Origin of the sequence: Streptomyces sp. NBC_00012 (genome assembly GCF_045040875.1) — a bacterium.
In the GTDB taxonomy this organism is placed as follows: domain Bacteria; phylum Actinomycetota; class Actinomycetes; order Streptomycetales; family Streptomycetaceae; genus Streptomyces.
This window is the reverse complement of the sequence record NZ_CP108309.1, coordinates 8,359,812-8,416,361: the sequence shown is the minus strand read 5'-3', so window position 1 is coordinate 8,416,361 and position 56,550 is coordinate 8,359,812. Positions and strand designations below refer to the sequence as shown.

Annotated in this window: 50 protein-coding genes and 1 pseudogene (2 of these 51 running past the window's edge); 24 read left to right on the top strand and 27 right to left on the bottom strand. The window is 70.2% G+C overall.

Annotation, left to right across the window (positions count from 1 at the left end):
- The 3 genes in view from OHA19_RS37885 to OHA19_RS37875 are tightly spaced (at most 30 nt apart) and all read left to right on the top strand, a layout consistent with a single transcriptional unit that may run on beyond the window.
- Window positions 1-510, top strand: the 3' portion of a protein-coding gene (locus OHA19_RS37885) for an alpha/beta hydrolase (protein ID WP_405708380.1). It extends 444 nt beyond the left edge of the window; only the last 510 of its 954 coding nucleotides appear in the window; its start codon lies off the left edge, out of view; its stop codon occupies window positions 508-510.
- 30 nt (window positions 511-540) lie between these two features.
- Window positions 541-2,166 carry a flavin-containing monooxygenase gene (locus OHA19_RS37880; protein ID WP_405753127.1) on the top strand — a complete coding sequence of 542 codons (1,626 nt, stop codon included), beginning with the start codon at window positions 541-543 and terminating at the stop codon, window positions 2,164-2,166.
- On the top strand, window positions 2,163-3,074 hold the full coding sequence (locus OHA19_RS37875; protein WP_405753124.1) for an SDR family NAD(P)-dependent oxidoreductase: 912 nt from the start codon (window positions 2,163-2,165) through the stop codon (window positions 3,072-3,074). The genes OHA19_RS37880 and OHA19_RS37875 overlap by 4 nt, the downstream gene beginning before the upstream one ends.
- A 214-nt stretch (window positions 3,075-3,288) precedes the next feature.
- Here the strand turns inward: OHA19_RS37875 and OHA19_RS37870 are convergent, their stop codons facing one another.
- Window positions 3,289-4,119, bottom strand: a complete 831-nt coding sequence (locus OHA19_RS37870) for an SDR family oxidoreductase (protein ID WP_405753121.1) — start codon at window positions 4,117-4,119, stop codon at window positions 3,289-3,291.
- Between the two features lie 180 nt (window positions 4,120-4,299).
- Here OHA19_RS37870 and OHA19_RS37865 point away from each other — a divergent pair, with 180 nt between their 5' ends.
- Both OHA19_RS37865 and OHA19_RS37860 read left to right on the top strand, forming a co-directional pair.
- Window positions 4,300-4,923, top strand: a complete 624-nt coding sequence (locus tag OHA19_RS37865) for a TetR family transcriptional regulator (protein WP_405708391.1) — start codon at window positions 4,300-4,302, stop codon at window positions 4,921-4,923.
- A gap of 67 nt (window positions 4,924-4,990) precedes the next feature.
- A complete protein-coding gene (locus OHA19_RS37860) occupies window positions 4,991-6,598 on the top strand; it encodes an MDR family MFS transporter (protein WP_405708393.1) in 1,608 nt (535 codons plus the stop codon).
- A gap of 70 nt (window positions 6,599-6,668) precedes the next feature.
- Here the strand turns inward: OHA19_RS37860 and OHA19_RS37855 are convergent, their stop codons facing one another.
- Window positions 6,669-7,445: a hypothetical protein gene (locus tag OHA19_RS37855; RefSeq protein ID WP_405708396.1), complete on the bottom strand. Its 777-nt coding sequence runs from the start codon at window positions 7,443-7,445 to the stop codon at window positions 6,669-6,671.
- Between the two features lie 426 nt (window positions 7,446-7,871).
- Here OHA19_RS37855 and OHA19_RS37850 point away from each other — a divergent pair, with 426 nt between their 5' ends.
- Window positions 7,872-8,372: a DUF1203 domain-containing protein gene (locus tag OHA19_RS37850; protein ID WP_405708398.1), complete on the top strand. Its 501-nt coding sequence runs from the start codon at window positions 7,872-7,874 to the stop codon at window positions 8,370-8,372.
- Window positions 8,373-9,094: 722 nt separating this feature from the next.
- Here the strand turns inward: OHA19_RS37850 and OHA19_RS37845 are convergent.
- Both OHA19_RS37845 and OHA19_RS37840 read right to left on the bottom strand, forming a co-directional pair.
- A complete protein-coding gene (locus OHA19_RS37845) occupies window positions 9,095-11,377 on the bottom strand; it encodes an ATP-binding protein (RefSeq protein WP_405708401.1) in 2,283 nt (760 codons plus the stop codon).
- A 232-nt stretch (window positions 11,378-11,609) separates the two neighbouring features.
- A complete protein-coding gene (locus OHA19_RS37840) occupies window positions 11,610-12,236 on the bottom strand; it encodes a zinc-binding dehydrogenase (RefSeq protein ID WP_405708404.1) in 627 nt (208 codons plus the stop codon).
- On the opposite strand from OHA19_RS37840, the pseudogene OHA19_RS37835 reads away from it, so the two are divergent.
- A pseudogene (locus OHA19_RS37835) lies at window positions 12,171-12,500 on the top strand (helix-turn-helix domain-containing protein); the annotation flags it as partial. The gene OHA19_RS37840 and the pseudogene OHA19_RS37835 sit on opposite strands and share 66 nt — an antisense overlap.
- Window positions 12,501-12,715: 215 nt before the next feature.
- Here the strand turns inward: OHA19_RS37835 and OHA19_RS37830 are convergent.
- The 4 genes from OHA19_RS37830 to OHA19_RS37815 form a co-directional block, all read right to left on the bottom strand.
- Window positions 12,716-14,374, bottom strand: a complete 1,659-nt coding sequence (locus OHA19_RS37830) for a TlrC/CarA/OleB/SrmB family ABC-F type ribosomal protection protein (RefSeq protein ID WP_405753118.1) — start codon at window positions 14,372-14,374, stop codon at window positions 12,716-12,718.
- 307 nt (window positions 14,375-14,681) lie between these two features.
- On the bottom strand, window positions 14,682-15,431 hold the full coding sequence (locus OHA19_RS37825) for a VOC family protein (protein WP_405753116.1): 750 nt from the start codon (window positions 15,429-15,431) through the stop codon (window positions 14,682-14,684).
- A 360-nt stretch (window positions 15,432-15,791) separates the two neighbouring features.
- The gene (locus tag OHA19_RS37820; RefSeq protein WP_405708412.1) at window positions 15,792-16,601 is read right to left on the bottom strand and encodes an aminoglycoside N(3)-acetyltransferase; all 810 of its coding nucleotides are present in this window, start codon (window positions 16,599-16,601) and stop codon (window positions 15,792-15,794) included.
- A 297-nt stretch (window positions 16,602-16,898) separates the two neighbouring features.
- Window positions 16,899-17,420 (bottom strand): CGNR zinc finger domain-containing protein, encoded by a 522-nt coding sequence (locus OHA19_RS37815; protein WP_405708415.1) that lies wholly within the window; start codon window positions 17,418-17,420, stop codon window positions 16,899-16,901.
- 26 nt (window positions 17,421-17,446) lie between these two features.
- Between OHA19_RS37815 and OHA19_RS37810 the strand changes: the two genes are divergently transcribed.
- Both OHA19_RS37810 and OHA19_RS37805 read left to right on the top strand, forming a co-directional pair.
- A complete protein-coding gene (locus OHA19_RS37810) occupies window positions 17,447-17,950 on the top strand; it encodes a GNAT family N-acetyltransferase (protein WP_405708418.1) in 504 nt (167 codons plus the stop codon).
- A gap of 59 nt (window positions 17,951-18,009) precedes the next feature.
- The gene (locus tag OHA19_RS37805; protein ID WP_405708421.1) at window positions 18,010-18,447 is read left to right on the top strand and encodes a GNAT family N-acetyltransferase; all 438 of its coding nucleotides are present in this window, start codon (window positions 18,010-18,012) and stop codon (window positions 18,445-18,447) included.
- Between the two features lie 184 nt (window positions 18,448-18,631).
- Here OHA19_RS37805 and OHA19_RS37800 read toward each other — a convergent pair whose 3' ends face one another.
- From OHA19_RS37800 to OHA19_RS37780, 5 genes are read right to left on the bottom strand one after another with little or no spacing between them, the layout of a single operon-like run.
- Entirely contained in the window at window positions 18,632-21,448 is a 2,817-nt protein-coding gene (locus tag OHA19_RS37800; protein ID WP_405708424.1) for a hypothetical protein, read from the bottom strand.
- Window positions 21,445-22,557 (bottom strand): AAA family ATPase, encoded by a 1,113-nt coding sequence (locus OHA19_RS37795; protein WP_124721926.1) that lies wholly within the window; start codon window positions 22,555-22,557, stop codon window positions 21,445-21,447. The genes OHA19_RS37800 and OHA19_RS37795 overlap by 4 nt, the downstream gene beginning before the upstream one ends.
- 12 nt (window positions 22,558-22,569) lie before the next feature.
- Complete coding sequence (locus tag OHA19_RS37790; RefSeq protein ID WP_405708428.1) at window positions 22,570-24,096, bottom strand: vWA domain-containing protein; 1,527 nt, start codon at window positions 24,094-24,096, stop codon at window positions 22,570-22,572.
- A complete protein-coding gene (locus OHA19_RS37785; RefSeq protein WP_405708431.1) occupies window positions 24,093-25,511 on the bottom strand; it encodes a hypothetical protein in 1,419 nt (472 codons plus the stop codon). Before OHA19_RS37785 ends, OHA19_RS37790 begins: the two co-directional genes overlap by 4 nt.
- Window positions 25,481-25,984 carry a hypothetical protein gene (locus OHA19_RS37780; protein ID WP_405708433.1) on the bottom strand — a complete coding sequence of 168 codons (504 nt, stop codon included), beginning with the start codon at window positions 25,982-25,984 and terminating at the stop codon, window positions 25,481-25,483. The genes OHA19_RS37785 and OHA19_RS37780 overlap by 31 nt, the downstream gene beginning before the upstream one ends.
- 1,017 nt (window positions 25,985-27,001) lie before the next feature.
- On the opposite strand from OHA19_RS37780, the gene OHA19_RS37775 reads away from it, so the two are divergent.
- Complete coding sequence (locus OHA19_RS37775) at window positions 27,002-27,265, top strand: hypothetical protein (protein ID WP_405708436.1); 264 nt, start codon at window positions 27,002-27,004, stop codon at window positions 27,263-27,265.
- A 92-nt stretch (window positions 27,266-27,357) separates the two neighbouring features.
- Entirely contained in the window at window positions 27,358-28,458 is a 1,101-nt protein-coding gene (locus tag OHA19_RS37770; RefSeq protein WP_405753113.1) for a hypothetical protein, read from the top strand.
- 67 nt (window positions 28,459-28,525) lie between these two features.
- Here OHA19_RS37770 and OHA19_RS37765 read toward each other — a convergent pair whose 3' ends face one another.
- Window positions 28,526-29,290: a GNAT family N-acetyltransferase gene (locus OHA19_RS37765; RefSeq protein WP_405708442.1), complete on the bottom strand. Its 765-nt coding sequence runs from the start codon at window positions 29,288-29,290 to the stop codon at window positions 28,526-28,528.
- A 24-nt stretch (window positions 29,291-29,314) separates the two neighbouring features.
- Window positions 29,315-30,160: a class I SAM-dependent methyltransferase gene (locus tag OHA19_RS37760; protein ID WP_405753111.1), complete on the bottom strand. Its 846-nt coding sequence runs from the start codon at window positions 30,158-30,160 to the stop codon at window positions 29,315-29,317.
- A 217-nt stretch (window positions 30,161-30,377) separates the two neighbouring features.
- Between OHA19_RS37760 and OHA19_RS37755 the strand changes: the two genes are divergently transcribed.
- Window positions 30,378-31,808: a N,N-dimethylformamidase beta subunit family domain-containing protein gene (locus tag OHA19_RS37755; RefSeq protein WP_405753108.1), complete on the top strand. Its 1,431-nt coding sequence runs from the start codon at window positions 30,378-30,380 to the stop codon at window positions 31,806-31,808.
- Here OHA19_RS37755 and OHA19_RS37750 read toward each other — a convergent pair.
- The gene (locus tag OHA19_RS37750) at window positions 31,756-32,526 is read right to left on the bottom strand and encodes an HAD family hydrolase (protein WP_405753105.1); all 771 of its coding nucleotides are present in this window, start codon (window positions 32,524-32,526) and stop codon (window positions 31,756-31,758) included. The two genes, OHA19_RS37755 and OHA19_RS37750, sit on opposite strands and share 53 nt — an antisense overlap.
- Before the next feature lie 2 nt (window positions 32,527-32,528).
- Window positions 32,529-33,692: a serine/threonine protein kinase gene (locus tag OHA19_RS37745; protein ID WP_405708455.1), complete on the bottom strand. Its 1,164-nt coding sequence runs from the start codon at window positions 33,690-33,692 to the stop codon at window positions 32,529-32,531.
- A gap of 309 nt (window positions 33,693-34,001) precedes the next feature.
- On the opposite strand from OHA19_RS37745, the gene OHA19_RS37740 reads away from it, so the two are divergent.
- From OHA19_RS37740 to OHA19_RS37725, 4 genes are all read left to right on the top strand, one after another.
- Window positions 34,002-35,300, top strand: coding sequence for an extracellular solute-binding protein (locus OHA19_RS37740; protein ID WP_405753103.1), 1,299 nt, complete (start codon window positions 34,002-34,004; stop codon window positions 35,298-35,300).
- The gene (locus OHA19_RS37735) at window positions 35,290-36,204 is read left to right on the top strand and encodes a carbohydrate ABC transporter permease (protein ID WP_405753101.1); all 915 of its coding nucleotides are present in this window, start codon (window positions 35,290-35,292) and stop codon (window positions 36,202-36,204) included. The genes OHA19_RS37740 and OHA19_RS37735 overlap by 11 nt, the downstream gene beginning before the upstream one ends.
- The gene (locus OHA19_RS37730) at window positions 36,201-37,064 is read left to right on the top strand and encodes a carbohydrate ABC transporter permease (protein WP_405708463.1); all 864 of its coding nucleotides are present in this window, start codon (window positions 36,201-36,203) and stop codon (window positions 37,062-37,064) included. Before OHA19_RS37735 ends, OHA19_RS37730 begins: the two co-directional genes overlap by 4 nt.
- 64 nt (window positions 37,065-37,128) lie before the next feature.
- Window positions 37,129-38,226, top strand: a complete 1,098-nt coding sequence (locus OHA19_RS37725) for a radical SAM protein (RefSeq protein WP_405708467.1) — start codon at window positions 37,129-37,131, stop codon at window positions 38,224-38,226.
- Here the strand turns inward: OHA19_RS37725 and OHA19_RS37720 are convergent.
- The 3 genes from OHA19_RS37720 to OHA19_RS37710 are packed head-to-tail and all read right to left on the bottom strand — an operon-like array spanning window position 38,223 to window position 40,827.
- Window positions 38,223-39,194 (bottom strand): galactokinase, encoded by a 972-nt coding sequence (locus OHA19_RS37720; protein WP_405708471.1) that lies wholly within the window; start codon window positions 39,192-39,194, stop codon window positions 38,223-38,225. The genes OHA19_RS37725 and OHA19_RS37720 overlap by 4 nt on opposite strands.
- The gene (locus tag OHA19_RS37715; RefSeq protein WP_405708474.1) at window positions 39,191-39,685 is read right to left on the bottom strand and encodes an NUDIX domain-containing protein; all 495 of its coding nucleotides are present in this window, start codon (window positions 39,683-39,685) and stop codon (window positions 39,191-39,193) included. Before OHA19_RS37715 ends, OHA19_RS37720 begins: the two co-directional genes overlap by 4 nt.
- Complete coding sequence (locus OHA19_RS37710) at window positions 39,682-40,827, bottom strand: NAD-dependent epimerase/dehydratase family protein (protein ID WP_405708477.1); 1,146 nt, start codon at window positions 40,825-40,827, stop codon at window positions 39,682-39,684. The genes OHA19_RS37715 and OHA19_RS37710 overlap by 4 nt, the downstream gene beginning before the upstream one ends.
- A 217-nt stretch (window positions 40,828-41,044) precedes the next feature.
- On the opposite strand from OHA19_RS37710, the gene OHA19_RS37705 reads away from it, so the two are divergent.
- Window positions 41,045-42,658, top strand: a complete 1,614-nt coding sequence (locus OHA19_RS37705; RefSeq protein ID WP_405708480.1) for an NAD-dependent epimerase/dehydratase family protein — start codon at window positions 41,045-41,047, stop codon at window positions 42,656-42,658.
- A 124-nt stretch (window positions 42,659-42,782) separates the two neighbouring features.
- Here OHA19_RS37705 and OHA19_RS37700 read toward each other — a convergent pair whose 3' ends face one another.
- Window positions 42,783-45,329, bottom strand: a complete 2,547-nt coding sequence (locus OHA19_RS37700) for an ATP-dependent Clp protease ATP-binding subunit (RefSeq protein ID WP_405708483.1) — start codon at window positions 45,327-45,329, stop codon at window positions 42,783-42,785.
- A gap of 591 nt (window positions 45,330-45,920) precedes the next feature.
- On the opposite strand from OHA19_RS37700, the gene OHA19_RS37695 reads away from it, so the two are divergent.
- The 3 genes from OHA19_RS37695 to OHA19_RS37685 all read left to right on the top strand — a co-directional run bounded on the left by OHA19_RS37695 (window position 45,921) and on the right by OHA19_RS37685 (window position 47,560).
- Window positions 45,921-46,082, top strand: a complete 162-nt coding sequence (locus OHA19_RS37695; RefSeq protein ID WP_405708487.1) for a hypothetical protein — start codon at window positions 45,921-45,923, stop codon at window positions 46,080-46,082.
- Window positions 46,079-46,471: a hypothetical protein gene (locus tag OHA19_RS37690; RefSeq protein ID WP_405708492.1), complete on the top strand. Its 393-nt coding sequence runs from the start codon at window positions 46,079-46,081 to the stop codon at window positions 46,469-46,471. Before OHA19_RS37695 ends, OHA19_RS37690 begins: the two co-directional genes overlap by 4 nt.
- Window positions 46,472-46,840: 369 nt before the next feature.
- Complete coding sequence (locus OHA19_RS37685; protein WP_405708495.1) at window positions 46,841-47,560, top strand: hypothetical protein; 720 nt, start codon at window positions 46,841-46,843, stop codon at window positions 47,558-47,560.
- Between the two features lie 94 nt (window positions 47,561-47,654).
- Here the strand turns inward: OHA19_RS37685 and OHA19_RS37680 are convergent, their stop codons facing one another.
- Window positions 47,655-48,122 carry a hypothetical protein gene (locus OHA19_RS37680; RefSeq protein ID WP_405708497.1) on the bottom strand — a complete coding sequence of 156 codons (468 nt, stop codon included), beginning with the start codon at window positions 48,120-48,122 and terminating at the stop codon, window positions 47,655-47,657.
- A gap of 384 nt (window positions 48,123-48,506) precedes the next feature.
- Window positions 48,507-49,022: a lytic polysaccharide monooxygenase auxiliary activity family 9 protein gene (locus OHA19_RS37675; protein WP_405708500.1), complete on the bottom strand. Its 516-nt coding sequence runs from the start codon at window positions 49,020-49,022 to the stop codon at window positions 48,507-48,509.
- Window positions 49,023-49,308: 286 nt separating this feature from the next.
- Here OHA19_RS37675 and OHA19_RS37670 point away from each other — a divergent pair, with 286 nt between their 5' ends.
- On the top strand, window positions 49,309-49,863 hold the full coding sequence (locus OHA19_RS37670; protein WP_405708503.1) for a cupin domain-containing protein: 555 nt from the start codon (window positions 49,309-49,311) through the stop codon (window positions 49,861-49,863).
- Window positions 49,864-49,939: 76 nt separating this feature from the next.
- Here the strand turns inward: OHA19_RS37670 and OHA19_RS37665 are convergent, their stop codons facing one another.
- Both OHA19_RS37665 and OHA19_RS37660 read right to left on the bottom strand, forming a co-directional pair.
- The gene (locus OHA19_RS37665; protein ID WP_405708506.1) at window positions 49,940-50,455 is read right to left on the bottom strand and encodes a DinB family protein; all 516 of its coding nucleotides are present in this window, start codon (window positions 50,453-50,455) and stop codon (window positions 49,940-49,942) included.
- Window positions 50,456-50,498: 43 nt separating this feature from the next.
- Entirely contained in the window at window positions 50,499-51,275 is a 777-nt protein-coding gene (locus OHA19_RS37660) for a DUF4389 domain-containing protein (protein WP_405708509.1), read from the bottom strand.
- Between the two features lie 198 nt (window positions 51,276-51,473).
- Between OHA19_RS37660 and OHA19_RS37655 the strand changes: the two genes are divergently transcribed.
- Window positions 51,474-52,145, top strand: coding sequence for a YoaK family protein (locus tag OHA19_RS37655; RefSeq protein ID WP_405708512.1), 672 nt, complete (start codon window positions 51,474-51,476; stop codon window positions 52,143-52,145).
- Between the two features lie 192 nt (window positions 52,146-52,337).
- Here the strand turns inward: OHA19_RS37655 and rpmG are convergent, their stop codons facing one another.
- Window positions 52,338-52,502: a 50S ribosomal protein L33 gene (rpmG, locus tag OHA19_RS37650; RefSeq protein ID WP_405708515.1), complete on the bottom strand. Its 165-nt coding sequence runs from the start codon at window positions 52,500-52,502 to the stop codon at window positions 52,338-52,340.
- Between the two features lie 393 nt (window positions 52,503-52,895).
- On the opposite strand from rpmG, the gene OHA19_RS37645 reads away from it, so the two are divergent.
- Window positions 52,896-54,365 (top strand): PP2C family protein-serine/threonine phosphatase, encoded by a 1,470-nt coding sequence (locus OHA19_RS37645; protein ID WP_405753098.1) that lies wholly within the window; start codon window positions 52,896-52,898, stop codon window positions 54,363-54,365.
- A gap of 168 nt (window positions 54,366-54,533) precedes the next feature.
- Here OHA19_RS37645 and OHA19_RS37640 read toward each other — a convergent pair whose 3' ends face one another.
- Complete coding sequence (locus OHA19_RS37640) at window positions 54,534-56,033, bottom strand: hypothetical protein (protein ID WP_405708521.1); 1,500 nt, start codon at window positions 56,031-56,033, stop codon at window positions 54,534-54,536.
- 231 nt (window positions 56,034-56,264) lie between these two features.
- On the opposite strand from OHA19_RS37640, the gene OHA19_RS37635 reads away from it, so the two are divergent.
- Window positions 56,265-56,550: the 5' portion of an aminoglycoside phosphotransferase family protein gene (locus OHA19_RS37635; protein ID WP_405708524.1), read on the top strand. 851 nt of this gene lie beyond the right edge of the window; the window shows 286 of its 1,137 coding nt (coding positions 1-286); it begins with the start codon at window positions 56,265-56,267; its stop codon lies off the right edge, out of view.

The window sequence follows — 56,550 nt, the reverse complement described above, 5'->3', positions numbered from 1 at the left end:
GTGGACCCGGCCCGGATCGCCGTCGCCGGGATCAGTGCCGGGGGCGGCCTCGCCGCCGCGCTCGCCCTGCTGGCAAGGGACCGCGGCGGACCGGCGTTGTGCTTCCAGCTGCTCGACATACCGGAGCTGGACGACCGCCTGGACACCCCCTCGATGCGGGAGTTCACCGACACGCCGGTGTGGAACCGCCCCAACGCCGTACACAGCTGGCGGGCCTACCTCGGGGCGGACCGCGACCCCGCCGCCCCGGTGCCCGCCTATGCCGCGCCCGCCCGCGCCGAAGACCTGTCGGGGCTGCCGCCCGCGTACGTCGCCGTGAGCGACCTCGACCCGCTGCGCGACGAGGGCCTCGAATACGCCCAGCGCCTCGTACGGGCCGGTGTCCCCACCGAACTGCACCTGTTTCCCGGCACCTTCCACGGCGCGGCGGGCTTCGTGCCCGACACGGCCGTGACCCGCCGCATGACCGGGGGCGCGCTGGACGCGCTGCGCCGCGGCCTCGCCGTCTGAAGAAACCCACTCCCCCGCAAGGAGCCGCACATGACCGACTCAGCAACCTCCGTCCCGGAGTACGACGCACTCGTCGTCGGCGCCGGGTTCGGAGGCCTCTACGCCCTGCACCAGCTGCGCGCGCAGGGGTTCAGCTGTCATGCCTTCGAGACGGGCGACGACGTCGGCGGCACGTGGTACTGGAACCGCTATCCCGGAGCCCGCTGCGACGTCGAGAGCCTGGACTACTGCTACTCGTTCTCTTCCGAGCTGCACGCCGAATGGGACTGGTCCGAGCGCTTCGCCACTCAGCCCGAGATCCTGCGCTATGCCGGACACGTCGCGGACCGCTTCGACCTGCGGCCGATGATCTCCTTCGGGACACGGGTGGTCTCGGCCGTCTGGGAGGAGGAGGGCAGGACATGGCTCCTGACCACCGATGACGGCCGTCGCGCCCGCGCACGGTTCCTCGTCACCGCCGTGGGCTGCCTGTCCGCGTCCCGCGTTCCCGACCTGCCCGGTCTCGGCGCCTTCCGCGGCGAGGTGCACCACACCGGCCGCTGGCCGCACGGGGGTGTGGACCTGGCCGGCAAACGCGTCGCCGTCATCGGCACCGGCTCCTCGGGCATCCAGGCGGTACCGGAACTCGCCACCCGGGCACGTCACTTGACGGTCTTTCAGCGAACTCCCAATTACAGCCTGCCGGCCCGCAACCGGCCACTTTCGGGCCGGGAGAGCTGGCGGGCCAAGACGGAGCTGGAGGAGCTGCGTACGTACGCCCGTACGGGATTCTCCGGCTTCTACGTCGCCTCCACCGGCCGTTCGGCCCACGACGTGGGCGAGGAGGAGCGCCGGGCCGCGTTCGAGCGCAAGTGGGCCATCGGCGGGACCGAGATCATGTCGGTCTTCAACGACATACTCACGGACGGGAAGGCCAACGAGCACCTCGCCGAGTTCGTCCGCGAGAAGATCCGGGACGCCGTGGAGGACCCTGAGACGGCGCGCAAGCTCGTCCCGCTGGACTACCCCATCGGCACCAAACGCATCTGTGTCGACACGGGCTACTTCTCCACGTACAACCGAGGGAACGTCGATCTCGTCGACCTGAGGGCCGAGCCGCTCGTCGAGATCACCGAGGACGGCATCCGCACCGAGGCCGGCACGTACCCGGCCGAGGTCCTGGTGCTGGCCACCGGCTACGACGCCATGACCGGTCCGCTGACCCGTATCGACATCCGCGGGACGGGCGGCCGGGCCCTGAAGGAGCAGTGGGCCTCGGGACCGCGCAGCTACCTGGGTCTCGCGGTGGCCGGCTTCCCCAACCTGCTGACGGTCACCGGGCCGGGCAGCCCCTCGGTGCTGGTCAACATGGTGCGCGCGGTCGAGCAGCACGTCGACTGGATCGTGGACTGCCTGCGGCAGCTGCGCGAGGACGGGGTGGAGCGGATCGAGGCGCGGCCCGAGGCACAGGACTCCTGGGCCGCCCATGTGAACGAGGTCGCCGACACGACTCTCTACCCGCGCGCCAACTCCTGGTACGTGGGTGCCAACGTGGAAGGAAAGGCACCGGTGTTCATGCCGTACGCGGGCGGGCTCAACCACTACCGGGAGCGGTGCGAAGAGGTGGCCCGGTCCGGCTACCGGGGATTCGCACTGGGTACGGAGGCGTCGGCATGAGGCGGGACACACTGAGGCTGGACGGGCGCTGCGTCGTCGTCACCGGCGCGGGCCGCGGCCTCGGCCGGGCCTATGCCCTGGACCTCGCCGCGCGGGGCGCCCGTGTCGTCGTCAACGACCTGGGGACGGCCACTGACAGTAGCGGGAGCGAGGACTGGGGCCCGGCGGCGCGGGTCGTCGAGGAGATCCGGGCGGCGGGCGGGACGGCGGTCGCGAGCACCGCGGACGCGAGCGGCATCGAGGGGACGCAGTCCCTGATCGCTCTGGCGTGCGCCGAGTTCGGCTCCATCGACGGGATCGTGGCGAACGCCGGGATCTACCGGCCGGGGCTGGACTTCACCGACATCGACGAGGCGCTGCTGGAGCGGATGACGGCCATTCACTCCCTCGGTGCCTGGCGGCTGGTACGGGCCGCCTGGCCCCGCTTCACCGAGTGCGGACGGGGCCGGGTCGTCCTGGTCACCTCGGCGGCCGGTCTGTACGGAATGGCCGGGAACGCCGCGTACTCCCTGCTCAAGGCCGGGATCGTCGGGCTGACGCGGACGCTGGCCGCCGAGGGCGCCCCACACGGCATCCGTGTCAACGCGGTGGCTCCGGTGGCCTGGTCGCGGATGTCGGCGGCGACCGAGGGTGTGCCGCCGGAGGTGCTGGAGAAGATGCGGGAGGAGGCACCGCCCGGGGCGGTCGCGCCGGTGGTGGCCGCGCTCCTCGCGGATGATGTGCCGGTCACGGGCGAGGTGCTGAGCGCGGGGCGCGGCCGCGTGGGGCGGGTGCTGACGGGTGAGGCACCGGGCATCCGCTCGGCGGACGGCGGACCGCTGCTCGCTCAGGACCTCGCCGAGCGGATCGACGAGCTCCTCTCCGTGGACGGGATGGTGTACCCGGCCTCGGCTCACGAGACCCCCTGAGCGGAGTTCCGGGACGGGAGTGAGCGGCAGGGGTTGTCTCGTCCCCCGGGCGGCGGCGGGGGTGCCCCCGCCGCCGCCCCTGCCCGCTCCCGGCCTCCGCCGCCCGGTGGACGACGGGGATCCGGCCGCTTCCGCGAAGGTGCGGTCGGACCGGCCCCGTCGCCCGTGGAAGCGGCCGAGGTCATCGGGCGTGGCCTTCGGCCCGTCGTCCGTCTCAAGCCTCCGTGGTGAGGAACGTGCGGGCACCACGCAGTGTCGTACGAAGCCTCTCCTGGGTGGCGCGGCTGTCGAGGCGGATGTCGAGTCCGCCGGGAAGTGCGCTGTGGGCCCGCAGACCCGCGGGCAGGCGGGAGGCGTCGAGCCCGTCGCGCCGGGCGACGAGGATGCCGAGCTCGTGACGGCTCACGGCGTCGGCCCCCGCCAGGTGGTGAACGCCCTTCGAGTCGCCGGACGCGAGTTCCAGCGGGGCGGCGGCCAGGTCGAAGACGTGCACCGGGCATCGGATGTCGTCGGTGAACAGGACTCCGTCGCGGGTTCCGGCCGCGAGGCCGTGCACCGCTCGCACGTGCTCGGACCGTCGGCCGTCACCGATGATCAGCGAGGTACGGGCGATGACGGCATCCGTGTGCACGAGACGGACGCCCGTCTCCGCTGCGGCTTTCGCCGCACCGTAGGGAGTGAGCGGGTCGGGGAGGCAGGATTCGTCGTAGTGGACACGGGCACCGGAGAAGACCGCGTCACTCGACACCTGGATCAGGCGGCTTCCGTACTTCACCGCGGCCATCGCCAGCCGGACAGGGCCCTCTGCCGTGACCGCCCAGTCGGATCTGCTGCTCGTCGCGTTGATCATCACGCGCGGTCCCACCTCGGCCACGACCGCGTCGATGCGATCGGGGGCATGCAGGTCAAGGGCGTGCCAGGTGGCCCCCGCGACGCGGCCGGGCCCGGTTGCGAAGGTCGCGGCTGTCGCGTGCCCCGCCGCCACCGCCCGGCGGACCAGCTCGGCACCCAGGAATCCGCTGCCGCCGATGACCAGGAGTGTCATGACCCGACACGGTAGAGGATCCGTCCGCCGGCCGTGACACCCGGATTCCGCCTGCTGCCGGCTCGGCCGGTGGCGTTCCGCGCGTCGTCCGTCGCGATCCGGCTGCCGGGCACACGTCCGGGCGTGCGAACGCCCGAGAATAATTTTGCGCTGCACGCAAACTTGCATAGCATGCACTTCATGAGTGTCCACAATGCCAACAGCGCCGACGACACGGCTCTCGGGCTGCGCGAGCGCAAGAAGCGCGCGACGCGCAACGCACTCGCGGACGCGGCGCTGCACATGGCCGCGGACCGCGGGATCGAGAACGTGACCGTGGAAGCGGTCACCGGTGCGGTCGGCGTCTCCGTGCGGACCTTCTTCAATTATTTCCCGTGCCTCGAGGACGCGATCACCCGCCCCAACCACGACAACGCCGAGCGGACCCGTCGCGCGGTGCTCAACGCACCGCAGGAACTCACGGCACTCGACGCCCTGCGCGAGGCCATCGGCCAGGAACTCGCCCACATCGAGGAGGACCACGACCGCTGGGAGCTCCAGATGGCCGTGCTCAGGAAGAGTCCCGCGCTGCTGTCCGGATTCCTGGCCGCCCGGGGCGCGGACGAACGCGCCCTGGTTGCCGCCGTGGCCGAACGCCTCGGCCGGGACCCCGACACCGATCTCCACCCCCGGCTCCTCGCGCACGTGACGATCGCCGCTGTGCGCGCCGCCGTCGAGCTCTGGGTGGCCTCCGGCCGTACCCGCACGTTCCAGAGCATCTATCGCGAGGCTTTCACCTCGCTGGCCACCGGCCTGACCGACTGAGGCACATCCGAAGGCCCCGCCCGGGGCCGCTTCGCCCGAGAAACCAGAAAATGAGGAACGCCAGCCGATGAGCGCTGCCGTCACACCCGAAGCCGGCACGGCCGGTGCGCCCGAGGGGGCCGCACCAGCCATGACGCGTCGTCAGATACTCCAGGCCATGTCGGGCCTGATGGCCGGCATGTTCGTGGCCATCCTGGCCTCCACCGTGGTCTCCAACGCACTTCCCAGGATCATCGCCGACCTGCACGGCACCCAGTCCTCGTACACCTGGGTGGTCACCGCAGAGCTTCTGGCGATGACGGCGACCGTTCCGATCTGGGGCAAGCTGTCCGACCTCTACGACAAGAAGCTGCTCATCCAGCTTTCCCTGTCGATGTTCATCGTCGGCTCACTCGTCGCCGGCTTCTCGCACAGCGTCGGCCTGCTCATCCTGAGCCGTGTGGTGCAGGGCATCGGCGCGGGCGGTCTCACGGCGCTCGCCCAGGTCGTGATGGCGGCGATCATTCCGCCGCGTGAACTCGGCCGCTACTCCGGCATCTTCGGTGCCGTGTTCGCCGTCGGCACCGTCGCGGGACCGCTCATCGGCGGTGTGCTCGTGGACACCTCCTGGCTGGGCTGGCGCTGGTGCTTCTTCATCGGCGTGCCGTTCGCACTGCTCGCGATCGTGCTGCTCCAGCTCACCCTGAAGCTGCCCACGGTCCGCAGGCAGGTGAAGATCGACTATCTCGGTGCCGTCCTCATCATGAGCGGGGTCAGCGCGCTGCTGCTGTGGGTGACCCTCGCGGGCAACCGGTTCGACTGGGCTTCGTGGCAGACCGCCGCCCTGGTCACCGCCGGTGTGGTCCTGCTGGGTGTCGCGGTACTGGTCGAATCCAAGGTCCAGGAACCAATCATCCCGCTGGACATCTTCCGCAACCGCACCGTGACGCTCACGACCGTGGCGAGCCTGCTGGTGGGCGTGGCCATGTTCGGTGGCACGGTGTTCCTCTCCCAGTACTTCCAGATCTCGCTCGGCAAGACGCCGACCGTCGCGGGCCTGATGAGCCTGCCGATGATCCTCGGCCTGATGATCTCCACGACCGTCGCCGGGCAGATCATCTCCGCCCGGGGCAAGTGGAAGGGCTTCCTGATCGCGGGCGGCATCATCATGACCGCGGGCATGGGCCTGCTGTCCACGATCAGCGCGGACTCCTCGTTCGGGCTGCTCAGCGTCTACATGGTGGTGCTCGGCGTGGGCGTCGGCATGCTGATGCAGAACCTGGTGCTGGCGGCACAGAACGACGTACCCGCGTCGGAGCTGGGTGCGGCGACCTCGGTGCTGTCGTTCTTCCGCAGTCTGGGCGGGGCGATCGGCACGAGCGCGCTGGGTGCCGTGCTCAGCCACCGGGTGGCGAGCGAGATGGCGAAGGGCTTCGGCGGGGCAGCGGACAACGGGGGCGCCGGCCATGGCGTTCCCGACCTCTCCAAGCTGCCCGAACCGGCCCGGGAGGTCGTCGAGCACGCGTACGGGGTCGCGACTGCGGATGTCTTCCTGATCGGAGCGCCCTTCGCGTTCCTCGCTCTGATCGCGGTGCTGTTCATCAAGGAGAAGCCGCTCAAGACACAGAGCGGCATGGAACGGCTCGCACAGGAGAACGCCGACGGAGCAAAGTCGCCGGCTGCCCCGGCGCACTGATCCGAGCAAGGCACTGGGACAACCGGCCACGTCGATCAGCCGATCGGCGTGGCCGGTGGTCTCTGCGGAATCAGCCGGCGGGAGGAGCGGGCCGGGCGCCCGGCTGCACTGGGCGGTGCGGTTTCTTCCCGGCCGAGCGGTTGCTGATGATCTCCTGCCGGATCCGCGCGGCGGTCGCCCGTGCGTGTTCCGAGGTGGAGATCGCCTCGGCTGTGGCGGGAACGAAGCGGTGGACCGGCTGCCGGCAGTACGGGCAGGGCGCTCCGTCGACGAGAAGATAGCCGTCCTCGCATGCCCGGTTCGAGCAGTTGGTGGAGCACACGAGAGCCTCGGCGATCTCCTGGGGAGCCCAACGGCGACGGTTCTCCTCGTCGCGTTCATGGATCGCGTGGGACCAGCGGTTGCTCCAGCGCCTCTCGATGCGGTCGAGGAGCTGGGCAGCCGTCCGGTGCTCGAGCTCCTCGAACAGGATGTCGTGCAGGGTGCGCGGGACCCGGTGCCCGAGTGCCTGGAGCAGTGGCTGGGGAAAGCCCTGCATGATGAAGCGGATCGGGTCCTTGCCCGGACTCTGCTTCCACTGCTGACAGTGACAGACACCCGCGTTGGGCAGCGGATCGTGGCAGCGGGTGCAGAGCCCGCGGCAGTCCACGCAGATGCCGTCGTTCAGCCCGTCCAGATGCGGCGCGGGCGCCCGGCCGCATTCACGGCAGCAGGCCGCGCACAGCCCGCACAACCGCTCGTTGCCCTGCTGAGTCGTCCAGTTCCGCTGCTGGCAGCGGCAGCACAGGCTGGTGTTGCAGTAGTCGCTGTGCTCGCCGTTGTGCCGGCCGAGGGGAGCGAAGGACATGGTGCTTCCTCTTTTCGTGCCCGCGCACGGTCTTGCTCCGTACAGCGTAAGGGCTGCCCCATGGTGCCCGGTGGACAAGGTCCGAACCGGACGGCACGACTCGTGGGCCCCCATGGCCACACCGGCAGAGGCACACAGGCCGCCCGCTCTCAGTCGTTCTCCTCGGACGCCGCCCGGGACACCGCGAGCTCGGTAATCGCCCTGCTGGCAGGCGCCTTCATGCTCGCCCGCGCGGCCCACGACACAGCACCCGTTCTCGCCGCGGCCCGAGCATCCGCCGCAATCGTCCGTGACGCACTGGGGTCGGTCCCATAGCCATCGACGGCCCACGTGCCGGGGCGGCCTCCCTGCGATGAAGTCGGCATGTGGCACAGCGACGTCCGATTTCCGCCAGCCCCGGGACGGGCGTCCACGGATGCTGGAGCCATGACCACGACTTACGAGGTGCGGGCCATCGACCCCGCCGTGCTGAAGCAGCTGCGCGAACGGGACGACGCCGGCCGGACCCGGAGACCCGTCACCGATCCGGAGGGCGGCGCTCCGCTGCGCTGCTGTCTGCGGCACAGCGAGGCGGGTGAGCGGATCGTCCTCGTCTCCTACGCACCGTTGCGCCGCTGGGCGGTGGCGACGGACGCCGAGCCCGGTCCGTACGACGAGTGCGGGCCGATCTTCGTTCACGCCGAGGAGTGCGACGGTCCGGCTTCCGGCCCCGGCTACCCGGTCGAGCTGCACGGTGCTCGCCGGGTCCTGCGGGCCTATGACGGCCAGGGGCACATTCTCGGCGGGCGGCTGATCGAGATCCCGAAGGAGCGGGCCGCCGAGGTGGACGACGCGCTGCTTGAGGTCTTCGCCGATCCGGCAGTGGCCCTCGTACACGTCCGCGCAGTGGAGTTCGGCTGTTTCATGGTCGAGGCGCGCCGCCGGTAGACGAGGCGGAGGGCCGTCCGTTCAGCGGTTCGGCGGACCGGGGCTTCGGGAGCGTCGGGGGTTCGGGGGTTCGGGGGTTCGGGGGTTCGGAGGTTCGGAGGTTCGGAGGTTCGGAGGTTCGGAGGTTCGGAGGTTCGGAGGTTCGGGGCGAGAAACCACGTGCCGGTCTGAACGTGCTCCCCGCCGGATTGTCGGCGTCAGCCGCCGGAATCATGCGCCTCTGCACCGCCGACGGCGCGGGCACACGTTTCCGGCGCCTCCAGGGAGGTGGGAGCACTCGGGTCTGCGACAGCCTCATCCGCCGATGCTGCGCAGTAACTCCACCTCCCCGGCGGCACGCCCAGCCTGCCGCACCGCACGGTGCCGTGGCGAGCGTTGAATCGCAGGTCAGTACACGTATCTGTGCCATCGGACCGGTCTCACCCCGTTGGCGTCGGCATACGTACCGGTGACGGGACGGGCCTACGTACAGCTGCTGGGCAGCCGGCCTCGGGGTGGGACGCCGCCACCGACCGGCAAGGGCAATACAGCCAGGGCCTCTCGTTTGGATCATGCCGGGATCGCGGGGCCCGGCACGCACTCCCCCAAGGCCTCAAGGGCCAGGGGGGACCCCCTCCGCGCTGTCGTCGGTCGCCAGGACTCCGCCCTGACTCCCTCCCCCGCCTTGCGATCGCACGCACCAGACCCCGCTCCCTGATCCGGCCTGATCCGAACGAAAGACCCTAGGAATCCAGCACCGACGCGATCTCTGTGCGTGAATCGATCGCGAGTTTGGTGAGAATGCGCTCGACATGTGTGTCCGCAGTCCGCTTCGAGATCACGAGCTGCTCGGCGACCTCCCGGTTGGACAGTCCTCGCGCGACCAGCGTGGCGACTTCCCGTTCCCGCGGGGTGAGCACGTCGGCTGCCGTGGACCCCTGCCGACTGCGAGGCAGGCGCCCCACGCACAGCGGGCTTTCGGTGTCCGCCCGTACCGCGTCCAGGATCTCGGTACCCGACAGCCGTGCCCCCACACCGTGCCAGCGCTCGTACTCCGTGTGCCCCAGCGCTTCCCGCAGGGCATTGCGGGTTGCCTCCTGCTGGTCCAGCACGGACGGCAGCATGGCCACGGGGTCGCCGCTGAGCCCCCGCGCGCCTTCCGCGTAACCCAGCAGCCACGCCGCCCTGACGTAGCGGTCCTGCCCTGCGGCGTGCCAGGCCAGGCCCAGGCAGCAGAGCGCGGCGACCAGCACGTCACCGATCTCGCTCATGGCGTCCAGGGCCTGCCGCAGCGCCTCGGCACTCTCCTCGTGGCGTCCCGCCAGCCAGAGGATGAGACCCTCCGCCATGAGCGTGGATCCGTGGAACTGTCGATCACCCGTGCCGTGCAGATGGGCCAGCCCCACCTCGCACAGCTCCAGGGCCCCGTCGGTGTCCCCGAGCACCGCGCGCAGCAGCGCGCCTTCGTAGTGGACCATGCTGACGCCCAGCAAGTCGCCGACGGCGACGATCCGCCGACGCCCCTGTTCCAGCTCGGCCAGTCCTTCTTCGAACTCGCCGCAGAGCGCTCTCATGGCGCCGATGTACGGCTCCGTGAACAGTGCCACGCGCTGTTCGTCGCAGTTCAGCGCGGCCTCCCGTGCCTGCCGGAAGAAGGTCGGCGCCTCCGCGAGGTCGGCGGTCCAGGTGGCGAACACTCCGGCCATGAACAGGCCCCAGGCCCGCTCCGTACAGTCCTCGGGCACCAGACGGAGCCCCTTGTCGATCCAGTACCTCCCCTCCGACAGGGTGCCGGTCGCCCTCCAGTGCGGGGCGAGCTGCACGGCGAGGCTCAGCCCTTCCGTTGCGCGGCCGGGGGCCGTGAAGGCGTACTTCATCGCGGCGCGGATGTCGGCGATCTGGGCGCGCACCGCTTGATGGAGCTCGGCCTGGGCCGGGGTGATGAGTTCGTCCCACAGGCGCCCGGCCGTGTCGCGGTGGTGCTCGAAGTGCCGCCCGCGCACGGCGGCCGCGTTGCTCTCCTCGTCGAGGCACTCGGCACCGTACTCACGGATCGTGTCCAGGAGCCGGTAGCGCACCCCGTCCTCGCCGACGCGCTGCACGACCGACTTGTCCACGAGGCCGAACAGCGCCTCCAGCACGGCATCGGACGGGAGCCCGTCGCCCCCGCCCACCCGTTCCGCGGCCGACAGTTCGAAGGGCCCGGCGAAGACGGACAGGCGCGCCCACAGCAGCCGCTCCGCCGGGGTGCAGAGCTCATGGGACCAGTCGATGGTCTTACGCAGTGTCTGGTGCCGGGCGACCGCGCGCTGCCCGCCGGTGAACACCTCGAAGCGGCGATCCAGCCGGGCCACCAGCTCGGCAAGGGACGCGACCCGCAGACGCACGGCGGCCAGTTCGACGGCGAGCGGGATTCTGTCGAGCCGTTCGACGAGCGCCAGCGTCTGTGTCCGGTTGGCCTCGGTGACGGTCCAGCCCGGCAGGACGCGGGCGGCCCGCTGCGTGAACAGCTCCACGGCGTCGTCCACGCCGAGTGGGGCGATCGGCATCGTCCGCTCGTCGGCCACGTCGAGGGGCTGCCGGCTGGTGGCCAGTACGCACACCTCGGTGGCCTCACGCAGGAGGACGTCGCAGAGCACGGCGCAGGCGTCGACCATGTGCTCGCAGGTGTCGAGCACGATGAGCAGCTGCCTGCCCTTGAGATGAGCGACGACCGCGTCCAGAGGTTCCATCCCGGCCTGGTCCGGGACCCCCAGCACGGTGGCCAGCGTCGCGGGTACCAGTTCGGGGTCGGACAGGGCCGACAGCTCGGCCAGCCACACCCCGTCCGGGAACCGTTCCCGAAGCCCCTCCGCCGCGCGCAGGGCGGTGCGGCTCTTGCCGACACCGCCGGGGCCCACCAGGGTGACGAGCCGTGATTCGTGGAATGCCTCCTGGATCAGCGAGATCTCCTCGGCACGTCCGACGAAGCTGGTCCGCTCAGCCGGGGGCTGCCCGCTGCGCCGCTGCCCGAAGCCGAATCCCATGGCGCCCCCGTGATGCTCAAGTCCCGCGCCTTCGCGAGAAGTCAGCACAGTGTAAATGTGTGACTCCTCAGCGTGGTCACCGTTCGAATGGGCACGCGGCGGCTGCGAGGGGACGGGGGCGGGAGGGCGTTCCGGGGCGCGGGCGGAGGCGGGGAGACGCGGCCGTCTCCCGCCCCATCCCCCTACCCGCCCCGACGCACTCACTCAGTCACTCACTCAGTCAGTCAGTCAGTCAGTCAGCGTTCCGGTCCTCCTGCCCCCCGACCACCAGGACGATCTTCCCCGTGGTCCGCTCGTTCTCGAGCTTTACGTGCGCTTCGGCGGCCTTCGCCAGCGGGAACGTCGCGTGGATCCGCGGCCTCAGCGCGCCGGAGGCCGCCAGGTCCGCGATGGCGTTCATCCCGGCGTGGTCCGCCTGGACTCCGATCATCCGGACACGACCTCCCTGACCGGCCTCGCGCTCCGCAGCGTCGGCCGCGCCGTTGGGTACGGTCGTGACCATCGTGCCGTCTGGGCGCAGTATCGACAGCGAGCGGGAGCGGATGTCCCCGGAGAGCGTGTCGAGGACGAAGTCGACATCGCCGACGGTCGCGACGAAGTCGGTGGTGGCGTTGTCGATCGCTTCGTCCGCGCCGAGGCCGCGTACGAACTCCTGGCGGTCCTTCCCGAGCACCGTGCCGATGACGTGGGCGCCGCGCGCCTTGGCGATCTGGACCGCGAGGTGGCCGACACCGCCGGACGCCGCGTGGATGAGGGCCCGCTGTCCGGGGCGCAGCCCGGCCGTGTCGACGATGCCACCCGTCAGTGGGCGCTGGAGCGGCTGCACGAGCCGCTGGCCCTCACCGACCTCGCCGCCCATGCCCGGATGAGCCGCCGCACCTCCGCGCGGCGCTCCCAGAACGAGGCAGGGGTCAGCCCGGGCCGCTGGCTCACCCAGCAGCACGTCGCCCGGGCACGGCACCTCCTGGAATCCACCGACCTTCCCGTGGACGAAGTCGCCGCACAGACCGGATTCAGCAGCGACACCTCGCTGCGCCAGCATCTGCACGCGGCCATCGGTGTTCCCCCGCTCACCTATCGAAGGACATTCCGCGGAGCGGCCACGGCCGGAAACAACAGCTGACGGCCGGAACCACCGACTGGCGGCCGGGAACCAGCAACCGGTTCCCGGCTCCCGGCGAAACGAGCGGGCTCGGCGCGTTCCGGGGAGGAAGGCTCTCCGTATGACAGTCGGCGGCACGGCTCACCGGCTCCGTCATCGGTCCGTGGGCCGCGCCCCGGAATTCAGCAACCCGACGCCGGAATTCCCGGAGGCCGGAGCCCCCGGGTGAAGGTGGTTCACAAAACCCCGGACTCGGCGATGTGCCCGCGGTCCATGGTGAGCCGGGCCCCGGCGAACCGGGATCGCATCCGGCGGTCGTGGGTGACCACGACCACGGCACCCCGAAACTCCACCAGCGCCTGCTCCAGCTCCTCTACGAGCACCGGGGTGAGGTGGTTGGTGGGCTCGTCCAGCAGCAGCAGGTCCATCGGGTCGCTGACCAGCCGCGCGATCTCGATCCGGCGCCGCTGTCCGTACGACAGGTCCTTCACCCGTCGCCGCAGGTCGGACGGGCTGAACAGGCCCAGGGAGAGGAGTTTCCCGGCGTGGTCCTCCAAGTAGCCGACCCGGCCGAGGGCGAAGGCCCGCAGCACGGTCAGCTCCGGTGGCCAGGGCGCCTCGTCCTGTCGCAGGTGCCCGACCCGGCAGCCGACGCGCACCGAGCCGCTGTCCGGTGCCAACTCCCCGGAGAGCACCCGAAGCAGGGTGGACTTGCCCGCACCGTTGGGACCGGTGACCAGCAGCCGCTCGCCCGGCCGGATCCTCAGCGAGGCGACGGACAGCCGGTCAGCGACTCGCACGTCGGTGAGCTCGGCCACCGCCTCCACCGCCTCCGCCTCCGGGCCCGCGGTGTCGATGCGGGCGGCGAAGGAGAGCGGGTCCACCGGGGCCTGGGCCGGGTTCTCGGTCAGCTGGGCCACCCGTTGCTTGGCGTTGCGGATCCGCACCATCGCACCGTGGTCGCGTCCGCGCCTGCGGTACGCACCGTGCCCGAACACGGAGAGGGGCGTCTTGCGCGGGATGTTGTCCATCCGTGCCACGTTGGAGGCGATCAGCCCCTGGTTACGGTCGAGTTCGGCGCGCCACTCCTCGTACTCCCGCAGTCGCCGCGCGCGTTCCACGGCCTTGGCCGTCAGATAGCCCTCGTAGCCGTCGCCGTAGCGGGTTACGCGGCCGGAGCCGACCTCCAGGATCGTGGTGGTCAGCCGGTCGAGGAACACCCGGTCGTGGGTGACCGCGATCACCGTGCCGCGATGGCTCCGCAAGTGGTCCTCCAGCCACTCCATCGCCCTGTCGTCGAGGTCGTTGGCCGGCTCGTCGAGCAGCAGCAGTTCCGGTGCGGAGGCCAGGGTCGCCGCGAGTGTCAGCCGGGAGCGCTCGCCGCCGGAGAGGGTCCTGAGCTTCCGGTCGCGGTCCAGGCCCGGCAGTCCGAGGCCGTGCAGCGCGACCTCCACCCGTACATCGGCCTCGTAGCCGCCACGCGCCTGGTACTGCTCGATGAGGCCGGAGTAGCGCCGGAGGGTGGCGGTCAGCTCCGGTTCGGGGCCGCCCGCGTCGTGCTCGGCCAGTTCCGCCTCGGCCCGGCGCATCGCCTCTTCGAGCTCGCGCAGGTCGGACAGGGCCAGGTCGACGGCATCCTGGACGGTGGCGTCGAGCGGCAGCTCCAGTGTCTGTGCCAGGTAGCCGATGCCGCCGGGGGCGACCACGGTGAGCAGGCCGTTGTCGGGCTGCTCACGCCCGGCGAGGACCTTGAGCAGTGTGGACTTGCCTGATCCGTTGTCGCCGATCACACCGACCTTCTCGCCCGGCTTGATGCTGAAGCCGACCCGGTCGAGCACGACGCAGTCGTGGTAACGCTTGGTGATGTCTTGGAGGGCGAATTGCGCAATCGACACGCGTGTGTCTCCTGATTCCAGATGAGGATGGGTGAATGCGTGAGCGCGCTGAGCGGTACGGCCGGCAGAAGCGGCACATCCGGAGAAGACCGACACACAGTCTTCCGCAGCCGTCAGACCCGGTGCGGTGGTGTGTCAGCAGCACGCTGCCGGATGCGGCGACGGAGTCCAGCTCAACGCCGCGCATCCTCATCTGTCACAGAGTTCCCATGGAGGGAACCATAGGCGGGGGCCGGTGGCCCTGCAAGGGATTTCGGGCCCGCCGGCCGAGGACGCTTCGGCGGTGGTGATGCGAGGAGGGCTGCCGTCATGGGCCGGACACGGTGAAGAGCGCCCCATCCGGGTCGCGGATGACGAACGCGTCCTTCGATGGGTCGTCGAGTGCGGGAACCAAGGACGATTCACCGCCGGCGTCGATGGCGGCGGCTGCGGCGCGTGCGCCGTCCTCGACGTGGAAGTCGACGATCCAACGAGGCCGGATCCGGGGATCCGCAGCGGCTTCGATGCCTCCGCCGCGCAGGGTGGCGACGGTTCGGCCTTCGAGCCTGACGCGGACGTGATCCTCCGCGTAATCGACCGTGCAGCCGCCTGGCGGTTCGGCCCAGTCGAAGATCCCGGCGTAGAAGATGGCCGCCTCGAAGGCGTGGCGAGTCTGCAGGTCCAGCCGCGCGGGAGCGCTGTCCTGCCCCACCGACCAGACAAGGGCCGTGCCTTCCCAGAGGCCGAAGACGGCCCCGTCGCGGTCGGCGGCGATCGCCGCCCGGCCATCGGCCACTCTCACCGGCCCGACGGCGAGTGTGGCGCCGCGCTCCCTGACCCGGTCCGCGATCTCGTCGGCGTCGTCCACGGCGAAGTACGGGGTCCAGACAGCGGGTGGACTGGCGGCGGGAGCACAGCATCCGATCCCGGCAACGGGCCGGCCGTGCGCCATGGCCACGGAGAAGTTGCTGCCGAGGGTGCTGGCCACGAAGTCCCAGCCCATGACGTCGGTGTAGAAGCCCTGGGCCACGGGCAGGTCGTGAGATATCAGGCTGACCCAGCAGGGAGCGCCGTTCACGTGCCTGATCCTTCCGAGGGCCGGCATTCGATGCTCCTTCGGGTTTCTCGTCGCTGCCGATGGTCCACGGGCTGCGCCTCGGTCGGTGGGAGCAATTCCTCCACGTCACGATGGTCCGCCGTAAGTTCCGCGATCGACCGCCTCCCATACCAAGGGCCCGGCGCTGCCTCCGTGGCCGAACGCCGTACGGGGTTGGCCGGTCGGTGACGGACGTGCTGGCGATCGGCAGGCCGAGTTCGTGATCTAACCGTGTACCTCAGGCGGCTACGCCGCACCTCAGCACTCCCGCTCCCGCGCCCGATCCCGCACCGCCGGCCGGCGCGGCAGCACGGCACCGGCAGCAACGCGGTATGGATCCACTCACTCCGCGGACGTGCGCGGACGGTGCTCGGGCAGCCAGCCCTCGGCGTACGCGACGGCCTCGGCCAAGTCGAACAGTCGGGCCTGCGCACCGCCCACCCTGCCTCGTATCACCGGGCGCACCTTCTCGAAGTCCGCACCGAGTTCATCGAAGCGGTCCGAAGTGAACGAGGTGTCACGCACGGTTGCCCATTCACGGCCCCGCGGAGTCATCACGGCGAAGGAGTTGTCCACCTGCGACGAAGGGACCCGGTACTCGGCCAGATGGAACGCCGTGCAGGAATCGAAGCCCGCTCCCAGGAGAAGAACTCGCGCCCCGGCTTCCTCCAGCCGGGCGAGCGGGCTGTGCTCGCCGAGCCGGCAGTCGAGCGCGTGGGCGTCCACGATCGCCGACGCCCGTGGACCCACGGCCGCGAAGGAGGTCTGAGGGTGACAACTGCGGACGGCGCCCGGCCAGTTACGTACGGTCTCCGGGATGGCACCGACGCCGAGGGTGGGAGTGGTCCGTGTGTCGAAGGCCGGCATCGAGGCACGGATGTCCGCCCACCAGGCCTCGGGCACGGGCGGGTTCTGCCAGTACGCCGGATCCGAATTGTCACCGGAGTGGGTGGGCACCACCAGGGTCCCGCTGTCGCCGAGCGAGTCGAGCAACGCCATGACGACGACGCCGGGACCGCCGCAGACCCAGCCGAGCGAGCTGAGCGAGGAATGCACGAGGAGGACCTCACCGGCGCGCAGGCCCATGGCGCGGAAGTCGGAGGCGAGCGAATCACGGGTGCACATCGGGCCGGAGGAAGGCTTGATAGGCATAAGCGGTCAGTGTCCAGGCCCTGATCCGCCCGGACCACCGATTTTCGGCACATGCGAAGCACATACCGAAAGAGACCCGGCCATCAACGAGTGGCTGTCACTGCGTCAGGACGGCGCCGCGTAACGCCCGACATCACTATCGGCGCTCCGTCGGGCGGGGGGTTCGGTCTCCTGTCAGGCACCTCGGAGCTCTCGTTGTTCACTCCGGAACGGAAGCACCGGCCACAGAACCACAACCAGTCACTTTCGATGCAGGGCCAAGGGGGAAGAGCTCGTCATGGAAGGCCCCCAGGGTGGTCAGGGTGCGGTCCGCGCGCGGTGTCGACGTACCGCGTCGCGGTTGGCGCACCGCTGGGTGCAGTAGCGCTGCCGCCCGGTACGGGAGGTGTCGGCGAAGATCACGGCACACTCGGTGACGGCACACCGCCGGAGCCGCCGCATGCCCCGCCCCGCCAGGTGCAGCGCGGTGCCGACGGAGATCAGCGAGAACAGCAGCGGGCCGAGCGACTGCCGGTCGTCCCTGTAGTGCAGGTGCCAGCCGTCCTCGGCGTGGTCGGTCAGCCTCGGGTGGGCGGCGGCCGCCGCCAGCATCCGGTTGAGCGACTCGGCACGCTCGTGTTCCTCGTCGGCATCGACGACCTTCTCCCACGCGTCCAGCACTTCAAGGGTGCGGTCGAGGTCATGTGGCGTGACCGGAAGCTCCACCACCAGGCCGGCGGCGCGGCAGCGGTCCGCGAGCTCCTCGGCGCTCGCGGGGCGCCGGTTGGCCAGATCCGCAGCCAGCGTCACGACATCCTCGCCGTAAGGGTTGAGGTGCATAAGGCCATTACATCAGTGTGGTCGGCATGAGACAACGCACTGAGAACAACGCCGCTGTACGGCAGGCGGTGGAGGACGACATCGCAGAACTCCAGCGCCTGCGGGCGATGCTGTTCGACGACCTCGGCGGCGACTTCTTCGACCCCGCGTCGGGAGGCGACGACTGGCTGGGAGCTCTGGCCGTAGTACTCAAGGAGCAGTTGTCCGCGAACTCAGGCACCGACGCCGTACGCATCCTTGTCGTGGACGGCGGCAGCGGCCTCGCCGCCTGTGGCATCGGCACGATCGAGCAACGACTGCCCGGCCCGCACCTGAGCAACGGCCGGATCGGGCAGGTGATCGGCGTGGTCACCGATCCTGGGTACCGTCGGCTCGGTCACAGCCGCTCGATCATGCAGGAACTGCTCGGCTGGTTCCGGGAACGTGACGTCGCCCGGGTCGACCTGTACGCCTCCTGCGAGGGCGAGCCGCTCTATCGTGAGCTCGGTTTCACCGACCACCCCGACCCGTCGCTGTACTGGCGTCCGTGACCGCAGAACGCATATGCCCTCCCACCGTGTTCGCGGGACTTGTCGGTAGGGTTACGGCCATGAGCGTCGAGGTGGAGGTCGTCCGTGGGGCGACCGATGAAGTGGTGGAAGCAATCGCTCGCCTGCTGCCCCAGCTTTCGAGTACTGCCGGTGTACCCGACCGGGAGTCGGTGGCCCAGCTGTTGCGCAGTGACGCCAACACCCTGCTGGTGGCCAGGATCGAAGGCCGAGCCGTCGGCATGCTGACTCTGATCACGTTCCCGTTGCCGACGGGGCTGCGGGGCCGCATCGAGGATGTCGTGGTCGACGAGGCGGCGCGAGGTCACGGGGTGGGATCGGCGCTGACGGAGGAGGCGCTGCGTCTGGCCGAGGCGGCCGGAGCCCGGACGGTCGACCTCACCTCGCGTCCGTCCCGCCAAGCAGCGAATCGGCTGTACGAACGCCTGGGATTCCGGGCCCGCGATTCCAGGGTCTACCGGTTCGTCGTGCGACCGTAGGCTCGGCCGTACGGCTGTGCTGCTCGACACCCCGAGCAGCACAGCCGTGTCCCGGCGCCCGGCGCGAGGCCGGCCCTGTCGGCCGTCACAACTGTCGTGTCCGGTACTGGTCCCGCTGTCCGTGGACCGGCACCGGACACTCCGGCCCGCGGCGGATCCGCTGCGTGGGTTCACACCGGCGCGGTCACGCTCCGGCCAGCAGCACCTCCAGCGCGGCGGCCGTCTCCGGATGGCGGCCGGTCAGTACCGCGCCTGCCGGGCGGCCGGCCTCCGCCGTCTGCCACGTGCCCTCGCAGCCCAGCAGGTTCGCCACGGCATCGCACGTCGCGGGGTGCTCGGCCAGCAGTGCGCAGCCGTGGGCTCCGTCCGTTGCGGTCGCCGGACGCATGGTTACGGGCTCCGGCTGCGCCCGCCACGGTGGCACCCATGTGTCCAGCGCCGCGAGCCGGCCGGGGAAGGTCCGCCCGGCTTCACGGATCAGCAGCGGAGCCAGCTCCGAGCCGCTGGATCGCAGAGTGGTGATCAGGGTCGGCAGCCAGGGCAGGAGCACTCGATCCGGCAGCCGTCCGAACGCGTTCGACACCGCCTCCACCACGAAGTCCGTGAGACCCGGGACGGGCTCCAGGGCGTGTACGAAGCCGCTGAGGTAGCGCGGATAGGCGGGCACCACCAAGGGGTTGCCCAGCAGTTCGTCACAGTTCGCCCGAAGGTCCGTGCGGGAGAGGTGCCCGAGCTGCACCTGGGCCGCCCACAACAACGCCGTCTTCGAAGCCTCCTCGGGATGCGACTGGACCACGGCCAGTTCGAGTTGGGTCCGGTCGCAGCCCAGCGACAGTGCCAGGCTCTCCATGCTGAACAGGAAGCCCAGCATCGCGGCCACCTGGCGGACGGTGGCGTCCTCGTCGGTGAACGCTGTCGGCAGCAGGGTGCAGTAGTGGGCGTATCCGGTCTTGGCGAAGGATTCGATCCAGGGCGGCAGTACCGGTTCGCTGGTGCGGTAGTACGCCAGCAGTCGCCGTACCCGGCGCAGTACCTCCGGTGCACCGTCGACGCTGCGTTCGGCTGACAGCACCTGCAGGGCGTGTGTGCCCAGTTCGTCGGCGAGGCGGCGGCTGCGCAGGTACAGCGTCGCGTCCTCGACGGCTTCCAGGACGGTCGCGGTGGTGGCGCGCCGGTCATACGCCGTGCGGCGCAGGCGCTGCTCCAGCACCTGTTCGATGCTGACGCCCTCGTAGCCGAGCTCGATGAGCGCACGCTGGTACGTGCCGAGCGCGAGGTCCCATGATTCCTGGATCGGCCGCTCCCCCAGCTTCCGGTCACCCATGATCGGGCGGGCGGCACCCTGCGGCAGCAGCCGGCGCAGCATCCACAACGCGTCGGAGCACCGCTCCAGTTCCGGCTGGGAGACGATGTCCAGCAAGGCGCGTTGTACACCACTCTGCTGGAGCTTCAGGCCCAGCGGCGCGAGCCGGTCGTGCACGTCGCGGGCCAGGGGCGGCAGCGCGGCGTAGCCGACCTGGCCGACCCGGTCGCCGCCCATCATGATCTCCACGAGGCGCCGCACATCGCGCCGGCCGGGCACGGTGTCCTTCTCGATGCAGGTGACGGCCGCGTCCTGGAAGTCGTACGGCGTGGGCTTGGCCCGGTCGCGCATTCCGGCCAGCAGGATCGACGTCTCGAAGACCGCGATGGCGTCGGCGGTGGAGGCGAGGTAGCCGTTCCGGCGCGCGGCGCGCACGATCTCGACCGACCAGCCGAGCAGCTCCGCCTCGTCGAGCCGGTCGAGTGCGGGCGGGCTCTGCAGGAATCCGGTCAGTCTGTCCGAGGGCGGGACGACCAGGGCGGGCCCCACCGCCGCCGCGGTCACGGCCTTCTTGGCCTTGGCCTTCGACTTCTTCGCGCCCGCCTGTCCGGCCAGGCGGAAGGGCTCCACGCGGGTGCGTCGGACATTCTTCGCCCATACGGTCGCGGCGATCGACACCGATCCTGCGGCGAGGCCGAACTGCGCCTCGATCGCCGCGTGGCTGGACGGAATCAGGCCGTGCTGCCATGTGGTGGCACTGGGCGGGCTGATTTCGAAGGTGTCCGCGCCGTGGACACCGAACTCGGCGACGCGGCTGGCCGCGTGGAAGGCCCCGCAGACGTAGAGGCAGTCCGCGGGGTCGGTGCCGGTGGCGGCCAGGTGTTCGCGCATCCTGGTCCACATGTAGCGTTCCCGGTCCTCGTCCACCCTGAGCCGGTGGGAGTCGCCGGGAGCGAGCCGACGGAAGAGGCTTCCGATCAGGAGCATGACCTGGCGGTAGGTGTCATGGTCGCTGTCGCCGAGCGGCAGCTCGACGTACTGGTGCCACCACTCCGACCAGTGCCGCACCTTGCCGTGGCGCAGCAGGTGCTCCTCCAGTTCGGCGAAGCGCGGGCGCAGGTCGCCGATCTCCACGCCGACCGCGTCGCCGTGCAGTGCGGCTTCTTCCTCGACGGGAGGTGCGTCCGGCCCGGCCGGTTCGGCGGACTCCGTCGCACGCGCGTCCCACTGGAAGACGTGGTCCGAGGAGCGGTCGACGAGGACCAGCTCCACACCCGGCGTGTCCAGTGCGTAGGCGATCGCCTGGTACTCGGCGGAGGCCTCGGTGATCGGTGCGACCACCGAGAGCGGGGACCACTCGACCGGGAAGCCGTCGACCTCGGCCGCGAACGACTGGACCGCCACCGGGAGCTTGCAGTTGCGCAGCTCCGTCAGCAGTGGCGCCATGTCCTCGCACAGTTCGAGGTAGATGACCTTGGGCTGCTTCTCCCGCAGGCGCCGGGCCATCGCGATCGCCGAGGCGGGCGAGTGATGACAGACGGGGAAGATCTCGAGCGGCTCGCGGACCGCGTGGTCGACGTCGTCGACGATGCCGAGGAGGATGCCCTCCAGTGCGTCGGGTCCGTCGGCGAACGTCGCGGCGGCCTCCTGCAGCTGAGCACGCAGTCCTTCGAAGGTCCCCTCGTGGGTGCTGGTCATGACAGGGTGGCGATCGCGTCGCGGCCGCCCTCCAGGAACTCCGGCCAGGAGCCGCCCTCTTCCTTGCTGCGCGGTTCGACGACACCGTGCAGGTACTTGTTGAGGATGGCCAGGTCCTCGGGCTCGCGCCGGGCCAGTGAACCGACGAGCGACGAGGCCAGCGTGCGGGCGGTGAGTGCGCGATCGCCGAAGAAGTTGCTGTGCAGCACAGCATCCTCCAGCACACCGATCTGTTCCGCGGTGGACAGGGCGGACTCCAGCTTCTCGTCGTCGCTGCCGGCCGCGGCTGCCGAAGCACGCAGGTCGGCGAAGCTCTGCAGCAGCACGTCGAGCAGGGTCGGCGGCACTTCCAGCTCGATCTGATGGCGGCGCAGCAGCTCCTCGGTGCGGAAGCGGACGATCTCCACTTCGCTCTTCTTGTTCGTCACCACCGGAATGCGGACGAAGTTGAAGCGTCGCTTGAGCGCCGAGGACAGGTCGTTGACGCCTCGATCGCGGCTGTTCGCGGTGGCGATGACCGAGAAGCCGGGCTTGGCGAAGACGATGCTGTCGCTGTCGAGTTCGGGTACCGAGATGTACTTCTCGGACAGGATCGAGATCAGCGCGTCCTGCACGTCGCTGGTGGAACGGGTGAGTTCCTCGAACCGGCCGATAGCGCCGGATTCCATCGCGGTCATGATCGGCGAGGGGATCATCGATTCCCGCGACTGGCCCTTGGCGATGACCATCGACACGTTCCAGGAGTACTTGATGTGGTCCTCGGTGGTACCGGCCGTGCCCTGCACCACCAGCGTGGAGTTGCGGCAGATCGCGGCGGACAGCAGCTCGGCCAGCCAGCTCTTGCCCGTGCCGGGGTCACCTATGAGCAGCAGGCCGCGGTCGGAGGCCAGTGTGACGATGGAACGCTCGACGAAACTGCGGTCGCCGTACCACTTCTGCGAGATCTCCCGGTCCAGGCCGTCGGAGCGCTCGGAGCCCAGGATGAACAGGCGGACCATCTTCGGGGACAGCCGCCAGGAGAAGGGCTTGGGATTGTCGTCGATGGACTCGAGCCACTCCAGTTCCTCGGCGTACTTGATCTCGGCAGGGGCGCGCAACAGGTCGGACATGACAGGGCCTTTCTAGGCGAGGAACGTCTTGAGCTCGTTGACGAGCTTGCGGATGTGGCCGGAGAGCACCGGCGTACCGAGGTCTTTGAAGCGCTCACGGAACCACGGGTTGACACTGCCGCGGCCGGAGCTGGTGACCGAGCCGACCGGGATGAACTTGGCTCCCGAACGGTGAATGGCGACCATGCTCTGGAACAGTGGCTCGGTCTGCCACTCGTAGAAGTCGGAGATCCACACCACGACGGTGTTGCGTGGCTCCGCGATCTTCGGCTGGGCCAGTGCCATGGCCACCGTGCCGTCGGTTCCGCCCCCGAGGTTGGTGCGCAACAGGGTCTCGAAGGGGTCGTGCACCCATGGTGTGAGGTCGAGCGCCTGTGTGTCGTACGCGATCAGGTGGACGTCCACCTTCGGCAGCCCGGCGAAGATCGAGGCCAGGATGGTGCAGTTCACCATGGAGTCGACCATCGAGCCCGACTGGTCCACGACGACGATCAGCCGCTGCGGGGTCGTCCTGCGGACCGTGTGCCGGTAGTAGAGACGGTCGACGTAGAGCCGTTCCTCCTCCGGGCTCCAGTTGGTGAGGTTCTTCCAGATCGTCCGGTCGAGGTCGAGGTTCCGGAACACCCGCTTGGGCGGGACTGAGCGGTCCAGTGTGCCCACCGTGGCCTTTTCGACCTGGGTGCGCAGTACTTCGGCGACCTCTTCGACGAAACGGCGGATCAGGTCCTTGGCGTTGGCCAGGGCCACACCCGAGAGGTTGTTCTTGTCCCGCAACAGCTGCTCGATCAGCGACATGCTCGGGGTGAGCTGCGAGGCGAGCCCGGAATCGGCGAGCACCTCGCGCAGGTGCATCCGTTTGACGAGGTCGGCCTCGATGGTGGCCAGCTCCGGGCCGATCTCCGGAATCAGCCGGCCGAGGTCGGGCGACGGGCGCCGACCGCCGGTGCCGGTCGGGCTGACACCCTGCCCTGCTGTCCCTCCCCCGGGACGGCCGCCGCGCAGCTCGCCGGGCCGGCAGCCGAGCACACGCTCGAGCCAGCCCGCGTCGGACTGCCAGCGCGCCAGCTCTCCGGCGGTGACGGTGCCCGAGCCGGAGGCGAAGACATTGAGCAGCACCTTCGACACCAGTGCCGCCCGTCGTACTTCGGCGGCCCGGTCACGTGCGTCGGCGGCCTCGGATTCGAGGTCGGGGTCCGGTGTCATCAGGCCGTCGAACTCGGCGGCCAGCTCCGGGTGTCGCTGCACGATCGAGTCGACGGAAGCCTGTGGGTCCAGCAGTGCGGAGGGCAGGCCCATGTCCTCGACCACGGCGAGGCTCGCGGATTCCAGCGTGCCCTGCTCCTCGGGGTCGAAGAGCCGGGCGAGGAGCCGCCAGTACAGCACCTGGCGGCGGTTGTCCTGGGGATCCGCCTCCGGCGTCCGCGTGACCGGAGGAGACTGAAGGGCCTGGGGTGTGTGCGGCGTCCGGAGGGCCGGAGAAGCCCCGGGGGCCGGAGGAGGCATGTTGTCGGCGGTCTGCTCCGTCGTGTGGTCCGTCATTTCCGCAGCAGCCTCCCCGCACGCTCCCGCAGCACGGCCACGGCGTCGGTGGCGGCCTTCTCGGCCTTGACTCCGGCCTTGTCGGTCGTGCCCCCCGCCCATCCCCCGGCGTGGATCGCGACGGCCTTCTTCCGTACGGTCGTCTCGACGGCCAGGGGCTGCACGCGATACGTACCGGCGTCCCAGCGGAGCAGTCCGATGCACGCTCCGGACACCGCGACGGCCTCGGGAGTGAGCGGTCCGGCGGTCGGAATGCGGTCGGTGTCGACGACGAGGGGGCCTCCGGCGAGGGTGAACGTGACCGTGTCGTCGTCCTTGTGTGCGGCGTAGCCCTCCAGGAACACGGGGACTGCGATGCGTGCCGGGTGCCGGTCCAAAGGTGCCGTCGTCGTGTCCGTGGCAGTGGGCAGGGCGACGCGGGCGGTGGCGAAGGCGTCAGCGGGCTCGCCCCGGCGTGCGTGCTCGTCGCTCCAGATCAGGTCGCCCTCCGCGGTGACGGGCATGTCGGTGAGCTCCATCGAGCGGCCTTCGCCGATGGCGGCCAGCAGCGACATGTGCGGGCGGAGCAGCTGCCAGAGCCCTGCTCCGACGACCGTGTCGGGTTTCGGCACCGCTGTCCCGGCGCGTACCAGGCGGGGTGCGGTGCCGTCGGCGGGCTCGAACACCGCGTGGACCTGGGCCTGTACGGCAGTCGCGTGTTCATGGACGTCGATACCGAGGGGCAGGAGACGGCCGGTGACCGTACCGGTCACGGGCGCGTCGGCCGCGCCGGGCACCGTCAGCAGCAGGGCACGTGACCACAGATCGGCCCAGCGGCGTGCCGGGATCCGTTCCATGGACGAGCCGGGGCAGGACGCGGCGAGTTCGGCGGCGAAGCCGTCGAGGAGCGTCGCCAGGCGGCGCAGCGCGGGATCCGGAAGCATCGCGGAGACGACCGGCGCCGCACCGGCGACCACCTCGTGGTCGATGCCCTGCCACCCGGAGCGGGCCAGATCGGACAGCCAGGAGCGGGCGGCGGTGAGCAGGTTCGCCCCCTGCTGCGCGGTGGGAGCGGGGAGCGTCGCCTCGGCGCGGGTCCGGCCGGTCGCCTCCTCGATGCGGGTCATCAGTGCGTCGTGGACGGAGCCGAGGAGTGCGGTGCGGGCGGCGGCGAGGGCGACGAAGTGGTCCTCGCTCGCGGCTCCGCCCGCCGCCTTCTCGGCCGCCTCGGCGACCCTTGCCGCCAGCGGCGTGCCGGCGACCGCGTACGCGAGTCCGGTCAGACCGGCGCTCTGGGCAGGCTGCGGACGCAGCAGGCCGGCGACGAGAGCCCGGTCGAAGCCGTCGACGGCCTCCAGGGCCTCGTCGAGTCCGGTGATGTCCTCGGCGAAGAGGTCGGCACGCATCACGCCACCGCCCTGGTCGGCGGGAACCACTGCATCTCCGGCAACGGCGTTGTGGTCGGGGTGAGTTCCAGGTAGGCGAGGTGACGCAGGAACCGGCTGAAGACGGGGGCGGCGGCCTTGGTGTCCCCCTGCGGTGGACGTGCGGCGCTCATGCCGTCGGCGACGGTCTGCGCGCTCGGCTCCCCCTCCGCGGACTCGACCCTCAGGTAGCGGGCGACGCGCTCGGCTCCGTACTGGAGCACCGCCTCGTTGATCAGGGCCCTGATGTGATTGCAGAACGACCCCCGCGCGCCGCCGCAGGGCCGGTTGTTGTTGGTGCTGCAGGCGAACGTGTACGTAGCCGCGGCGACCGAGGACACGTAGACGCGCCCGATGTCGGAGCCGCTGGACACCACACCCTGCAGGCGTCCGTCGGCCAGCTCGACGAACGGAACTTTGGCCAGCTTGCGCGGTCGCGCGGGTGCTGTGACCCGTGCCGTGCTCGACCTCTCCCAGTCTGACAACGCACCACTCCTATGTGCACCAAGGCGACTTCCTCGCCACAACGGCAGGACACGACCGAACATACCTACGACCACTGACAACGCCCCGGTCGCAGCCGCGGCGTCGCCTCGCGCACTGGCCTCAGCGCCGTGAACACGGCTGCGGCACGAGGCCGATGCCCGCCGGACGTATGTCGGTTCGCTGCCGGTGCAGCGGGTGCCTCGGTGCTGCCGCCGCTCGACGCGGACGCTCGGGGCGTCGCCGTCCTTGATCTCGCCCGGCCATCGGCGCGCCCCGCTGCGCGGACGCGGTCATCGAAAACGCGACCGCACAGCGGGACTCCGGTGTTTCGGCGCCGGATTTGGACGATCACTCGCACACGACAGGATGCAGCGGGGGGCCGTTTCCCCCTGGCGGCATCAGAGGGTGTGCGCAGAACCCTCGGAGGCCATGGCTTCTCCACCCGACGGCAAGGGGTAGAACGGGATGGCCACGAGGTCGTACTGAGGGCACGGGGTCGTGAAGCACTGCTTGGGCGACAGCACACAGAAGTGCCCGGCAGGCGCGACGACGGTGGCACACGGACTCGCCTGTGACGCAGGGGAACCCGTCGGCGAAGCGAGCGAACCCGTCTGTGGAGCAGGGGAACCCGAATGTGGGGCGATCGAGCTCGCCCGTGGTGCGACGGAGCTTTCTCCGGCGTGCGCCGGGCTCGCCATGGTGAGGGGCAGGGCGGTGAGAGCGACCGCCGTGGCGGTACGCAGCAGGTTCTGAATCATAAGGAGCAGAGTTAGCCGCACCCCGGCGCGTCGTCGCACCCCGGAGGGGTCAATCACCCTTACGGGTTGAGAGGTTCACCCCCTGAACATATTTACCACTGGTCTCGCGTCTTGCCGCCACCGTCCGGACTCTCGTTGGGCGGTGTCGGGCCAGACTGGCCGGAATGGGCCGTCACACAACGGGATGCTCTGCCGTTCACTTCTCGGAAGCAGCGCGACGGATGAGGGGCGTTCACAGTGCGGCGAACTCTGCGATCCTTGTTGCTCGTCGTCGGGGGCGGCCTTGCGGGGCTCGCGACACTGGCTGTGCACCGGGCCGGTCTGCCGCTCGGCCTCGTCGTGTATGCCGACACCGCCATCGTGCTGTGCTGGCTCGTCGTCACCGTCCTGCTCTTTCGCGGGCGCCGGATACCGGACTCCCCCGTGGACGACACCGGCGGCCGGCACCACCAGGCAGTGCGCTACTCCACCGACGGCGAACCCCGTGCCCGCTCCCATCGGGGCACCCGCCACCGTCCCTGATCCGGCCAAAGTCCCCGCGCTCCGGGCCCGCGCGGCCGCGCTCTGCGATTATGACCGGCGACCACCCCAGCCGAGCAGCCGAGGAGTGCCGTGTGACCGAGGTACACGTGAGTTCGGCCGTCATGACCCACCCCGTGCGCCTCACCCAGGCCCAGGACCTCGCCGCCCGGCTGCGGCTCGACGGTCTCGCCCTCGACCCCGACCCCGAGGGGCCGCCCTCCGCCCTGCGAACCGCCCTGGTCGCGTGGGCGGCCGTGGCCCCGGAGGCCAGCCATCATCTCGTCGTCCAGGACGATGTCGACGCCCCCGCCGAGCTCATGGAGATCGTCGGGCGGGCCGCCGCCCGGTTTCCCGACGAGGCGCTGGTCTTCTACACCAACTGGCACGCCCGCAACGGCGCCGCCGTTCGGCTCGCCGCCCTCGCCGGAGCCTGTTGGGTGCGGGCCGTGCCCGATGAGTTCACGCCGTCGCTGGGGGTCTGCCTGCCGACCGGGACCGCCGCCGACTTTCGCGAGTACGCCCGAGAAAGCGCCGAACGCCACGACGACGAACTGCTCTCCGTCTTCTTCCGCGGCCGCGGCCGCGGCCGGATGAGCTTGCTCGCCGTGCCGAACATCGTCGAGCACATCGGCACCAGCAGCATCAACGGCCATGCGGCCCAAGGCATCCGCCTCGCCGTCTGCCCCACCTCCGCCGCCGACGCCGCGCCCCTGCTCGCCCGGGGCCGCGTCCTGGAGGAGCCGGGGTGGATCCCGTACATGCGGTACGGAGAGGGGTACATCCGTCGAGCCGGCCAGGAACGAGGCGCCGACGGCGGGCGCGGCCACCACCGGTGGCGCGATGCGCTGTCCTCGACCGGACTCACCGAGGAGACGGTCCGGGAGGCACGGACCACGCACATGCCGGATGACCTCGCGGCGGATGTGGCCCGGAGATTCGGCAGGGCTTTCGCGGAGGAGCTGTGGATCCACTGCCTGCTGCTCGGACGGCAGGCCGCCCGAGCAGCCCGGCACCTGGCCCCCTCGCCGGACGGTGTGCCCCCGGACGCGCTCGACCGCATGAGGCGCTCCGCCGTCGCCACCGCCGGACCCGCCGGACTCCCGCCCGAACGCCGCCCGGAGGCGGGCCCGGACGAGGTCCGTACGATGGCCGCGTTGGCATGGACCGCCGTCCGCGCGGGCGAGCGGCTCTGACGGGGTGGCCTCCGGCACCTGCCGGCCCTTCGCGGCGTAGCGACCGCCGGACGGACCGACCGGACCGTCACGCAGGCCCAGGGCCGTCCGCGACCCGGTGCGTGATCCACACCCCGGGCTCCCAGTAGGCTCCCAGGTCCCGGGCCCGGGTGATCCGGAGCGGCGCGAGACCGCCCGGGAAGACGTACTCGCCGTCCTCCGGGAAGGCGAAACCCGTCCAGCTCTCCCACTCGGCGACCGTGCCCGTGATCCGCGAGGACCGGTCCGACGCCGCCGCGACCGTGCCGCCCGCGCCCACCTGGGTTCGGATCCATGGGTCGAACGGGGCCCCGTCGTCCCGGGTCCATGCCGCGTACCGCTCGATCGGCACCAGCGGGTAGCGGTCCTTCCAGGTGGGCCGCACCGGCACCAGGACCGTCCCGAGCCCGGCACGGCGCGCCGTGTCCGACATCGTGTCCAGCAGCACCTTGGACAGACCCCGGCCCTGGTGGTCCTCGGCCACCTCGATGCCCAGCGCGCACAGGGCGCCGGGCGCTCGCCCGGCATCGCGGTCCGCGAAGGCCCGCGCGATCGAGTCGTCCAGGCCCGGACCCAGATCGGCCGCGGTGCCGTCCCAGGCACGGGGCAGCGAACGGCCCGCGCCGACGATCTCCTCGTGCTCCTCGTCGTAAAGGACGAACTGAAACTCCGGAAAGTCCTCGAACAGCCGGTTCCAGTAGTCGCCGTTGATGTCACCGTGCAGGTTGTATTCGGGCACCACACCGGCGAACCGCTCGGGAATGCGGTCCCACAGCTCGGGCCGTTCCGCATGGCGTACCACTACCAGGGCCATGGAGCCCCCCTTTCAGGACAGCCCTCAGGCAGGGACTTCGACATCCCAGACGACGACGATCGGCAAACCGTCCCAGGCGGCGCGGGCCGCGTCCGCGATGAACTCCTCGTAGCCGCCCGGCGCGAGCCGCCCGTTGAACAGCGGCTCGTGGCAGCCGCGCACCCGCAGCCCGGCCCGGCCGAACGCGTCGAGGTAGCGGCTCGGCAGATGCAGGTGGTTGCGTACGAACGCCAGCTCGTCGGCGCCTCGCACGAAGTGGCACTGACCCTGCAGCGCGATGACGAACGGGTGCATGTCGGAGACCACGATCCGCCCACCCGGCCGGACCACCCGCGCCAGCTCCGCCACACCCGTGGCGAGCTCCGGAAGGTGCGTCATGGCCAGTGAGCAGACCGCTAGGTCGACGGAGTCGTCGTCGAGCGGCAGCCGCTCCAGCCGCCCCACGCGGAACTCGGCGTCCGGGGCGTGCTCGCGGGCCTTCGCCATCATCTGCGGCGACTGGTCCACGCCGATCGTGCGGTGGCCGCGCTCGGTCAGTGCCCGGGTCTGCCGCCCGGTGCCGCAGGCGGCGTCGAGCGCCACACCCGTCTCCAGGCCGTCAAGGATCGAGTGGACGACCGGCTCCTCCACCTCGATGTACGAGCTGGGCAGTGAGTCGTACACCGCCGACCAGATCGCGTACCCTTCCGCCGCGTCGAGCTCGCTGACCGTGGCCCCGCCGTCCGGCACCTTCTCCTCGTCGAGGACGAAGCGGCGCATTTCCGTCATCCGCTCCTGGAGGAACGTCTCGTCGCCGTCCCCGGCATGGCGCAGCAGCGCAAGACCCTCGATCCCCAGCACCATTTCTCGTACGCGGAATTCACCGCTCATTCGAGCCCCTCACCGATCGGCGGACGGTCGCATGTCCTGTCTGACTTCCGCCCTACCCGCGTCGCCCGACACGGAGTCGAAAAGTACCCGCCGTGTCCAAAAAAGTGGCTCGAATGGCCGGTTCACGACACTGTTGTCGTCCGCCCGGTCGCTACTTAGCATGTCCGGCATGATTGAAGGATATCTTGGTCGTGAAAGTGTCATCGTCGGTGGAGAAATGACGCTGCACATCTCTACGGACGCCCCTCGATTCCGTCTCAGGTTTTACCGGCTGGGACAGGAACTCATACCGGTTGGGGAATCCGATACGTACCGGGGAACCCTGCATTCCCCGCCCGAACATCCTGACGGAATACCCGGCCTCGCCTCACCGTCCGACGACTGGAACTGGCCGCCGATCACCCTTCCCGTACCGGAGGACTGGCAGCCCGGAATCTACCTGGCAGAATTCATCGAATGCGCCGAGCACGGTCCGGACCGTACAGGGAATCCGCCCCTGCTCGACGCGGAGCACCTCGAGGGGCACGAGCGGGAGTTCTTCGTCGTACGCCCCCGCGTGCCCGGCGGTCACTCCCGCATCCTCTACAAGAAGTCCACCTTCACGCGACACGCCTACAACCGCTCCGACCGGCCCGGTCTGGAACGCGCGGTCAGCCTCTACGACCACCCCGTCCACCGCACCGGTGGCGACGGCACCCTCCGGGGCCACAAGGTCAGCCTCCACCGCCCGGGCGGCGTCATCGATCTCGCCTACTGGGACGCGCCCTTCGTCGCCTGGCTGGAACGCCACGGCTATCCCGTCGAGTTCTGCACCGACCTCGATCTGCACGAGGACCCCGCCCTGCTCTCCTCGTACGATCTCCTCCTCAGCGTCGGCCATGACGAATACTGGAGCATCGCGATGCGCACCCACGCGGAGCGATTCGTCCGTGAGGGCGGAAACATCGCATTTCTCAGCGCCAACACCTGCTGGTGGCGTGTGCATCCGACGGACGACAACACTGCTTTTGTGTCCGATACCGACCACCACGTCGGCGACGAATACCCTCATTCGCCTGCCACCGACCAATGGTGGACACCCGCCCCCGACGGCGTCGGAAACCCGGAGAACTCGCTCACCGGTGTGAGTTTTCGCAATGGTGGAATGTGGCCCGCCACGGAATGGCCCGGCGACCGCCCCCGCGACGGGTACACGGTGCAGCACGCCGACCACTGGATCTACGAGGGCACCGGACTGCGTGACGGATCCGGCGGGGAAACGCCGGACCGGCTCGGATCGGGAACGCCCCTCATCGGATACGAATGCGACGGTGCCGCATACATCCACGACGAGTTCGGAATCGCCCATGCCACCGGCGAGGACGGGACTCCGGACTCCTTCCTGATTCTTGGAATTCACGTTCTGGAACCGGTGCACGAGGATTTCCACCATTTCAAGTGGGGCCACTGGAACGGCCCCGTGCGCGAAGCGGCCATCAACAGCCCCCGCGCCGCCACGATGGGTGTCTACACCGCGGGCGGCACCGTCTTCACCGCAGGCACCACCGACTGGTCCGTGGTGTGCGGGCACGAACAGGACCCGGCCGTCGTCCGCGTCACCCGGAACATCCTCGACCGCCTTCGCCACCGGACCCCGCTCCCGGGGTGAGCAGTTCCCGCAGTCCGGAGATCCGCGCCGCCCGCTCCGGCAGGGGCGGCGCGATGCCCTCCACCGCACGGTCGGGACGCCACAGATGCACCGCCCGCATCCCGGCCGCCAGCGGACCGAGCACGTCGGGCACCCACATGTCGCCGACGAACAGCACCCGCCCGCCCGGCAGCGAACACCGTTCCACCAGCGCGCGGTAGATCAGCGGATGGGGCTTGCGCGCCCCGGCCCGCGCGGAGCCGACGACCACGTCCACGGCCCCGCCCAGCCCCACCGCCTCGACGCATTCCTCCAGGTTCCAGAACCAGTTGGAGCACACCCCGACGAGCAGCCCCCGCTCCCGCAGCGCCGCGAGCACTCCGGGCACGTCCGCGAAGAGCTCAAGCCGCACCGCCTTCATCGCCCGGTCGAGCTCGGCGACCAGACCGTCCAGCTCACCCTCCGGCACTCCGCAGGCACGCGCCCGCCGCCGCAGTCGGTCCCGCTCCCACCCCGTGTACGCCGCCTCATCGGCCGAGTGCTCCGCATGCTCCTCGCCCTCGCAGGGGCCCACCGACCACTGGTCCCCCCAGAGTTCGCCCTGGGCCGCCAGGCCCCGGCGCGCGAAGATCCCGCGATGGTCCGGCGGCAGCGGCTCCACCATCCGCACCAGCGTCCCGTAGAAGTCGAAGACGACCGCGCCGACACCGTCCGGCACCATCACAGGACCGCGCTCCATTCCTAGAACCGGCCGTACCTGTGCGGGAAGTAGTCCTCCAGTGTGCCCTCCCGCTCGATGTCGACCGTCGCGCAGTGCAACCCGCCGCCGAACGGTCCGACCGCCCGGAACGGCACCGGCACGATCTCGAAGCCGTACGACGACAGCTGCTCCGCGAGCCGCACCTCCTTCTCCTCGACGCACAGTGTGTTCGCGTCGAGGTTCAGCATGTTCCCGGCGAGCCACGGACTGCAGAAGGACAGCTTCGGCGGATGATCCCAGCTCGCCGGCTGCACGGCCTCGACGATCTCCCAGTCATTGAGCTTGAAGAACTCCATCAGCTCGGCGTCCGCGAGCCGCTCCCCGCAGTGCAGCACCAATCCGGGCCGCAGCGGCACCCAGGTCGCGTCGATGTGCAGCGGATGGGTGTTGGTCGAGGTCACCGCGTGCACCCGGTGGTCGGGGTAGTGGCGCCGCAGCCACTCGTACCCGCTCTTGTTGGTGACGAACGACAGCTGCACGAACAGGTCCTTGCCGAACCGTGCCACGTCCGCGGCGTCGAACAGCGGCTCGGCCTCGGTGAGCACCAGGTCGTAGTCGCGGACCCGAGCCAGCTGCTCCTCGGTCGACAGCTCGTTGTACGTGTCCCAGAACCCCGTCCGGTACGAGGCATCCGTCAGCCGCGGTTTGGGCGCGGCCTCCCAGCGCATCCGGTCGTCGGCGTCGAACAGGCTCTGCAGCACCGGCCGGTAGCACAGGTACTCGAACCAGCGGCTGCGGTACGACATGGTCGCTTCCAGGACCTCGTTGCCGACCGTCAGCAGCAAGTCCCGGGGCGGCATGCAGCCGAACATCGACTCGTGCGTCCACTCCGGCGTACCCACCTGCTGGGTGAAGTCGAACGGGGTGGGGCGGTCCACCCTGATGCCGCGCCGCCGCAGCATGTCCGCGAAGTCGTCGAGCTGCTGCTCGGCCTCGGCCACCATGTCCGCGGGCATGGGGCCGTACGTCCCCATGGGGAAGCCGTCGTCGGGGTAGTCCCGGCGCACCGCGTGCTCGGGGGCCTGCACCACGGTGCCCTCCGCCCGGCCGACGATCACATGCCGCAGCGGGTCCCAGCCGTTCCAGGAGTTGACTCGCACGGGGCGCGCGGAGATGTCGGAGGCGGTTGTTCTCTGCTCGGTCACGTACAAGCCCTTCGATCGGGGTCGTGGAGTGCCGCAGGCCAAACTGCGGGCACTGTCACGTCACCGTCAAGAGCCACCCCGCTACCCACCGTGCCGATCGCGTCAGCGTGGCCTGAGTACGGCCCCACCGCCGCGGCGCCTTTCGGCATCCACACTGCACAGCGACGGAACGCTGGGCTTTTCGTGGGAAGCACACCGTCGTGTTCCGGCCGAAACTCCGTGCCGCTGCGGAGAGTCGCGGCCCGCGGGGTAGTGAAAGGACCGTCGCCGAAGCCCCGTACGTCTCAATGACCCCGCGCGGAGGAACCCATGGCACTGCGCCCGCACCGCCGATCCATGATCCTGGGAGCCCTCCTTCTGCTCACGGCGGCGGGCTGTAGTGCGGGCGACCGCGACGCGCCGGGCGAACGGGCCGGGGGCGGCGACGGACTGACGGTGTGGCTGACGGTCGACTCCCGGGAAAGCTGGCCGGAGCTGGTCGCCTCCGCCAACGCCCGGTTCGCGAAGAAGCACCCCGGGGTCGAGGTCGACGTCCAGTACCAGCAGTGGACGACCAAGAACCAGAAACTCGACGCGGTCCTCGCGGGCCGGAACGTGCCCGACGTGGTCGAGATGGGCAACAGCGAGACCACCAACTACATCGTCAACGGCGCCTTCGCGCCGCTCGACCCGAAGAGCTTCGACCGCTCCGGGCAGTGGCTGCCCGCGCTCGCCGACGCCTGCCGCGACGAGGGCCGGACGTACTGCGTGCCGTACTACGCGGGAGCCCGCGTCGGCGTCTACCGCACCGACTACTTCCAGCGTGCCGGTCTCACCCACGCGCCGCGCACGTACCCCGAACTGATCTCCTCCCTGGACCGGCTCAAGAAGCAGTACGGTGCCAAGGACCCCGGTTTCTCGGCCTTCTACATGCCCGGCCGCTACTGGTCCGCCGCCATGGGCTTCGTCAAGGACGCCGGCGGTGAGATGGCGGTCGAGAAGGACGGCCGCTGGCAGGGCGCGCTCTCCTCGCCGAAGTCCGTCGCCGGGCTCACCACCTGGAAGAAGCTCCTGGACGACTACTACGTCGGCGACCGGGCGAAGGACAACGGGGACCAGCCTGCTGTGGTCGGGCAGGGCAAGGTCGGCGTCTTCTACGGCAACACCTGGGAGGCGGCGGCCGCAGCCGACGTCCGCTCCGGCGGCGACCCACGGCTCAAGGGCAAGTTCGCCACCTTCGCCTTCCCCGGCCCGTCCGGACAGCTCCTCCCGCCGTTCCTCGGCGGCTCCACTCTTGCCGTGCCCGTCAAGTCGAAGAACCAGGACCTCGCGAACGACTGGATCCGCCTCTTCACCGACCGGGAGTCGCAGAAGCAGCTGGTCGCCGCCAACACCCTGCCCAACAACACCGTCCAGCTCGCGGAAGTCGCGGCCGGAGGCATAAACGGCCCGGCCGCCCAGGCCGCCACGCGCGGCTGGGTCACTCCCCTCGCCCCCGGCTGGACCTCGGTGGAGAAGTCCAACGTCCTGCCCGAGATGCTGGAGCGCATCGCCACCGGCAAGGCGTCCGTGACGGACGCCGCGCGGGACGCGGACCGCAGGATCGACGCCGTGATCAATGAGCACTGATCCGGCCGGGCGCAGGCTTCGCCCCTTCCTGCCCTACCTGTTGATCGCCCCGGCCCTCCTCGCCCTCCTGGTGGTGCTCGGCTATCCGCTGGTCGACATGGTGACCCTGGCCTTCCAGGACATGACCCGCAAGGAGCTGTTCAGCGGAACGGCACCGCCCTGGGCCGGGCTCGGGCAGTTCCGGACGATCCTGAGCGACGGGTTCTTCTGGACGGTGACGGCTCGCACGGCACTGTTCACCCTCGTCTGCGTCACGCTCACCATGGTGCTCGGCCTGCTCACCGCCCTTCTGATGCGCCTGGTGTCCCCATGGGTCCGCGCCGTCCTCGCCGGGATTCTCGTCGCTGTCTGGGCGATGCCCGTGATGGTCGCGGCGGCCATCTTCCGCTGGCTCTTCGACGCGGACTACGGCGTCGTCAACTGGCTGCTCTCGACACTGCCCGGACTCGACCTGGCCCGGCACAACTGGTTCACCGACCCGTTGCAGGGCTTCGCCGTGATCACCGCCGTCGTCGTCTGGGGCGCGCTGCCGTTCGCCGCGATCAGCCTGCACGCGGCGCTCGCCCAGATCCCGCCGGAGCTGGAGGAGGCCGCCCTCATCGACGGCGCCCGCCCGTCCCAGGTATTCCGGTACGTCACCTTCCCGGCGATCAAACCGCTGTTCGTGATGGTCACCACCCTGATGTCGATCTGGGACTTCGGCGTCTTCAACCAGATCTGGCTGATGCGCGGCGGCCAGCCCGAGCGCGAGTACTACCTGCTCGGCGTGTACTCCTTCATCGAGTCCTTCGCCGTCAACCGCTACAGCGCCGGAGCCGCGATCGCCCTGGTCACCGTCGTGCTGCTGCTCGCCGGGGCCGTGCTCTACCTGCGGCAGATGCTGAGACTGGGGGAAGTCGAATGAGCGGGGCACGGAAGCGGCCGGGGCCGGGCAAGGGACTGCGTCGCGGGACCCGGCGCCGCTACGACGTCCTCGGCCTCCTCGTGGCCGCCGCCGTCGGCTTCCCCGTCTACTGGATGCTCATCACCGCGTTCCGGCCCGCGACCGAGATCCTCAGCCTGCCGCCCGAGTTCTGGCCGGCCAACCCCACCCTCGCCAACTTCGCCCGCGCGATGCGCACGGAGACCTTCTGGTCCAACGTCCGTTCCAGCGCAGTCATCGGCCTCGGCACCGTCCTGGTCTCACTCCTGGTCGGCACCCTCGCCGCGTTCGCCCTCTCCCGCTTCCGCTTCGCCGGCCGCAAGGCGTTCGTCGTGGTGATCCTCACCGTCCAGATGATCCCGCTCGCCGCCCTCGTCATCCCCGTCTACCTGCTTCTCAACGAGGCGGGTCTCACCGACAGCCTCGGCGGGGTGATCCTCGTCTACCTCGTCTTCACGCTGCCGTTCACCGTGTGGATGCTGCACGGCTTCATCTCGGCCATCCCGGTCGAGCTCGAAGAGGCGGCGATGGTCGACGGCTGCGGCCGCTTCGGCGCCTTCGTCCGCGTCGTCCTGCCACTGCTCGCCCCCGGACTGGTCGCCACCTCCGTCTTCGCCATGGTGCAGGCGTGGAACGAGTACGTCCTCGTCTACGTCCTGCTGTCCACTCCGGAGAAGCAGACCCTCAGCATCTGGCTGGTCTCCTTCCAGACCAGTTTCGGCACCGACTACGGCGGGCTGATGGCGGGCGCCACGCTCACGGCCCTGCCCGTCGTCGTGTTCTTCCTGGCCGTCCAGCGCAAGATCGCCGCGGGGCTGGCCACCGGAGCGGTCAAGGGCTGAGCGCCCGGTCAGGACCGGCACGGCCCCCGACGACGCCCCTGTTCACCACGCATAGGAGAACCCTGTGACGCACGACCGTCTCGACCTCGTCTCCAAGCTCTACCAGCCCTCGGGCTGGCCCCGGATACTCCAGGCCGCCTCCGGCTCGCCCTCCCGCGCCCCGCTCGTCGTGGATTTCGACCCGACCACGTTCTGCGACCTGGCCTGCCCCGAGTGCATCAGCGGGAAGCTCCTCAACCAGGGCAGGTTCACCCCGGACCGGCTCGCCGCCCTCGCCGAGGAACTCGTCGCGATGTCCGTCCGGGCCGTCGTCCTCATCGGCGGCGGGGAACCCCTCGCCCATCGCGGCACACGCCGGGTCTTACGCATCCTAGGCGAGGCGGGCCTGGCCGTCGGAGTCGTCACCAATGGCACGATGATCAAGCAGAACCTCGCCGAACTCGCCCAGTACGCCACCTGGGTCCGCGTCTCCGTCGACGCCGGCACCGCCGAGACGTACGGCCTGTTCCGGCCGGACCGCAAGGGCCGCAGCGTCTTCGACAAGGTGATCGAGAACATGCGGCTGCTCGCCGCCGAGAAGGCCGGAGCCCTCGGCTATTCCTTCCTCGTCATGTCGCGCCGGGAACCGGACGGGCGGATCGTCGCCAATCATCACGAGGTGCTGCGCGCTGCCGAACTCGCCCACGACATCGGCTGCGACTACTTCGAGACCAAGGCCATGTTCGACGACGACCACCACGTCGTGCAGGTCCCCGAGGAGATGCTGGAATCGGTCGACCGCCAGCTCGCCGAGGCCGCCCGGCTGGAGAGCGACCGCTTCCAGCTCGTCAACTCCTCCACTCTCACCTCCCTGCGCAGTCATGTCGGCCCCGTCCAGCCCAAGGAGTACGACCGCTGCCGGGTCGCCGAACTCCGCACCCTCATCACCCCCTCCGGGGTGTACGTGTGCGCCTACCACCGGGGCAACCCGCTCGCCCGAATAGGTGACGCCGTCACCGACGACCTCGCCACCATCTGGCAGGACTCCGACCGCGGGATCGTCGACCCGAGCCGGGACTGCCGGTTCCACTGCGCACGCCACGGCTCCAACCTGGAACTGGAGCGCATCGCCCGCGGAACCGGCGAGCCCCCGCTCGCGGAGGACTACGACCCCTTCCTTTAGGGCCTCTCGGCCGGCACCGGGTCCCGGCGGGTGCCCGGGGCCGCCGTGGCGGGGAGGACCCGGGCCCCCGGATGGGAGACGCGCAGCGCCCGCTCGAGGCGGCCCACACGCTCCGCGGTCTCCTCCAGGCGGCAGACGCCGACCAGGGCGCCGCCTCCGCCGGCCCCGCTCAGCTTCAGCGGCAGGCCGGCGGAGCGTAGCGCGACCCTTCGCAGCTCCTCCAGGAGCGGCGTCGACATCCGCTGGTGGTCGCGCATGGCCTCGTGGGCGTGGGCCATCGCGGCTCCGAGCCCTGCCAGGTCCCTGCCGTGCAGCGCCTCCCACACCCGGCCCGATGCCTCGTCGGCGGCGCGCCGGTACGCAGCGAGCGCCGGGTCGCCGGCGGCGAGCTGCGCCCGCACATCCCGGATGTGGTGTTTCGTGTCCTTGTGGGTGCCGGAATCCACGACGACCACCTGCCACTCGGCCGGGAGGTCGAGCCGTTCCCGTACGGCCGGAAGCCCTTGCTCGCGGCCGTCGAGAAGGAGTGCGCCGCCCTCGACGACCGCGAGGTGGTCCATGCCGCCGCCGTGGAAGACGGCGAACTCGAACTCGTACGCCCACTGCGCGATCGTGGAGTCGGGGATGCTCCGGCCGGAGAGCGACGCGTCCGTGAAGGCCCGGAACAGCGCCACGATCCGCGCCGTCGACGACGAGAGACCGCTCGCCGCGGGAGCCTCGCTGCGCACGGTGACGGCGGGTGGATGTGCGGCGAGGCCGGGCAGCCGCTCGCGCAGGAACGTCCACACCCCCTGCTGCCAGCTGTCCTCGTCCTCCCCGCGGGGAACGGGGTTGGGCACGACCTCCACGGTCGTCATCAGACCGAGCGCTAGACTCACCGAGCGGCCCCCGCCGAGCCAGTCCAGGTCCTCGCCGGACAGGCAGGCCCGGCAGGGAACCACCGCGCGTATCGGATGTGTGGGATTCACCGTGCCTGGAACCTTCCCTCCGTGCGGAACCTCTCGTACATGGACAGCACCACCTCCGTCGGCGGGTGCAGTGGCCGGGGCGGGGCGCCGAGCGGCCGGAACAGTGCCTGGCGCACCTCGTCGGCGCCGGGCGTCAGCGTCCCCGACCAGCGCCGGACGCAGAAGCACAGCGCGAAGCAGTGCGTCACATCCCCGTTCGGGTAGGTGAGGGTGTGCACCTGCGGGTCGGAGAGCGATCCGAACGCCACCAGATCATCGCGTTCCACCCGCAGACCGGTCTCCTCGGCGACCTCCCGCACGGCTGCGTCGGCGAAGTCGCCACCCTCCTCGCAAGCACCGGCCGGCAGTTCCCAGACCCCGTTGTCCACGCGCTGCTGGAAGAGCCCGCGCCCCTCGGCATCGAGCACAAGCACCTGCGCACCGGGCACGAGGAGAGTCCTGGAGCCGACTTCTTGACGCAACGACCAGATGTAGGAACCGGCATAGCTCATGTCGTACGTGTCGCCTCCGTCGCCGTCCCCGCGGGCTCGTCGTGACGCAGCGTCTCATGCCCTGCCGCCTCGTCGGCCAGCCAGCGCGGCGTGGCGTCCGGCGTGCTGAGCAACCACCGCACGTACCGCTCCACGCCCTGGCGGACGTCGATTCCCGCCTGCCAGCGCAGCAGTTCCCGGCAGTGTTCGACCGAGGCGTAGCCGCCGAGCGGGTCCCCCTCGGGGCGTGGAGTGGTGATCCGCCGGGCGCCGGGGAAGTACGGAGCGATCAGATCGGCCACCTCCTTGACCGACGTCGGCCTGCCCGTACCTACGTTGACGGTCTGTCCGGCCATCCGCTCCTCGGTCAGGGCGAGTGCGGTGGCCTCGGCGACGTCGTCGACATGGATGAGGTCGCGGACCTGGATCCCGCCGCCGTTGAGGCGCATCGGCCGGCCGAGGTGGGCCTGTAGGGAGAGCCAGGGAACCATCCAGGAGTGGCTGCCCGGCTTGGGGATCTGGGGCTCGCCGTAGACGGAGAAGTAGCGCACCACCGCGTACTCGGAACCGCTGGAGGCGCCGAGCATCAGCCGGGTCTGGTGCTCGGCCCAGAGCTTGCAGTTCGCGTACACGGATACCGGGTGCAGCGGCATGTCCTCGTGGAAGACCTGCGGTCCCTCGATGCCGGGCACGCCGTCGCCGTACACGGAGGCGGAGGAGACCAGTACGAGCCTGCGCACCGGGAAGCGGGCGGCCTGCTCCAGGACGACCTGGGTGCCCTCGACGTTGGCACGGAAGGCGATGTCGGGGCGCCGGGTGCAGGCGGCGACATCCGCGTAGGCGGCCGCGTGCACCACGAAGTCGGCTTCGCGCAGCAGCCCGCCGACCACGGCGGCGTCGCGGACGTCGCCCACGACGAGGCGCGCGCCGCTGCGCGCCACCCCGAAGGTCGCATGGCCGGACTCGGGGTAGGCGTCCATACGGTCCAGGACGGTGACGACGGCTCCGGCGCTCCGCAGCAGCGCGACCAGCCGGCTGCCGACAAGTCCGCCGCCGCCGGTCACCACGACGCGGGCGCCACGGAGCCTTTCGAGCCGGGAGCGGACGGTCTCCTGATTGGCGGTGGAGCCCTCGCCGACGGTCAAGGAGGGTAACGCGGGCATGGAAGCCTCTTTCCGGCGTCAGGGGGTGTAGGTGTTTCTCGGAGTGCGAGCGCAAGCATCGTTGGGCCCGTCGTCTGCCCGCCAGAGGGCGATTTCGGCACTCTTGCGGGCCGTGTGCACCATCCGTACTGTCCGGATCTGGCTGGCGGACAAGGGTGCCGGGCAGGCCCGGACAGAGGGAGAACGTATGGCGCGTCAACGGCTCAGTGCAGTGGTCATGACCCATCCCAAGCGCCGCGCGGCGGCCGAGAAACTGGCGTTGAGCGCCCCGTCCGGGCTTCTGCGGGTCGTCATGGACCCCGACCCCACCGGGACTCCGTCGGTGCTGCGCACCGCGCTGGCCGCGTGGTCGGCGATCGAGGACGGGGCCACGCATCAACTGGTGATCCAGGACGACATGTTGTTGTCCGATTCCTTCTTCGACCGGGTCCGGTGCGCGATCGAGGAGTTACCCGACTCGGCGCTCGCCCTGTTCGCCCTCTGGGACTCCCGCAACGGGGCGGCCGTGCGGTTCGGGGCGATGGCGGGTGCCCGCTGGGTCGGCTCCGTCAACGAGTACTTCCCCTGTGTGGCGATCGTTCTGCCGCGCCGGGTCGCCGAGGGTTTCGTCGCGTACGGGAGGGAACGGCTCGGCGGCTGGCCCGACGACATCCTGATGTACCGCTATCTGTGTGCCAACGGTGTATCGCGCCATGTCGCCGTGCCGAACCTCGCCGAGCACGAGGACCGCGGCTCGATCTCCGGGAACGCGTTCCGCGGCCCGCGCCGCTCGGTCTGCTACCTGCCGGGGGACGGGGTCGGGGACGAGGGCCGGACCCTGTCCGGCCTGACGGTGATCCCGTTCTTCAAGTACGGCGTCGCCAAGTGCGCGGTACGGGCCGACGGCCCCGGCCCGGAACGGTGGCTGCATCTGGACGCCGAGCAGTACCTGCGCGGCACCGGTCTCTCCCCCGCGCTGCTCCGTCCGCCCGGCGGCGGCGCGGGGGAGGCCGATGTACGAGGGACCTGGCTCACGGCTCTCGCGCTGGGGTTCGAGTCGGCCCGCGCCGGATTCGACGTGCTGCCCACGGCATCCGAGGCCTACGCGGAGGCGGTGGCGACGATCGGGCCGGGCGGCATCAGCAACACCAGTACGGAGGAGCACATCGCCCGGCGCCGGAAGCCCCTGGCCGAGGTGGCGCAGCTGGCGCTCCAGGCCGGGCACGAGGCGGCCACCGGGCACCGGGCACGCCCCCGGCGGCCGGGCGGACTCGTGTGGCGCGGGGCGGCGAACCCGCTCGGCGAACACCTCGCACGCAGGCTGGCGGACCGGCGGGAGCGGTCCGCAGCCGTGATCGACCTCACGCGGCTCCACTGTGCCGAGCCGGAGGTGACGATCCGCCCTCAGGGCGACCCAGTCCCGTACCGCCTGAGCGTGGGTGAGGTGTACGGCCCCGGCTGCTCGCACCTCGGCGCCGTAGGTCGCATGGTGTGGCAGGCACTGCGAAGCCGCCCCGTCATGATCGAGGGTGATCCGGACGCCGAAGTGCATCCCGTGTACGTGAACGATCTCGCCGACGCGATCGAGGCCGTGCTGCGGCTCCGGCCGGAACAGCACGTACTCACGGTCGCGCCCAGGAAGCCGTGCACGGCGGCCGAGTTGGCACAGGCCGTGCACGAAGCCGTACGGCCCGTGCCGGTGCGGAGGGGCACCGGGTCGGGGAAAACGCGTCCTGTCGCGGCGGACGCAGTACGACCGCCCGGGTGGGCGCCCGTGACGGGCCTGGCACGCGGCCTGCACGCCTTCGCCCAGTGGCTCGCCTACGAGGGCGTCCTGCACACCGAGGAGTGATCCGGCGAGACGCCGCCGGGCGCCTGACGGGGCTTGCCGCGCAGCTCCTGGGGCTTGCGCGAAGCCGTGGGGTCATTGCCGGGCAGAGAGGAAGGACGTGCCGTGGAATCCGCGGCGGCTGGGCCTACTCGGCCGCGCCGGCCTTGCTCCCGCCCTCCGGCCCCGGCTCCCCCGCAGCCGCTGCGGAGGTCTCCGGGTGGCGGATCGAGCAGACCAGCGCGTTGTCCTTCACGTCGGCGACGATCGTGTCGCCGGGCTCCGCTTCGCCGCTCAGCAGCAGGGAGGCGATGCGGTTGTCGAGTTCGGTCTGGATCGTGCGGCGCAGCGGGCGGGCACCGAACTCCGGCTGGTGGCCATGTGCGACGAGGAGTTTCTTCGCGGCCTCGGTGATCTCCAGCTCCATGTCCTGGGCCCGCACGCGGCGTTTGCTGCCGTCCAGCATGAGGTCGACGATGTGGCCGAGGTCGTCCTTGTCGAGGCCGTGGAAGATGATCGTCTCGTCGACACGGTTGAGGAACTCCGGCGGGAAGTGGCCTCGCAGGTCTCCCATGAGGTCGTCGCGGATCTCGGACACATCGCCCTTGTGGGCGAGGATGCGCTGGGCACCGATGTTGGACGTCATGATGACGACGGTGTGACGGAAGTCCACCGTCCGTCCCTGTGCGTCGGTCAGACGCCCGTCGTCGAGGACCTGCAGCAGCGTGTTGAAGACGTCGGGGTGGGCCTTTTCCACCTCGTCGAACAGGAGCACGCTGTACGGCTGGCGGCGTACCTTCTCCGTCAGTTGGCCGGCCTCCTCGTGGCCGACGTACCCGGGAGGTGCGCCGACGAGCCGCGAGACGGTGTGCTTCTCCTGGAACTCGCTCATGTCGAAGCGGGCCATGCGGTTCTCGTCGCCGAACAGCAACTCGGCCAGCACCTTGGCGAGTTCGGTCTTTCCCACGCCGGTGGGCCCGAGGAAGAGGAAGGAGCCGACGGGCCGGCCGGGGTCGCCCATTCCGGCCCGGTTGCGGCGCACCGCCTGGGCGATCGCGGTGACCGCCTCGTCCTGGCCGACCACCCGGGAGTGCAGTGCGTCCTCCAGCTTGAGGAGCTTCTCCTTCTCGCTGGCGGTGAGCTGTGTGACCGGGATGCCGGTGCGGCGGGAGACGACATCGGCGATGTCGGCGGTGGTGACATCCATGACGCCCTCGCGGCGTTCCTCGATGCCCGCGAGTTCGGCTTCGGTCTCCGCGATCCGCGCCTTCAGCCCGGAGGCCTTCTCGAAGTCCTCGGACGCGACCGCCTCGTCCTTCTCCCGCTTCAGTTTGGCGAGCTCGTCCTCGCGGGAGACGACTTCGGTGGACCTGCCGAGCGACCGCAGCCGTACCCGGGCGCCCGCCTGGTCCATGAGGTCGATGGCCTTGTCCGGCAGGAAGCGGTCGCTGATGTAGCGGTCGGACAGCTCGGCAGCTGCCACCAGGGCGTCGTCGGCGAAGCGGACCTGGTGGTGGGCCTCGTAGGAGTCCCGAAGGCCCTCCAGGATCTGGATGGTCTCCTCGACCGTCGGCTCGGGCACCATGACGGGCTGGAAGCGGCGCTCCAGGGCGGCGTCCTTCTCGATGTGCTTGCGGTACTCGTCGATGGTCGTCGCTCCGACGACGTGCAGCTCACCACGGGCCAGCGCGGGTTTGAGCATGTTGCCCGCGTCCATCGCGCCCTCGCCCGACGCCCCGGCGCCGACCACGGTGTGCAGCTCGTCGATGAACAGGATCGTCGAGTCCGCGGCGGCGCTGACTTCCTCGATGACGTTCTTGAGCCGTTCCTCGAACTGGCCGCGGTACTGGGAACCCGCCACCAGACCGGAGAGGTCCAAGGCGATCACCCGCTTGTCCTTGAGGGTTCGGGGGACGTCCCCGGCCACGATGCGCTGGGCGATTCCCTCCACGATCGCGGTCTTGCCGACGCCGGGCTCACCGATCAGCACGGGGTTGTTCTTGGAGCGCCGGGAGAGGACCTCCACGGTCTGCTCGATCTCCTCGGCCCTGCCGACCACGGGGTCGAGCTTCCCGGCCTTCGCCTCTTCGGTCAGGTCGCGTCCGTACTGGTCGAGTGTGGGCGTGTCGCTGGTTCCGCCCGCCGGGGTGCCGTCGGCCCGTGTCGCGTTCTCCGGCTCGCGCCGCAGTCTGCCGGTGTCCGTGCCGTAGGCGCCGAGCAGTTTGGCCGCGCCCGACTCCGGTGTGTCCAGCAGCGCGCCGAGGATGTGCTCCGGGCCGATGTAGGAGACGCCGGCTGCCTGGGAACGCTCGTATGCCTGTAGCAGTACGCGCTTGGCGGCGGGCGTCAGGCTCGGCTCCGCGGACGGTGTGGGGCTCTTTCCCGGCAGCACTTCCGCGATCCGTTTGCCCAGCTCGTCAGGGTTCGCCCCGGCCTGTTCGAGCAGGGTGCGTGCCGGGCCCACCTGGGTGGACGCCCACAGCAGATGCTCGGTGTCCAGGTCCCGGCTGCCGTCTTCGGTCGCGCGCGTGGTCGCCCGGCCTATGAGCTCACGTGCCGACTCGGTCAGCAGCCGCCCGATGGGTACCCGCTGCACCTGTGGCGGTGAGGACGCCGGGGACATCCCGAAGAACCGGTTGAGCAGTTCGTTGAACGGGTCCGGGCCGCCGAAGGAGCCGAAGGAGGACATCGTCATGGTCACCGTCCAGTGAGTGCGGGTGAGGGGGAGAGCACGAGCCGGGTGCCTGCCGGGATCGCCCTGCGCCCGGCACGGACGTGGGCCGCCCGGGGCCCACGGATCACCGCGGTCGCCTCGTGGCCCCATCCACGGGGCAACCCTTGGGCAGGTGATTTCACTAGACCAACGCCCACTCCGTCCCGCAACGGCGCGGACGATCACGTATCGCCCGCCACCGTGGCTCGACACGTCGTCGCGGAGTTCCCGGCCCGGTGACGGACCGGCCGGGAATCCGCCGTTCGGGTGACGCCCGGGCCGCCCCTGCCGCACCACGAGGACGAAGGTCCCGGCAGGTCGCCTCGCCGACCGTCCGGACGCCGCCAAGACTTGCGCCATGAGCGGCAACGTGAAGTCGGAGGATCTCAAGGGCGGCCCCGGCCACATCATCCTGCTGGCGGTCGTCTTCGCCGTGCCCGTCCTCAAGCTGGCCTGGACGCTCGGCGGCGGAGGCGCGGCGAGCGAGGCGCTGGTCGCCATGGAGCCGTCCAACTGGCCGGACGTCCTGATCGGCATGCTCCTCGACACCGCGCTGCTCGCCTCGGTGCTGTCGTGGTCTCGCGCACCACGTACGCGTACTTCGCCGCCAAGGGCGGAGCCAGGCTGCACACGGACACCTCCGTGGCGCACACGGCGGCCGCGGCCGCCGTCGTCCCGCTCACCTTCGCTCTGGTGGTCGGCGCGTTCCACGGACGGTGGTGGGGGGCGCGGTGACCCTCGCCTCGTGCGCGCTGCGTCTCGGCGTGGTCGTGGAGTACCGCACCGGGCGTCGCGAGCGCGACAGCGGGAGGCGTGCCCGTACCTCACCCTCCGGGTGGCTCGAACACGCGGCGGACGCCGCGGCCGCGGCCGCCCTGCTGCTGGCCGGGGTGGTGCTCCCGGTGGTCGCGCTGACGGGAGCGGTGGACGGCCGCGCCTGGACGAGTGTTGTGGAATGCGATGTGAACACGGGGCAGGGGAACGAACGCGCACGTCTCGTGGAGTTGGGGCGCGAGGGCAACGGTGTCGTGGGCTGGGACATCAAGCGGGACGAGGTCGTCAACGGCCTGAACCGCCGGGTCACCGAGGATGACGTGGTGCGTGCGCCGTGGTGGCGCTCCTGAGGGCGGGGTCCGGCCCGGCCTCGGTGGGTGACGGCCGCCAGGGGACCGGGCACGTTGACTTGCGGCGTCCAGTTTCGGACATGCGGAGGGTGGTCCTGCTCCGCGCCGAAGGCAGCGCGTTCACGAATCCGCGCCCGGCGGCCGCATCCTTCCCTCGGTGTGTTCGCCGGCGCGGCGGTCTCCTGTGGGCCGCGCCTGCTGACCACTGCCGTACGGAGCGGGCCGCCGGCCCCCGACTGACGCACCGTCATAATTGCTGCCCCGCTCCCCCTCGGACCTGGCGCGTTCTATTTCCGGATTTCTACGTTCTTGTCGGTGCCATACGCCACGCTGGACACATACCGCCCAACACCGGCTTGGAGGCCAGTAGTGGACGCCCAGGACCTCGCGCAGCTCGCCGACAAAGAGTTCGAGCAGATTCTCACCTCGAACATTCACCCGCCCACCCGCGATGCCAGAACGTGGGCGGCGATCACCCACCCCGACAATCTGCCGCGCGCCCGGAAGATCCTCACGCATGTCCACGAACGCACCGCGAGCGTGCTGCGCCGTCGGAAGACCGAGCGCGAGGAGTTCCGCATCGAGTGCTTCGCGCGGGGTGAGGCCGGCAAGCGGGAATGGTTCGCCACCCGGGCAGAGTTCGAGTCGCTGCGGCGCCGCACCGCGAACTTTCACCAGCGTGTCCAGCGAGCCATCTCCGAGCTCGGCCAGGAGCAGCGGAACGTGAACCGCGCGCAGAGCCTCAACTCCGGTCAGCAGAGCCGGGAGACGCTCCGTGAGCTGGCGGTTGCCGTGCAACGCCACCAGGCGGTCCACGCCCGCGACGGCGGCGGCGCCGAGCCCGCGGACCACGAGCTGTGGCGGCATCTGGACCGGCTGACCGTGCCCACCGGTCCCGGGCAGGATCCGACGACTCTCCGCACGATGCTCAGTATCTACTGGACCGACACGCACCCGCTCGATGACGATCCGGAGCGCCGGACGCCGACCGAGCACATCGCCCACGGCGCTCCCGCGGCCCCCTCGCCGGCGCACTGCTGTGTTCCGCACGCCCGGCGCGTTCACGACCGGGACGACCGCACGAAGTGACCGTCGGGCCTCCGCATCCTCGCTGTGCCCGCACGGGGCGGACCGGGGATCGTCCGTTCCGCCCCCTGCCGGGCTCTGCCTGGAAACGTCCCGGTCAGGAGGCCTTGTACAGACCCAGCTTCGCCACGTGCGGGTTGGCGCGGGCACCGAGGACGCGCAGTCGGACCTCGGACGCGGTGACGGGCGCGCCGAGGTGCTCCTTGCTGCCGCCGTAGCCCTTGGCGCCCAGGGCCGTGGGAGTGCCGTCGCTGCGGATCCAGCCGCTGAGTTCGCACACCGTGTCGGGTTCGAGTCCCGAGACGGTCTGCTCGGCGGCGCCGAGCGCCGGTGACGCGGTGTGCAGCCTCAGTCCGTCGGGGAGTGCGCCGGTGCGGTGGGTGAACCGGGGGTCGGCGGTGGATCCGCCCGGGTTGCCGGGGGCGCTGCGGACGTTGACGAGGGTGTTGTGGTTGAGGGTGACGCCGCCGCTCTTCAGGTTGAAGGAGGCGGTGCCGGAGCCTTCCTTGACCACGATGTTGTTCGTGAAGGAGATTTCGTGCCTGCCGGTGGTGTTCTCGTTCACGACGGTCTGGCTGACGCCTTTGCCGATGTAGATCGTGTGGTTGTGGAAGCGGACGTCGTCGAAGGAGCCGCGGCAGGTCTCGATGGAGCGGAAGTGGTCGTTGCGGCGGAGGCCATCGCGAAAGACTTTGCTCGGATGTCTTGGCCTTCTTGCAGGATTATGCAGCCGTGATCATGAATTGCGTCGGCGACTGCAACGAGGTTGACTGCCGACGGCAAGTTGGCACGCTTCAAGGATCCGATGAATCCTCCGGCCCGGGGCACTCGTCCCGGCGCAGGGGCATGCGGCCGCAGGAGCTGTCCACCCGGCGATACACCCATGACAGCGCGCCGAAGCCCGCACGGTAGTGGGGGGCTTCGGCGCACCGCCGGCCAAGCTCTTCGGTCAGCCGACGTTCACATCGATACAGGCGTAGAAGGCGTTTGCGGTGTCCGCGATGTTCCACACCGCGAGGACCTTCTGCCTGCCCGTCAGGCCGCCGAAGTCGACCTGATGGGTGACGGTGGCGCCGGGCTGCGCGCCGTTGTCGTTGAACTCCGCGATCTTCCGGCCGCCGGCGAAGTACTGCCAGGTGCTCGTTGCGTGCCGGGCGGTCAGGACCCACTGGAACGACGTGCTCCGGCCGACCGGGGTGACTCGCCACCCCTTGGAGTCGTTGTCGAGTTCGGCGAACCGGCTGTTGCCTCCGCTGCAACTGGTCAGCCCCTTGGGGCCTTCCACGCTCTGCGGCTCGTACTTGATCTCCCCGCAGCTCACGGTCCCGGCGGCGCACTGGGCCTGGCGGCTCGGGGGCGACGAGATGTATCCGTGAGCACTGGCGGAGCCGGCCGGAAGGCTCAGAGCCAGTACGGGGGCGAGTAAGGCACCGACGACTGCGGCTGTCTTCCTTTTCGCGTGCATGCTTCTCCTTCACATGAGGCGTCGCCGCACACGAGCGGGCTGTGGGGGCCCGGTAGTGGCAGACCGGCCTCTCCGGTGTGGGGGCCAAAAGGCGCGAAGGGCACTGCAGGAACCACTGCCGCGTACGCCCGGACGCGCGACGTCCGACAGGGCACTGCACTTGGACTAGACCATACCCATCGACGCGTCCACGTCAAGATGTCGGTGCCTCGCCGCCGACCGGACCCACGGCATAGCCTCGGGGGCGGGCACGGACCGTGCCCGCCCCCGACGAGCAGGAAATGCCATGCCCTCCCACGCCACTCCCCCGCCCGGCCCGTCCGGTTCCGCCGGCCACGACGCCTTCCATCCCGACCTGCCCGGCCACGACGAGAGCGGTGACGACGCGGCCGGCCACGGACTCCCGCTGCACGCCCGGCTCCACCACATCCGCGCCGACGCGCTCGACGGCGACACCGCGCAGACGGACGGCATGCGGCGGTTCGCCGCGATCAGCGGCAACACGGTCGGGTCGCGGCGCATCTGGATGGGCCAGACCCACGTGGCGGCGCGAACCGCCTCGTCCAACCATCACCACGGCGAGTCCGAGACGGCGATCCATGTGGTCGAGGGACACCCGGAGTTCGTCTTCCTCGACGATTCGAGCGGGGCGGCCGAGGAAGTCCGGATCCGTACCTCCCCCGGTGACTACATCTTCGTACCGCCGTTCGTACCGCACCGCGAGGAGAATCCCAGCGCCGACGAAGAGGCGGTCGTGGTGATCGCCCGCAGCACCCAGGAGGCGGTCGTCGTCAATCTGCCGGAGCTGTACGTGCTGGGTGACGAGCCCGACGCCGGTTGACGGGCCGGTGGGCCCGGCACGGCTGCGCACGTCCTTCAGACACACTCAGCCGCGCCGAGCCCCGCTGAGCGGGGCGTCACCAGCCCGTCACACCGTCGACACCCTCGCGCACCAGGTCCGCGTGGCCGGTGTGGCGCGCGTACTCACCGATCATGTGCAGATGGATCAGCCGGAGCGAGTACTCCTCGCCACCATGGACGAAGGTGTCGTCCAGCGAGGCATTGGCGACGATCTCGTCCGCGAGCCTGCACTCCTCGACCAGACGGGCATAGTCCTCGGCCGCCCGGGACGGGTCCAGGTCCTCGAAGTCCGCGTCCTTGCCCTTCTCCGGGTCATACATGGAGTCGAACGACTGACCGGCGAACCGCTCCCGGAACCAGACGCGTTCGACCTTCGCCATATGGCGGATCAGTCCCAGCAGGGTGAGATTCGACGGCTGTACGGTCTGTTCGGCGAGTTGCTCCCCGGTCAGGCCCGTGCACTTGTGCAGCAGGCAGCTGCGGAACCATGCGAGATAGCCCGTGAGCATCTCCCGCTCACCGGCAACGAGTGAGCCCGGCACTCGCGTTACCTCAGGCGTTTTCCATGTCATGGCGTGATCACGCCTCGTCCGCGGCGGCACCGGACAGGGTTTTTCACATGCTGTCGGTGGGCTCGTTCGACCAGGTGGTCGTGGTGGAGGTGGTGATGGAGGTGGCCAACCCGAGCACCAGGAACAGGACGAGCAGCCCCTTCCCCGCACCGCTCATGACGAGGGGCCGCGTGGCGGAACGTGCCTGCTGCTGCGGTACGGAGAGGTCGTCGTCGCCGAAGAAGCCCTTGGGATAGGCCGGGGTGAGCATCATGGCGTAGGCCCCGAAGCGCATTTCGTAGCGGAGCGCGGCGGCCGTGGCCTCGAAGAGGGGGCGGGGCATTCGTCCCAGGATCAAGGTGATCAGCCACCAGATGATCGCGACCGCCCACCAGCCGGACATGACGAGACCCTGCACGACGGCCGCCGGGATCATCAGGATCAGGCGGAAGAAGACGGCCAGGCGGTTGAGAGCGGTGGGCCGGACCTCGATCCGGACCGGACAGTCCGGCGGCGGGTCGAGGGCGAACGGCGGATAGCGGTCCACGAGCAGCATGCTGCTCGCGCCGACCCGTATCTGGTAGCCGAGGCATCCGGCGAGGAACCGGAAGACCGGTTCGGGCAGCCGCCCCAGGAACAGCGCGGCGAACCACCCCACGATGACGGTCAGCGCGGCCGCGATGTACAGGAAGAACAGCACGATGAAGTGCGGGATCAGGAGAATTAGCCGCACCAGCACGGTGAGCCGGCGCTGCCGGGGCGGCTCGACGACGTCCAGCACGGGCAGCCACTCGGCGGCGGTCCATGCCCTCGGGCCCGGACTCCACTGGGCGTCGGCCATGTCTCTCCTCGTCGGCGGGCGGGTCGTACGCCGTCGGCGCGCACGACGTCCCCCCACGCTGGGCCGGGTGGGCGCGCCCCGCAAGCGGCCACGGGCCGAACGGGTGCCCCTGGCCGTTCGCAGCGCGCGAGCGGCCGGAGGGAAGCGGAAGGGCGCGTCAGCGTCGCGGTGCAACGGGCTCGAACCGAGAATGCAGGAGTGTCCACTCCCACCCGCCCTTCCGCCCCCCGCCGCGTCGAGCCCGGCCCCTGGGGCGAATGGGCCCTGCTGCTCCTGTCGGCCGCTTCCGGGGCGGCCGACGCGTTTGTCTTCATCTGCGTCGGCCAGGTCTTCGCCGGGGTGATGACCGGGAATCTGGTGCTGCTGGGCGCTTCTGTCGCCGGTGGCGGAGAGCAGGGGGTGGCGCTGCGGGTGGTCACCGCTCTGGCCGCCTACGCCGTCGGCGTCGGCTGCGGTGCACGGATGAGTGACCGGCTGCGGTGGTCACTGCCGGTGATGCTGCTGGTGGAGGTGACTCTGCTGGCGGCCGGGGCCGTGCTCTGGGCGCTGGAGCTGATCAGTTCGGACGGGGACCGGTTGGGGCTGCTGGTGCTCATCGCCGTGGCCATGGGCATCCAGGGCCGGATCCGCTCGACACCCACCAACTATTTCACCGGCACGCTCACCGCCCTCGTCGGCCGGGCTGCTCTGCGGTCATGGGAGCAGGGCGACCGCTGGGTGGCCGGCCGGCTGATCGCGGTCGTGGCGGGCGCGGGCGTGACCGCGCTGACCGTACGCCTGTGGCCTGACGCGGCAGCCGTGGTGGCGGTGGTTCCGGCGGCGGGCGCACTGCTGGCCGAGCGGGCGCGCGGAGCGGCGCCCAAGGGCTGACCTGCGACGATGCCCGAGAAAGAGGAAAGCCCCGGCCGGATCGGGGGAATCCAGCCGGGGCGGCTCAATGGTGGGCGCGGTGCGCGACATCCACATATAGGTGAACGATAAACCACCGCATCCCGTTCCCGGAAACGCGCACCCCGCACTGTGATCCACAGCACGGAACGCGGCCCTCCGGCGGCTTCGCGGTCAGCGCTCCTCACGGAAGAGCACATGCTGCCCCACCACGGGGTCGAACTTGCGCAGCACCAGCCGGTCGGGGTTGTTCCGGCGGCTCTTGCGGGTCACATAGCTCTGCCCCGTTCCAGCCGTCGACCGGAGCGTGACGACGGGACGGACCTCACTGCGGGCCATGGGTGCCTCCAGGCTTTCACGCCGACCCCACCCTCTCGTGACGAGAATGGGTGTCATTTTCGTTCTGGTGACGTAACATGGCGGACCGCCGCCGCATTCCCACCACGCGGCCGACGACGCCTCGCATATGCCCCCCGATCAGGCCGGGCGCGCGACGTCGAACCGACGCACCCGGTCGCACAACCGTCCAAACACGCCGGATGACTTGCGTCAACATCCGCCGATGGCAAGGGCGTTCGACGGATCAGCGCCATGCGCAGCCTGTGACATATGCCAGAAGCAACAACGTCTCGAGTGTTGCCAAATCCCTTACGGCCTCCCGCGGGCTGTGCGACAGTCGTCTTCGGTCCACCTTTCAGACCTGGTCGTGCCGCGCCTGTATCGGAGTACGAGATGCCGTCCCATCTGTCTGCGGACCGCCCCGCCCCACAGCCACCCGAACGCGACGCCGTCGATGCGCTGATCAACCGGACCCTTCGGCTCCGTGGCGATGTGGACGCCGTGCGGCGGGACACGGTGCTGACCGACGAGGAGGATCCGCAGCTGCGCTGGCAGCGGGCGCTCTGCGATCTGGCGGTCCACCATCTCGACGACCTCGGCGCGCATCTGGGACAGCTCAGGGAGGGCCTGCCGACCCGGACCTCACAGCACCTCGCGGAGCCCTCGGTCCCGGAGGACGCGCAGGGCGCGCCGGAGAGAAGCGCGTGGGAGCGTTACGACGAGCCGAAGCCGGGATCGCTGATCGGCCGGGTGGGCAGCGCGGAGTGGAATCTGCTCACCGACGACGTCAGCTGGTCCGAGGAACTGTTCCAGATCTTCGGCCGCCCCCTCGCCGCCGGACCGCTCTCGCTCGACGAGCTCCCCTCCATGCTTCTTCCCGAGGACCAGCCCCTGCTCACCGCCCTGGTGACCGACTGCCTGGTGGACGGCAAGCCGATAGACGGCGAGTTCCGCATCATGCGGACCGACGGCCGGATTCGCACTCTCCACATGATGGGCGAGCCCGTCCTCGACCCGAACGGGTGCACCGCCTCCATGTGGGCGGTCCTGCGCGATGTCAGCGAGCTGCGGCGCAGCCAGCAGGCGGTGCGCCGGAGCCATGACTCGCTGCGCGGCCGGGAGCACCGGGCGCAGACCGAGCACCGCCTGGCGGTCGAGCTCCAGGAGGCCGTGCTCCCCCCGTGGCGTGGCTCCCTGCGGCTGCCCTCGCAGGGGCCCGGCGCACTGGACATCGCGGCGCACTACCTTCCGTCGGAGTCGAGTTCACTCATCGGCGGCGACTGGTACGACGCGCTGGAAATGCCGGACGGAAGGACCGTGCTCACGGTCGGTGATCTGACCGGCCACGGCATCCAGGCCACCTCGGCCATGGCGATGCTGCTGGGCGCACTGCGCGGAATGGCTGTGGCCGGCATCGAGCCGGATGCCCTGATGGGGCACCTCAATCAGCTACTGGAGTCCTCCGTCCAACCCGCTCTCGGCAGCGCGGTGTGCTGCCGTCTGGATCCGTCCACCGGCACCCTCACCTGGGCGCAGGCCGGACACCCCGCGCCGTTGCTGTTCCGCGACGGAGTGGGGTGTCCGTTGCCCGCGCCGGACGGAGTCCTGCTCGGCGCGGCCTCGGGGGTCGCGTACGAACAGGACGAGGTGCACCTGCTGCCCGGCGATGTGCTGGTACTGCACACCGACGGACTGAACCGTCACAGCGACCGGGGTGCGGGCCCGGACGCGCTGCTGGCTCTGGCCCCGCGGTTCGCGCAGGCCCGTTCGGCACAGGAGTGCCTGCGGACCGTCGTCGCGGAGTTCGGCGGCACCGAACGCCTGGACGACGCCTGTGTGCTGGTCGCCCGCGTCGGGGCGTAGCGCACGGCGGCACGCGTACAGGGCACGGACCAACGCGGAACGTCGGACACGGCGCAGTGCACGGGAGTGCGAGCGCGTATGCGGGTGCGGTGCCCGGACGGCGGGTAGCAGGAAGGCCGGTGATCGGACGGTCTGTGCTCGGCGCCCCTTCGTCGCGGCGCCCTCATGTCAGATCTCCGACGACCGCCTGCGCTGCTTGATGATGGAGCTCTGCGGCAGGGAGAGCTTGATCTCCTCCCTCAGGTCCTCGATCTTCGCGTAGCCCGCGAACTGGCCCGTGAGCCGGTACATTTCGCGCAGCCGGTCCCAGGTGCGGTGCGAAGAGGTCTCGCCCATCGTCACCAGGGCGAGTCGCGCGTACCGGTCGGCCTGCTCGGGATCGTCGGCGATGAAACAGGCCGAGGCGAGCGAGATGTAGTCGAAGATCTTGGACCGCTGGCGCCCGTTGGCCCGCAGCTCCAGCGCCAGTTTGGCGTGGCGCTGGGCCACGATCGCGGCCGACGGATCGTGTTCGGCGAGCGTGCGGAACGCCAGGGCCTGCATGCCGTGCATGTCCGCCTCGTCGAACATCTGCATCCAACTGGGCGGCGGCACATCGCTCTTGTCCGCGGTGAAGAGTTCCTCGGCCTTGCCCAGGGTGCGCCGCATCGCCTGGCCGCGGCCCATGGCTGCGTGTGCCCAGGCCTCGATGGTGTGCAGCATCGCCTGGGTCCGGGGCAGAACCATGTCCCCGGAGCCGGACTTGGCGAGCTTCATCAGGTCCAGGGCGTCGTCGGGACGGCCCAGATGCACCATCTGACGGGCCGCCCTGGAGAGCGCCTCACCCGCGCGGGGACGGTCGCCGCCCTCGCGCGCCGCGTGTGCCGCGATGATGAAGTACTTCTGGGCGGTCGGTTCGAGGCCGATGTCGTGGGACATCCATCCCGCGAGTACGGCTAGGTTGGCCGCGACGCCCCAGAGCCGTCGCTGGAGATGTTCGGGGTGGCGGTAGGCGAGCATGCCGCCCACCTCGTTGAGCTGGCCCACCACGGCCTTGCGCTGGAGTCCGCCGCCCCGTGAGGCGTCCCAGGCGCGGAACACCTCGACGGACCGCTCCAGCGCCTCGATCTCGTCCGACCCGATGGGTGCGGCCTCGTACCGGTCGAAACCGGCGGGGTCCGCGTGCAGCGGGTCCTCGATCCGTGGCGCGTCGGCCGCCAGTACGGGGTCGGAGTGCAGCCAGTCGTGCATGGGGCCGGTGATGGTCGATCCTGCGGCGAGCGCGGCGCCCGCGCTCACCAAGCCGCGTCGGTTGAGCATGAGGTCCATTCCCGTGAATTCGGTGAGGACCGCTGCCGTCCGCTCGGGCGCCCACGGCAGTCCGTCGGGATTGTCCTGCGTCCCGGCCTCTCGCCGTTTCCCCACACGCCCGCGTCGGCCGAACCCGAGGTCCTCGATGGTCACGACACGACCGAGTCGCTCGGTGAACAGGGCAGCCAGCACCTTGGGCACGGGATCGCGGGGGGACTCCCCCATGTCGATCCAACGCCTCACCCGCGAAGTGTCGGTGGCCAGTTGCGGGTGGCCCATGGCCGCCGCCTTTCTGTTCACCATTCTCGCGAGTTCGCCCTTGGACCAGCCGGCGAGGCCGAACAGGTCGGACAGGCGGGTGTTGGGTTCTCCGGTCACGTCAAGCCCCCAGGTTCTCGGCTGTGTTGACAGTAACCCCCTGTCAGAGGCCTTGCGACAATTCGCCAGGGTTCGCCAGGGTCCGCCAGTTGGTCTGCCACCCGTCTGCCGGTGTCAGGTAGGAAAGCGCCACCCCGCCCGGCAGCCCTAGGTACTCCCCAGGGTGCCGAACGGCCGCCGGCCGGGGCGGTGTACGCAACTTGTCGGCGCGCGAAGGGATCTGTCTCGCCCATGTACACAGCATCGTCCTCCGTGACCGCCCCGCCCCGGCCGCTCCGTCCCCTGGGGGCGGGCGGCGGTCCGTATCTGTCTCCGCACGCCGCTCCCCCGGCGCCCGGCACGGTCCGGCCGCGTCGGCCGGCCGGGATGGTCGGCCCGCCGCTCAGCGGCCGGCTGGACCTGTCCGGCGCGCAGGGGGCGCAGCTGAGAATGGCGATCGCCTCGGTGCACCGGATCTGCCCCGAGTTCAACCCGGTCCAGGTGCTGCGCCGCAGCGGCCGTTCGGTGCTGCTGGTCG

Excerpts from the sequence above, each read along its gene's own strand:
- OHA19_RS37880 (WP_405753127.1), top strand. The coding sequence starts at position 541 with ATGACCGACTCAGCAACCTCCGTCCCGGAGTACGACGCACTCGTCGTC.
- OHA19_RS37875 (WP_405753124.1), top strand. The coding sequence starts at position 2,163 with ATGAGGCGGGACACACTGAGGCTGGACGGGCGCTGCGTCGTCGTCACC.
- OHA19_RS37870 (WP_405753121.1), bottom strand. The coding sequence starts at position 4,119 with ATGACACTCCTGGTCATCGGCGGCAGCGGATTCCTGGGTGCCGAGCTG.
- OHA19_RS37865 (WP_405708391.1), top strand. The coding sequence starts at position 4,300 with ATGAGTGTCCACAATGCCAACAGCGCCGACGACACGGCTCTCGGGCTG.
- OHA19_RS37860 (WP_405708393.1), top strand. The coding sequence starts at position 4,991 with ATGAGCGCTGCCGTCACACCCGAAGCCGGCACGGCCGGTGCGCCCGAG.
- OHA19_RS37855 (WP_405708396.1), bottom strand. The coding sequence starts at position 7,445 with ATGTCCTTCGCTCCCCTCGGCCGGCACAACGGCGAGCACAGCGACTAC.
- OHA19_RS37850 (WP_405708398.1), top strand. The coding sequence starts at position 7,872 with ATGACCACGACTTACGAGGTGCGGGCCATCGACCCCGCCGTGCTGAAG.
- OHA19_RS37845 (WP_405708401.1), bottom strand. The coding sequence starts at position 11,377 with ATGGGATTCGGCTTCGGGCAGCGGCGCAGCGGGCAGCCCCCGGCTGAG.
- OHA19_RS37840 (WP_405708404.1), bottom strand. The coding sequence starts at position 12,236 with ATGGGCGGCGAGGTCGGTGAGGGCCAGCGGCTCGTGCAGCCGCTCCAG.
- OHA19_RS37820 (WP_405708412.1), bottom strand. The coding sequence starts at position 16,601 with ATGCCTATCAAGCCTTCCTCCGGCCCGATGTGCACCCGTGATTCGCTC.
- OHA19_RS37815 (WP_405708415.1), bottom strand. The coding sequence starts at position 17,420 with ATGCACCTCAACCCTTACGGCGAGGATGTCGTGACGCTGGCTGCGGAT.
- OHA19_RS37810 (WP_405708418.1), top strand. The coding sequence starts at position 17,447 with ATGAGACAACGCACTGAGAACAACGCCGCTGTACGGCAGGCGGTGGAG.
- OHA19_RS37805 (WP_405708421.1), top strand. The coding sequence starts at position 18,010 with ATGAGCGTCGAGGTGGAGGTCGTCCGTGGGGCGACCGATGAAGTGGTG.
- OHA19_RS37800 (WP_405708424.1), bottom strand. The coding sequence starts at position 21,448 with ATGACCAGCACCCACGAGGGGACCTTCGAAGGACTGCGTGCTCAGCTG.
- OHA19_RS37795 (WP_124721926.1), bottom strand. The coding sequence starts at position 22,557 with ATGTCCGACCTGTTGCGCGCCCCTGCCGAGATCAAGTACGCCGAGGAA.
- OHA19_RS37790 (WP_405708428.1), bottom strand. The coding sequence starts at position 24,096 with ATGACGGACCACACGACGGAGCAGACCGCCGACAACATGCCTCCTCCG.
- OHA19_RS37765 (WP_405708442.1), bottom strand. The coding sequence starts at position 29,290 with ATGGCCCTGGTAGTGGTACGCCATGCGGAACGGCCCGAGCTGTGGGAC.
- OHA19_RS37760 (WP_405753111.1), bottom strand. The coding sequence starts at position 30,160 with ATGAGCGGTGAATTCCGCGTACGAGAAATGGTGCTGGGGATCGAGGGT.
- OHA19_RS37755 (WP_405753108.1), top strand. The coding sequence starts at position 30,378 with ATGACGCTGCACATCTCTACGGACGCCCCTCGATTCCGTCTCAGGTTT.
- OHA19_RS37750 (WP_405753105.1), bottom strand. The coding sequence starts at position 32,526 with ATGGAGCGCGGTCCTGTGATGGTGCCGGACGGTGTCGGCGCGGTCGTC.
- OHA19_RS37740 (WP_405753103.1), top strand. The coding sequence starts at position 34,002 with ATGGCACTGCGCCCGCACCGCCGATCCATGATCCTGGGAGCCCTCCTT.
- OHA19_RS37735 (WP_405753101.1), top strand. The coding sequence starts at position 35,290 with ATGAGCACTGATCCGGCCGGGCGCAGGCTTCGCCCCTTCCTGCCCTAC.
- OHA19_RS37730 (WP_405708463.1), top strand. The coding sequence starts at position 36,201 with ATGAGCGGGGCACGGAAGCGGCCGGGGCCGGGCAAGGGACTGCGTCGC.
- OHA19_RS37715 (WP_405708474.1), bottom strand. The coding sequence starts at position 39,685 with ATGAGCTATGCCGGTTCCTACATCTGGTCGTTGCGTCAAGAAGTCGGC.
- OHA19_RS37710 (WP_405708477.1), bottom strand. The coding sequence starts at position 40,827 with ATGCCCGCGTTACCCTCCTTGACCGTCGGCGAGGGCTCCACCGCCAAT.
- OHA19_RS37705 (WP_405708480.1), top strand. The coding sequence starts at position 41,045 with ATGACCCATCCCAAGCGCCGCGCGGCGGCCGAGAAACTGGCGTTGAGC.
- OHA19_RS37700 (WP_405708483.1), bottom strand. The coding sequence starts at position 45,329 with ATGACGATGTCCTCCTTCGGCTCCTTCGGCGGCCCGGACCCGTTCAAC.
- OHA19_RS37675 (WP_405708500.1), bottom strand. The coding sequence starts at position 49,022 with ATGCACGCGAAAAGGAAGACAGCCGCAGTCGTCGGTGCCTTACTCGCC.
- OHA19_RS37670 (WP_405708503.1), top strand. The coding sequence starts at position 49,309 with ATGCCCTCCCACGCCACTCCCCCGCCCGGCCCGTCCGGTTCCGCCGGC.
- OHA19_RS37665 (WP_405708506.1), bottom strand. The coding sequence starts at position 50,455 with ATGACATGGAAAACGCCTGAGGTAACGCGAGTGCCGGGCTCACTCGTT.
- OHA19_RS37660 (WP_405708509.1), bottom strand. The coding sequence starts at position 51,275 with ATGGCCGACGCCCAGTGGAGTCCGGGCCCGAGGGCATGGACCGCCGCC.
- rpmG (WP_405708515.1), bottom strand. The coding sequence starts at position 52,502 with ATGGCCCGCAGTGAGGTCCGTCCCGTCGTCACGCTCCGGTCGACGGCT.
- OHA19_RS37645 (WP_405753098.1), top strand. The coding sequence starts at position 52,896 with ATGCCGTCCCATCTGTCTGCGGACCGCCCCGCCCCACAGCCACCCGAA.